Genomic DNA, 57671 nt, shown 5'->3' on the forward strand with positions numbered 1-57671 from the left:
CGCTACAGGATCGAGAATGTGGTGATCTGATCCTGATTACGGCAAAAAGTTCGATTTATTCAACAAAGCCGGTTTGCTACAAAAACCTATAAATCCTTAAACGTCCCCAGCCTGAACCCGCGCTCTGCAATCGCCTGTTTCAGCGATGCGGACGTCAGAACATCCAGCTCAGCCAGCCGCGGATAGCAATATTTGCTCGCCAGGATCGTGTTATCGATAAACGAAGGATGGCACATGATTTCCACGGACTCATCGCCGCGCGCGGTGGCCTGATCCAGCGTATTCAGAAACAGCGCTTCTGAAATCGCTTCGCCGTAGAAAGTGCTGTCGAAACCCTGCGTGCTTTTCGCGCCGCGCAGAACAATTTCGCCCTTCCTGATTTCATCGCGATCGATGCGTATCGCCACGCCTTGTTCTTTCGCAAAAGCTTCCACAATCGGAAATATTGGCGCAAGCAGATGTACGTGATGATGGCTGTCGATATGCGTGGGAAGACGGCCAAAAAGTTCTACAAACCGTGCAAACTGGGCTTTCAGCTCCTGCTTAATTTCATCAAGAGGCAGCGTGCCCTGCTCCGCCATTTCCCAGATCCATTTTCCCAGTTCACCGTTCTCGCGCACCAGACCGGGCATCGGAGAAAGCGGTTTTCCCAGCGTCAGGACAAAATGCATCCCGACGGCCAGCCCCGGATTTGCCGCACTCAGCGTCGCAGCGTGCCCGATGGTTGGCATATTCATCATCGCCGTGGTGGACGTCACGACGCCATTGCTGAACGCGTCGATAATCCCGTAATTCTGCGCTTTGCACAGCCCGAAATCGTCGGCGTTCACAATCAGTAATTTATCCATAAGCGTCCCTTTTTAACGCGCCCTCCTTTTTACGGGAGGGCGGCGGATTATTTCAGCGCGGCAATGGTATCGGCAAAGTTGGGCAGCAGCGCTTCATGGGCGAGCAACATTTCCCGCGCCAGTATTTCAGCATCTTTATCGGAATGAATCAGCGGGCTGAGGTTCAGCGCCAGCAGGACATCATTGAATTTTCCGCTCAGTGCCGCCTCGCTGGCCGCGATTTCGAAGCCTTTAATCGTGTAGATCAGGCCGAGCACTTTATCGTCAAAATGCGTGACCCGCGGATGCGGTTTCGCGCCGTCGCGGCCAATCGTGCAGGTCATTTCCACTGCCCAGTCCGCCGGAATATTATCAATATGGCCGTTGTGCGGGAAGTTGACGTACTGCTCGGTCTGCTTGTCGTTGTAAATCGCGCTGATCACTTCGCAGGCCGCGTCGGAATAATACGCGCCGCCGCGCAGTTCCAGCTCTTTTGGTTTGACGTTCAGCTCCGGATTTTTGTACAGATCGAAGAGTTGTTTCTCGACTTTCTGTACCACGGTTGCCCGCGCGCCGCCCTTGTAGAATTCGCCCATTTCAATCGCCAGCATCTCTTTCTGCTTAAAGTAATACAGCAGATACGAGCATGGCAGAAGGTTCAGCGAGCGGATCAACCCTTCGCTAAATGGTAAATCAAAGATGTTTTTCACCGAACCGGCGGTCAGTGTGCCGGACGCCACGCCGTCGAGCAGCTCTGCAAAACGGGATTCGCCGTTAACCAGCACGTCTTTGATGAACACCATGTGGTTCAGGCCAAAGAGGTCGATCGACAAATCGTCTTCAGCTGACAGTTTCAGCACATCCTGAATGAACATTTTCATGCCAACAGGAATGTTGCAGACGCCGATGAATTTTTTGAATTGGGTGTGACGGAATACCGCTTCTGTCACCATGCCCGCCGGGTTAGTGAAGTTAATCACCCAGGCATCAGGGCAGATTTCTTCGACATCTTTGATGATGTCAAAAATCACCGGAATTGTGCGTAAGCCTTTAAATAACCCGCCCGCACCGTTGGTTTCCTGCCCCAGATAACCGTGGCTCAGCGGGATACGTTCATCAAGTTCACGCGCTTTTAATTGACCGACGCGCAGCTGCGTAGTGACGAAATCAGCCCCGGCCAGCGCTTCACGGCGATCCAGCGTTTTATGTATTTCAATTGACACACCCGCGCGTTCAACCATACGCACGCACAGATCGTAAATAATATCCTGTTTGGCTTTTCCGCCTTCAACATCGACCAGCCACAATTCGGTAATCGGTAACTCGTCGTAACGCTTAATAAAGCCTTCAAGTAATTCAGGGGTATAACTGCTTCCGCCACCAATGGTGACCACTTTCAGTTTTTTACGCATAGGAACTCCCGTGCAATAATAATGCACTGTAAATTACAAAACCGATTAATTTAAAAATCCAAATAAAAATGGATATTTAGTTAATGCTGAATAATTTCTTTCTGTAATGATTCGGCGTAAATGAAGTCAGCTTTTTGAAATTCTTAATAAACATACTCGGGCTGCTGTAACCGGACTCAAATGCAATATCGGTGACGGAGTAGTTCGTAATTTCCAGCTGCTTCTTCGCAAAATCAATACGAATCTCATTGATAATCTGCATCGGCGTTTTGCCGTAATGGCGCTGCGTGGCACGGGTCAGATATTCCTGAGACTTACCGGATAACTGCACCATATTGGATAATGCCTTGTCTCCGAAACGCGATTTATCATGCATTTTCTCAACCGCCATCGTCAGCCAGCCCGGAATATCCGCGGTCACTTCCGATTCACGATGGTGGCGCAGACGGTTAACGATATAAAACGTTACCATCTCAAGAAATTCATTAAACTCGCCGTTACGAAAGTTAAGGGACGCCGTGACGGACTCAATATAATTTAGAAATTCGTGGTTTATTTTATAAACCTGCGACGCAATAAACTGTGCCGGTAACAGGGTCAGATAATGCTGCTCAAAAAAAGCTTTACTGATGCCGACATTCAGTATTCTTGTCGCGCCAAATTCATAAAAGCTTTGATGATTCGAACCCAGAGGAATAAAAACAAAATCTCCGCGCTCCAGCAATACCCTTTTCCCGTTGACGTTCTGGTAATACCGCCCCGTCAGCACCACGGTAAATTCGTAGTAATCATGTTCATGCAGCCCGGAAATACTCTCTACTTTGTTGTAGATGAACATGTGGAAATTTTGACCGTCGAAGAGTTGATTTTCGCGCGCTGTCTTGATTTCCATGCTCAATACCTGTGGCTGCATCCTGGATCCCTACGTTATTTTATTTTCTCATGAAGCTCAATGAGTTCTGCAATCAGTTCGCGGGCCAGCATCGACGTCATCAGATGATCCTGCGCATGGACCAGCACCAGGCTGACTTTGGTTTTCCCTTCACCCTGATCACCTTCAATCAGTTTGGTCTGCACCAGATGCGCCTCGTTCAGCGCCATTTTTGACTGCGCCATCACCGCGCGCGCTTGCTCAAAATCGCCCTCTTTGGCTTTTTTCAGCGCCGCGTACGCCAGGCTGCGCGCCTGTCCGGAGTTAATAATTAACCCCATCACCACTTCTTCCAGATCCTGCAATTCAGTTTCAGTCTCAACAATGCTGTCTAAATCAAACATGTTTATCTCTCCTTGAAAGTCCGCTGAATGGCGGGGCTGCTTTCGCCCCGCTTTCAGGTCAGATTAGAATTTCAGTGCGGCTGCAATATCTTCTTCGCTTTCTTCTTCTTCAATAATCGCCTGTGCCTTGTTGGAAAGAATCACGAAAGGCATGTAAACCAACGTGGCGACACCGAGGTTGAACAAGGCGACCAGCAGCGCCGCAATGCTGCCGTTACTGTTAAAGAAAGCACCCAAACCGGTCGGCATGGTCCACGGTGCAAGGTTGGTGACCGGCGGAATGATGCCCATGCTGTAGGCCGCCAGCGTGATAGCGGCCAGAATCGGCTGCACCAGCACGAACGGGATGAACATGACCGGGTTCATGATAATTGGCAGACCAAACAGAATCGGCTCATTAATCTGGAAGATACCTGACGGCAGTGCCAGCTTCGCCACCTGACGGTGATCCGCACGGCGTGATGCAATAAAGATGGCGATAATCAGACCCAGCGTTGCCCCGGAACCGCCTAACAGAATATAGGAGTCGAGCATCGGTTTGGCCCAGAAGTGGAAGGTCTTACCCGCTTCAATCGCCGCACTCACAGAACCGTACTCGGTATACAACGCGATGTTTTCCAGCGCCCACGGAGTCATGATGCCGTTATCCAGCGCGGTCAGCGCCAGAGAACCATGCACACCAAAGAACCACAGCAGTGAGTTGAAAATTACATATGCCCAGCCCACCACGCTTCCCATTGACGCCAGAGGTTTGGAAATGGAATCCATAATAATCTGGTGGAAGTTGTGGCCATATAATCCGAGCAACCAGGAAATTACCCCGAAAATAAACAGAATAATAAAGCCCGGAATTAACGCGGAGAAAGAACGCGAAACGGAAGTCGGGACGCTGGCGGGCAAGGTAATGACCCAGTTGCGGCGAATAACAAACGTGAACATTTCGGCGACAACAAGCCCGATTACCATCCCCGAAATAATATTCGCGCCACCCAGCCAGTTTGCGCCAACGGCATACGCTTCACCGACGCTATAAGGTGTAACGGTCATAAATGCGGCAACGGCTAATAATCCCGCCGAGAGTGAATCGACCTTCCGCTCTTCGGCTAACGCCATGCCGATAAAGAACGGCGCCATCAGCGACATTATTCCGAGCGTACCGTTATAAACGTTAATGCCGATAGTTTTTAATCCCGCCAGTGTTTCAATGGTTGACGGGTCTAAACGAACGCCTAAGGAATAAAAGAAGGAACCGGCACCAAAGTTCAGGAATACGTTATTAATTAAAACGAACATGGCGCCAGCCAGTGTCAGCGGCATTAATTTGATGAAGCCATTTTTGATGGCATTAATGTGGGGCTGCTTACCTATTTTTACCGCAAACGGGAGAAGTATCTTTTCAAGTGAATCAATGGCTTTGCTCATTGGCATTTTCCTTTAAAGCCGCCTTCCGGCGGCAAGGTATGAAATTCGCTCTTTGACTGGAGTTCTCTTTGACTTAAAAATGCTAATCACTGCTAATTTAAAATTGACGCAAAAGTTAAAACTTACTGCACTGCTGCTTTTTTGATCGCAGCAACCGCTGCTTTCAATACACCCAATCCATCAATTTTGCCGTAGAGGGCAGAATCAATCACTTCAACCGGCTTGCCCGGTAATACCTTCTTAATTTCTTCCAGCATATAACCAATTTGCGGGCCGAGGAGGATCACATCCGCTGCGCTGCCTTTTTCGGCCGCCAGGGTTTCAGGGAATGCTTCAATAATGACAGGCACTTCGTATTTCTCGGCCTGAACCTTCATTTTAGAAACCAGCAGAGAAGTGGACATTCCGGCGGAACAAAACAAATAAATGACTTTCTTTTCCATAATGAAAACCCTCGTATCCCGTATAGAGTGCAGGTCTGACAACGGATCTTTCTTTATCTGTCATTATTCAGTGTCAGCAGATAAAGAGAGATTGTTAATTGTTTCTGCTTGAGAGAAGTATACGGCAACACTTCCGGCAGGGATAATTCCGAACTTATAGAAATTGTCTCTCCTTGACCATCGCCCATGACTCCCTTCACGTTTTGGGCAAATAATTCGCGGAAATAATTAAGCTCCCCGTTTACAGGGGCACGACGACTGGTCGCTGAGGAGCAGAGGAAAGGATCAGAATTTCCCCCTCAAATTGATCTCTGTCTGATAACAGCGTTTTAACACTTTGGGTCTATCGCCCCTCATTTTCTTGTGAGAAACTGGTAATGATTGCGCAAACATTCGTAGTTTGAACTTGCAACCCAGTGAGCAATACCTTGAATAATATAATAAAGAATCACACAGGTCGTTCCCGTTCGGCCACGCTTGAAGATGTTGCCAGAGAAGCCGGTCTTTCACCGATGACGGTCAGCCGGGCGCTGAATAATCCCAAAGTTGTGCGCCCCGCAACCATCGCCCGAGTGATGGAAGCCGTGAACGTGACCGGGTATATCCCCAATATGCTGGCCGGCGGGCTGGCCACCAGCCGCACGAAGCTGATCGCTGTGGTTGTGCCGCAGATTAACAACAATATGTTTGTCGATACCGTTCAGGCGATCAGCGATGAACTGGCCGCGCGCGGCTACCATATGCTGCTGTGTATTGTCGGTTACGAACCGGACGCAGAAACCGAGATTGTCGCCACCCTGCTTTCGCGCCGTCCGGACGGCATCGTTCTGACCGGTATTCATCATTCGTCAGATCTGAAACGAATCATCCTCAACGCCAATATTCCTGTCGTGGAAATCTGGGATTTGACCCCGACGCCGATTGATATGCTGATCGGTTTTTCCCATGAAAAGGTCGGCAATGCGATTGGCGAATACTTCCTTGAGAAAGGCTTCACGCGTTTTGGTTTTATCTGTGCCTCGGACAGACGCGCCGTGGTGCGCAAGAATGGCGCGATCTCCGTCTTACGTTCACAGCCCGGCACAGAAATCCGCGAAATGATGGTGTCGCTGCCTGCCAATATGGAAGTCGGACGGGCAGCGCTGAAAGAGATGCTTTCCCGCGGCGAGCGTTTCGACGCGATCATTTGCAGTTCCGACACGCTGGCTCAGGGCGTGATCATGGAAGCGGAAGCCCGGGGGCTGCGCGTACCCGACGATTTCTCGGTGATGGGTTTTGCCGATTTGAATTTCGCGGCTCATAACAGGCCTTCGATCACGACCGTCAGCGTAGATAAATGGGCGCTGGGGATCCGGGCAGCCACTATGCTGGCGGACAGAATTGAAGGGATTAAGGTTGAAGAACCGATTGTGGATACGGGGTACAGATTGGTGATCAGGGAGTCCGCTTAATTTTTGGGCTCGCCGCCCAAACAGCTTTGAAGCAGCGGCCTGGCGTAAATTTCGGTTTTTCAATTGCGGTTATCACTCAGCGGCTCGCGCCGAAACCGACCAAAGAGGCCCAGGAAGGAGCCTCTTAAGGCCAGTTTGGGCGGCAAGCCCAAGGTTTTGACCTTAATAAAAACATTAAATGTTAATTTAAATCCTCTTCCAAATTTTATTCCATTTTCTAAATGTTAAAAATGTTAGGTAACATTCATATCAACAAATAACATTAACTTTCCTCCCGGAATTATATTGACCTAAATTTAACCGGAATTATCCAGCGTTATTCTTTGATAAGAAATGCTAAATTTCTGAAACTACACACCCAAACCAAATAATCATAACTCACTGTTTTATAGAAAATTTAAACTCACCACTGATATAGGGGAACATAAGGAATATCTCCTCCTCACATTCCTTGTGGAAATTAGTCATTTATTTTAAATGTAGCGGTGATATTATAAATTTGTACCCAAAAATAATAACAATTAACCCAAACTTAACATCAGGCATGTGAGAGTCGTAATTCTATGCTCCTTCAAAAAAAAACTACCCGTCGCAAGTTTTTACTTGGGTCGCTGATGGCGTTGCCTGTCGGCACCATCATGATGAAAGGACTGTCAGCGGCACAAGCTGCGGAAATGGCTGCCCCGGACTTACTCGATTATAAACCGATCTTTTTCAGCGCCGGTGAGTGGCAGTTTATTATGGCCGCCGCTGACCGCCTGATCCCCGCTGGCGGTAAAGGCAAAGCGCCGGGCGCACTCGAAACCAACGTGCCCATTTTTATCGATCAGCAAATGCACGGCGATTTCGGTGAAGAAATCTACATGCAGGGGCCGTTCAACGTGCATGCTCCGGCCACGATGGGGTATCAGATCCCCTTCCGCCCGCAGCAAATCTACAAAACCGGCATTCGCATCGCGAACAGCTGGTGTCAGCAAAATCATCAGAAAGCCTTCCATGAACTTAGCGATCAGGACAAAGACAGTGTGCTGACTCAATTGCAGAAAAACGGCATTAAGTTTGCGGACGCGGGCGAAGAGAATCTCGTCGCTTCGCAATTCTTCAGTGAACTGCTTTCCGACACCAAACACGGTTATCTGGCAGATCCGATCTACGGCGGAAACAAAGGGATGAAGGCGTGGATCGCCATCGGATTCCCCGGCGCACGCGCCAGTTTCACCGAGTGGGTTAAGCAGCACAACGTCCCGTATCCGCTGGGGCCTGTGAGCCTGCAGGGCGCACGAGCCTGAGTGCCTCGCCCTATTCCCCTTTTCTGATGACTGACAGGATTTAAGATGGCAAAAGTAACGAAACCAGAAGTCGACGTCGTTGTCGTCGGCCTCGGCTGGGCCGGCTCACTGATGAGTATCGAGCTGGCGATGGCAGGCCTGACCGTTCGCGCGCTCGAACGCGGCGGCGATCGTGGCTATGAAGAATTTGCATACCCGAAACCGGCAGACGAATACGCCTATGCGGTGCGAAACAAAGTCATGGCGACACCGGCAGAAGCCGCCGTCACCGTGCGGTACAACATGAGTGAAACCGCGCTGCCGACCCGTAAATGGGGCGCGTTTGCGCCGGGCACGGGCGTGGGCGGTTCCGGTCTGCACTGGACAGCGGTTCTGATCCGCCCGACACCGACCGATTTGAAACTCAAAACCTACGCCGACGAAGCCTACAAGCCGGGTATCCTGCAGGAAGACATGCGCATCATGGATTTCCCGTTCACCTGGGATGAAATCGAACCGTATTACACCAAGTTTGAGCACATCTGCGGTCAGTCCGGTAAAACCGGCAACCTGCGCGGCCAGATTATGGAAGGCGGTGACCCGTTTGAAGGGCCACGCTCCGAGCCGTATCCGCTGCCAGCGCTGGAAGACACGCTCAACAGCAGCATGTTTGCTGAAGTCACCAAAAAAATGGGCTATCACCCGTTCCCGAACCCGTCTGCCTGCGTGTCCCGCGCATGGACCAACCCGTACGGCAATCAGATAGCGCCGTGTAACTACTGCGGTTATTGCAGTAAATATCCGTGCCTGAACTACTCGAAAGCCTCGCCGCAAACTGCCGTGATGGACGCGCTGAAACGCATGGATAACTTCTCTTATGAAGTCCATGCCAATGTGCTGAAAGTCGAGTTGCACGATGATAAGAAAACCGCCAAAGGCGTTGTCTACATGGACGCAGACGGCAACGAATGCTTCCAGCCGGCGAAAATCGTGGTACTCAGCAGCTTCCAGTTCTGCAACGTGCGCCTGATGCTGCTTTCCGGCATTGGTAAACCGTACAACCCGATCACCGAAGAAGGCGTGATTGGCCGTAACTATGCGTTCCTGAGCAACGGCGGTTCGACGTTATTCTTCAAAGACAAAAACTTCAATCCGTTTGCCACAGCAGGCGCCACCGGCCAGATGTTCAACGACATCTCTCCGGGCAATTTCGACGGCCCTGCTCTGGGCTTCATCGGCGGCGCAAAAATCCACAGTTCTCAGGCCACCGGTACGCCAATCAGCACGTCTCTGCCAAAAGGCACGCCTGCGTGGGGCACCGGCTGGAAAGAAGGGATGGAAGAATGGTACGGCCATTCGATGAAAATCAGCATCACCACCACCTGCCAGTCTTACCGCGACATTTATCTGGATCTCGATCCGAACTACAAAGATGAATACGGCTATCCGTTGCTGCGCATGACCTTCGACTGGAAGCAGAACGAACTTAAATTGCAGCAATATCTGAAAGGCATCGTCGGCAATATCACCAAAGAGCTGAACCCGGACAGCTACAGCGAAAGCTTCCTGCCGATGGACGCGCACTTTGACCTGACCAAATACGTTTCCACGCACAATGTGGGCGGCGCGGTGATGGGCGATAACCCGAAAACCTCGGCGCTGAACAAGTTCCTGCAAAGCTGGGATGTGCATAACGTGTTTGTGCCGGGCGGTAATGCTTTCCCGCAGAACTTCCAGGCTAACCCGACGGACACCATCGGGGCGATCACCCTGATGGCGGCGCAGGCGATTAAAGATCAGTACCTGAAAAACCCTGGTCCACTGGTTCAGGCATAAGCGGAGATGAACAGGATGAAACTCAAAAGTTTATTTATCGCTAATGCCCTGCTGCTGGGTGCAGGATTTATGGCGAATGCGCAGGCGGAGACCAACCCACAGTCCGGTAACGCGGCGCTGATCAAACAGGGCGAATACGTGGCGCGTCTGGGCGACTGCGGCGCGTGCCATACGGTCGCGGGCAAACCGGCGTTTTCAGGCGGACTGGCGATCAATTCGAATCTGGGCACCATTTATTCGACCAACATTACACCGGATAAAGACCACGGCATCGGCGGTTATACCGAAGCCCAGTTCTCGGACGCGGTGCGTAAAGGCGTTCTGCCGGACGGTACGCGTTTGTATCCGGCGATGCCTTATCCGGATTACGCCAAAATCAATGATGAAGATATGCACGCGCTTTACGTTTACTTTATGCAGGGCGTAAAACCGAGCGCGGAACAGCCACCGGAAACGGATCTGAGCTTTCCGTTCAGCCAGCGCTGGGGCATGCGTTTCTGGAACTGGGCGTTCGCGTCTGATAAACCTTTCCAGCCCATCGGCGGCGCTTCTGAGCAGGTGAACCGTGGTGCGTATCTGGTGGAAAGTCTGGGGCACTGCGGCAGTTGTCATACTCCGCGCGGTTTCGGTATGAACGAGAAAGCGCTGGACAGCAGCGACTCTGATTTCCTGGCGGGCGGCAGCCTGAATAACTGGGACGTCCCTTCCCTGCGCGGCGTCGCGCACTGGAACGAGCAGGAAATCGTCGATTATCTGGGCAAAGGACGTAATGACAAAGCGGCGGTGGGCGGCGAGATGACGTCTGTGGTGGAAAACAGTACCGCACACATGACCGATGACGATCTGAAAGCCATTGCGGCGTACATCAAGTTCCTGGGCGGCAACCCGCCGGTTCCGGCAGAGGATACGCAGAAAGCCAGCGCGACCGAAGCCAAACTGACCGCGGCGAAAAACCTCAGCGAAGGCGAGCGTCTGTATCTGGATAACTGCGGTGCCTGCCACTTCGTGACCGGTAAAGGCGCACCGGGCGTGTTCCCGCAGCTAGATCAGGCCACGATTGTGAATGCCAAAGACCCGACCGGATTGATCCACACCATCCTCGCCGGAGCTCAGCAGCCGTCCACCGCACGCGCACCGTCCACGCTGGCGATGCCGGGCTTTGCCAACCGTCTGACTGATGAAGAAGCGGCGCAACTGTCGACCTTTATCCGTCAGGGCTGGGGCAACAACGCACCGGCGGTGACGGCAAAAGATGTCAGTGAAGTCAGAAAAACTCTGACGAAGTAATCCCTTTTGTAAGCACAAACGGCTTTCCTCACGGAAAGCCGTTTTTTTTACCTAATCAGGCCGCCGCCGTTTCATGCAAATGACGCCACAGAATCATTCCTTCTGCATCCACCACAAATAACACCGTGGAATAACGCAGCGTTTCCGGCTGGCCGGGCAACTGCTGGCGTTCCTGATACGCAACGACGGCGCCTTTTTCACTTTCCGCAACCAGCACCGGCTTTTCGACCTCAATCTTCAGTCCGCTTTTCGCGCCCCGCTGCGCCCTGAAAAACGCACACAATGCCGGATGGTCCAGCCGGTGGCCGGTGATCGTCACCATCGAATAGGCCGGACTAAAGCGCGCCAGCAGTTCATCACAAACCTGCTCGGGTGCGCCGGAGTCCGAAAACCAGCGCTGGATTAACTCATGCGCTTCAAACACTTCTTTCACAAAACGATTCATCTGCTCTCCTTTTGAAGTTCTCGCTGATTCGGTTCCTGCACAATTTCACGGCCAGGTAACCGCAGACACAGCAACACCGGAACAATAACGCTGACGGCAGCAAGAATGAACGCCAGCCTGAACGCCGATTGCGGAAGGTAAATCTGCAAAATATTGAGCATTACGCTGACCAGCGTCACGCCCAGACAAAAACTCAGCTGGCGGTTGATGTTCCAGAGCGCACTGGCATCAGCCAGTTTCTCCGTCTGAATATGTAAGAACGCGCCACTTTGCGCCGTGCTGCTGCACAAACTGCTGCCCGCTCCCATCAGCGTGAACGCGGCGATCGCCAGCCACGGTGCTGCGGGAAACACACTGAGCAGCGCCAGCAAGCCAATACCTGCTCCCTGAATCAGGCAACCGGGGATAAACAGCGCCCGCGGCCCCAGCCGGTTAAACATTTTGCCGGTAAAACTGATGGCAGCAAACGACGCCAGCGACCAGGGCAACATCAGACTGCCTGACTGCGCCGCTGAGAAATGGTGTTCATTTTGCAGATACAGCATCGCAATCAAACTGACGCCGGTAAAGACACCGGGAATACACTGATAAACCAGCATGCCAGTGCGCAACAGCGGATCTTTTATCAGCGTCAGATCCAGTAAAGGCTCCGTCTGTTTTCGGGATACGCGAATAAACATCGCCATCAGCCCTGTGCCCGCCAGCAATAACGCGCTGCCGCTCAGCCATTCACTGCTTTCGCCCAGCGATGTCAGTCCCCATAACACCAGCATCAGCCCGCCGTTAAGCAGCAAAAATCCCTTGAGATCGAACCTTTCAGCCGGTTCATACGGGGCTTCTGGCAACCATAAAAGGGCCAGAACCCAGGCCAGCAGCGCCAGAGGCAGGCTGGCAATAAACACCCAGCGCCAGCTGAAACTGTCAACGATAATGCCGCCGATGGCCGGAGAAAGCGCCGGTGCCAGCAGCCCGACCAGCATGATCACCGCCGAAAGTCTGGCGCGTTCATGGCTGGGGTAAAGTGCGTACGTCAGCGTCTGCCCGAGCGGGATCAATAATCCACCGCCCAGCCCCTGCACAATACGCCAGCCAGTCAGCGTGGTCAGATGGGTGGCGCCAGCGGCACCAAAAGAGGCGACCATAAAAATCGTCAGGGAAAGGATAAACACCCGCCGCGCCCCGAAACGTGCGGTTAAAGCCCGGCTGAGCGGAATAACCAGCGTCAGCCCGAGGATATAGCCGGTGCTGACCCACGCCAGCGCACTGACCGGTGCATCAAACTGCCGTGCGATGCCGGGATAGGCTACGTTGGCGATAAACATGTTGATCAGATCAACGAAAAAACCGAGTAAATATACCGCGGCAACCCGCGCCCTGTGGCTCATCAGCTCTCTTCCACAATCCGTTAAGCCGTGCAATCTAACGGAGAACTTCTCTGGGATAAATGGGCGGGACACAGTTACACTGTCAAAATAATTTTGACAATAAGGAAGCGGGAAATGCTGAATTTGCAGCGGCTGGAGATTTTTGTGGCGGTGGTGAACGCAGGCAGTTTTACCGGCGCAGCAGCCTCGCTCGGGCTGACCAAAGCGGTGGTCAGTTTCAACGTCAAACAACTGGAAAGTGAAACCGGCGTCGCGTTGCTGACCCGCAGCACGCGACGGCTCGCACTGACTGAATCGGGCGAACGCTTTTATCAGCGTTGTCAGACCTTGTTGCAGGAAGCCGAAGCGGTGCTGGACGATGTGCGCCGCGATCACGGCGGCCTGAGCGGACAACTACGCATCACCAGCACCCCGGAATACGGCGCGCGCGTAGTGGTTCCGGCACTGGCGGCGTTTTCCTCGCTGCATCCGCAATTACGCATTCAGCACGTCGCGTCCTCGAATCACGATGATCTGATTGCCGGACGTTTTGATCTGGCGATCCGCCTCGGTCAGTTAGCCGATTCCAGCCACCACGCCGCCACACTGGGGAGTTTTGAAATCCTGCCGGTCGCCTCAGCGGAGTATTTACATCAATCGGGAGAAATTCAAACGCCGGAAGAGCTGGCTCAGGCCTCGTGGATTGCACACAGCCGTTTGCCGCTGCCGATGAGCTGGCCGGTGACAAATGCTCATGGAGAGAAGATACCTTTCCGGGTTTCCTCGCCTCCGGCCGTGACCGCCGACAGCGCTTCGGCGCTGTTAGCTTTTGCGCTGGCCGGTGCTGGCGTCGCCCTGCTGCCGGACTGGCTGGTGCAACCGGAAATCGACGCACTGCGTTTATGCCATTTTCTGCCCGATCACCGTTTCCCGCCACAGGGTATTTTTGCGCTCTATCCAAACACACGTCATGTCCCTGAAAAAGTGCGGTGTTTTATCGACTTTCTGAAAAAACAGATGGCAGAGTCACACGCTCAGTCTAAGATTTAGTTCAGCTAACAGAAGGAAAACGCTGACTATGATCCTCGAAACATCGCGGTTAATTCTCCGGCCTGTAGAGGCTGATGATATCGGTTCATTTTTCGCTATTTACGGCGATCCGCAGACAAATCTTTTTAATCCACGTGGCCCGATTAAAGATATGGCGGCGGCGAAGGAAAAACTCGGCGGCTGGTTACAGGAATGGCCCGAGCACGGTTTCGGACATTGGGCGATTACGCTGAGCCATAAGCCAGATGACATTATCGGTTTTGGAGGTCTGGGGGTCCGTGAAGGTTACGAGAATCACCGGGTATTTCTCGGTTATCGCTTTGCGACCAGCGCGTGGGGAAAAGGGCTGGCAACGGAATTTGCCAGCGCAGCACTTAACGCCGGTTTTGAGAAACTGGGCATTAAGCGGATTTCTGCCACCGTGCGCGAAAACCATCTGGCGTCGCAGCGCGTACTGGAGAAAATCGGCATGCAGAAAGTCGGTTTTGAAGGTGATCCGGTACACGGTGTCGGGAGCTATCTTTACCGGCAAACGGATCAGCGTTCAGTCCGCTGACGTTTATGGTAAGCAGGTGATCAGCGCGTCAACGTCGCCTGCGGTGATCAGCGCCAGATGGGCGGAAACCTTCTCAACCGGCCAGTTCCACCAGGCGATCTGCTCCAGGCGTGCGATTGTCTCACTGTCGAAACGGTATCTGATGACCTTAGCAGGATTACCTCCCACGATGGCGTAAGCAGGGACATCGCCGGTGACCACAGATTTCGATGAAACAATGGCGCCGTTCCCGACCTTAACGCCGGGCATAAACAGGGCTTCATAGCCAATCCAGACGTCATGCCCGATCACCGTATCGCCTTTAAAAGGCAGGTCTTCTGCCGCTGGCGTCACCTTTTCCCATCCGTTGCCAAAAATTTGAAACGGATAGGTCGAAATGCCCGAGAGCTTGTGATTCGCCCCGTTCATGATGAATTTCACCCCGCGGGCCAGGGCACAGAACTTTCCAATCACCAGCTTATCGCCAATAAACGGAAAGTGATAAAGCACGTTGCGCTCGAAATCTTCTGAATCAACGGGATCGTCGTAGTAGGTGTAGTCGCCAATAATAATATCGGGATTGCTGACGGTGTTTTTGATGAAGCAGATCTGAGGAAAACCTGCCATCGGATGCTTGTTATCGGGGGACGGACCCAACATGTTATCTCCTTATATAAATGACCCGGCGGGACAGGACGCTGCCCCCCACTAAGAGTCATGGTGCCAGCACTCTATTTTAGAGGATAATCGCGGGTAATCGATTCACTATTCAGGAAATCTGCGAATGACACAGCAACCCGCACCAGAAGACTATTACACCGAAAAATACGGCCTGACCCGTACCCATTCAGAAATTATCAACGCGGTTAATTACGTTCAGCCGGGTAAAGCGCTGGATTTAGGCTGCGGAAGCGGGCGTAACTCACTGTATCTGAATCTGATAGGCTTTGATGTCACCGGTTGGGACAATAACCCGATGAGCGTGGCGAAAGTGAATGACATTATTGCGGCTGAATCTCTGCAACACATCAGTATCAGCGAGCAGGACCTGAACACGCACCGTTTCAGCGGCGAATATGATTTCATTTTCTCCACCGTGGTGATGATGTTCCTGGAACGAAACAGCATTCCGTACATCATCAGAGACATGCACGCAGCGACCAGGCCCGGCGGCTACAACCTGATTGTCGCGGCCATGGACAGCCCGGATTATCCGTGTCCGCTGCCTTTCCCGTTTACCTTCAAACCGGAAGAGTTGCGTAATTATTACGAAGGCTGGGAAATCGTGAAATACAACGAAGACGTCGGCGAGCTACATAAACGCGACGAAAACGGTAACCGTTACAAACTGCGGTTTGCCACATTGCTGGCGAAAAAACGTTAATTAAGCATTAAAACGTTTATTGCCAATAAAGAGCCGATAGAGAAATCTCCGGCTCTTTTTTATTTCCGTCTACGCTCAGCAATTCAGGACTTTCGTTAACCTGTTTCACTCTGCCCACGACGTGAACAATCTTGCCAGAATGTCAAAGTGTGTGTGATAATACGTCGCGTTATTTACGACAAAAACAACGTAAAATCAAATTGTTAAGGTTTTGGCGGCTGTTGAGCGATGCGTAACGGAGCATCCGGACATGGCTTCTATCTTTCGTTTACTGCCGCAGCGGCAACATTCAGAGACATCTATGAACTGGGACGTAATGAAGTGGTTAATTGGTATTTATCTGGGCTGTTTTTTGGGACTCCTCAAAATGGCCTATTCAGATCCCAAGTTCTACCTTGATTATATTGATAAAAAATTCTCGTACGTCTGTTATACCTGTTTCATTGTCTGCGGTGCGCTATGGGCAGGGCTCTTTTTGTCCCGGGGTTATGTCATGGACAACATTGATTTAATTTCTGAACAGCAGACATTAATAGATAAAGAATATAATTACGTCACTTCTTATCTGCTTTCCATGATCATCGGCTCCGGAATTTCGTTCGCGGCCAGCATTCTGTTTATCGACATTGCCCGCAAAAAAATCGCAGCGTCCGGCGAGGCATAACGCCCGCCCGCCTGCTTCGGGAATAGATTCAATAATATGAGCTATCATTAGGGTTTAACTGATGAGGGCTCATACATGACTTCAGTTGCCAGTCTCACCGGCGGGATAATATTCATACTCATCGGGATTGTGATGATCTGGATACTGTTCCGAAACCACCGAAGCAAGACCAACAACAAGTTGCTGACTCCCGGCAACTGCTTACTCGCTGCTCTGACGGTCGTCTCGTTCATTATCGCCATCATATTCCTGAGCAGTTCATCGTAGATTCCGCTTCAGAAACGCAAAAAGGCCGCCTGATGGCGGCCTTCTCATTAATTTTTACCCCACCCGGCGCTTATCTCCGGCACTCTCATTGGCTTAGCTCTTGAAGGGGCGAACTCATCTTCTCAGATTCCTCCTACTAGTATTTAACAATAATTGCCATTTTGACTATTAGCCTGATAACAAATGATTTTGAAGATGTGCTGCGCCTGAGTAACTGCTACGAACAATGTGAACACGTTATTCGTGTTTTATCATTATGTGCCTGATCGCCGTGTAATCTTCCAGTCCGTACATCGACATGTCTTTGCCGTAGCCGGATTGTTTCTGGCCGCCGTGTGGCATTTCACTGACCAGCATGAAGTGCGTATTCACCCAGGTACAACCATATTGCAGGCGGGCGCTCAGGCGATGGGCGCGACCGATGTTTTGCGTCCAGACGGAAGAGGCCAGCCCATAGTTCGATTCGTTTGCCCAGTCCAGAACCTGATCTTCGGTGTCGAATTCGGTGATGCTGACCACCGGTCCGAATACTTCTTGCTGAACGATTTCATCTTCCTGCCGTGCCCCCGCCAGAACGGTGGGCTGGAAGTAATACCCTTCGCCGGAAACGCGTTCGCCGCCGGTCACGACCTCAATATGCGGCACTTGTTTTGCGCGCAGCACGAAACCTTCGACACGTTCGAGATGCGCCGCAGAAACCAGCGGGCCCATTTCGCTGTTTTCATCAGTGCCTAATTTCAGCGTGGAAACCGCTTCGCCCAGCGCCGCGACCAGCCGGGCATAAACGCCTTTCTGCGCGTAAATGCGGCAGGCGGCGGTACAGTCTTGCCCGGCGTTGTAGAAGCCAAACGTGCGTACGCCTTCAACTACCTTATCGATATCCGCGTCATCAAACACAATCACCGGCGCTTTGCCGCCGAGTTCCATGTGGGTACGTTTGATGCCGCTGGTAGCCTGCGCGACAATTTTCTCGCCCGTCGCGACCGAACCGGTGAGGGAGATCATACGCACTTTATCGTGATGCGTCAGCGCGTTACCCACCGTCTGACCGTCACCAAACAGCACGTTCAGCACGCCCGCCGGAAAAAGATCTTGTGCCAGTTCGCCCAGCTTCAGCGCCGTCAGTGGCGTGATTTCAGACGGTTTGATCACCACACAATTGCCCGCCGCCAGTGCGGGCGCGATTTTCCACGCCGCCATCATCAGCGGATAGTTCCACGGCGCGATAGACGCTACCACGCCCAGCGGGTCGCGGCGGATCATGGAGGTATGTCCGGTCAGATACTCGCCACTCGCCAGCCCGTTCAGACAACGGCTGGCACCGGCAAAGTAACGGAACACGTCGGCTACCGCCGGAATTTCATCGCCCAGCGCCAGATGATAAGGTTTACCGCAGTTCAGCGATTCGAGTTCCGCGAGGGCTTCAGCACTGGCTTCGATACGATCGGCCAGCGCCAGTAACAACTCAGAACGGCTTTTCGGCGTGGTCTGCCCCCAGCCGGTAAATGCGCGGTGCGCCATATCGACGGCCTGTTTGGTCTGCTGTTCGCTGGCCTGCGCCAGGCGCACAATTTCCTGTCCGTTATGCGGGTTGAAAACCGGCAATGACGTCCCTTCTCCGGCAACCAGCTCACCATTAATCAGCATGTTCGTTTGCATCATTTTTCCTTATTATTTGCCGTCACCGGCCACATCAGACCCGTTTCTTGTCAGATACCACGCCCCTAAAATCGGGAACATGGTCAGTACCATCAGGCTCAGTGCGACGACGTTCGTCACCGGCACTTCGCGTGGTCTGCCCAGCTGGTTGAGAAGCCAGATAGGCAATGTCCGTTCGTGACCGGCGGTGAATGTCGTCACAATGATTTCATCGAAAGACAGTGCGAACGCGAGCATTCCGCCCGCCAGCAGCACCGTGCTGAGGTTGGGCAAAATGATGTAGCGGAAGGTCTGCCAGCCGTCGGCCCCGAGATCCATAGACGCTTCAATCAGGCTGTGGGTGATCCGCCGGAACCGCGCGATGACGTTGTTATAAACAATCACCATGCAGAACGTGGCGTGACCGATAACAATGGTCAGCATGCCCGGTTCGATCTGCGCGGCGTGAAAGGCGTTGAGCAGCGCCAGCCCGGTGATGATCCCCGGCAGCGCGATCGGCAACATGAACAATAATGTGATGCTGTTTTTGCCGTAGAAATCGCGCCGGTACAGCGCCGCCGCTGCCAGCGTGCCGAGCACCATCGCAATCACCGTGGCGTAACAGGCGATTTGCACCGAGAGCCAGACGGCGTCGAGAATGTCGTGACGCCCTGCCGCCACAGCGAACCAGTGCAACGTGAAGCCTTTCGGCGGAAAACTGAACGCCGCGTCTTCGGTGTTAAAGGCGTAAATCGCGATGATCAGCAGCGGGAAATGCAGGAAAACCAGCCCGCCCCACGCGGAAAGTTTCAGTAACCAGGGTGCGCGTTTAGAGTGCATCGAAAGCTCCCAGTCGTTTAACCATCGACAGATAAAGCGCGATCAGCACGATAGGCACCAGCGTAAACGCGGCGGCCATCGGCATGTTGCCGATCGAACCTTGTTGTGAATACACCATATTGCCGATGTAATACCCCGGCGGCCCCACCAGTTGCGGGATGATGTAATCGCCCAGCGTCAGCGAGAAAGTGAAAATCGACCCGGCGGCAATGCCCGGCACGGCCAGCGGAAAAATCACGTAGCGCAAGGTTTGCCACGGCTTAGCGCCTAAATCTTCCGATGCCTGGATCAGCGACGGCGGCAGGCGTTCCAGCGCGGCCTGAATCGGCAAAATCATAAACGGCAGCCAGATGTAGACGAAGACCCAGAAGCGCCCCATCCCGGACGTCGATAACGTGTTACCGCCAATTCCCGGCAGGCTCAGCACCGCCGTCAGCAGCGGTTCCAGCCCGAGATGCTCCAGGAACCATTGCAGCACGCCGCCTTTGGAAAGCAGCAGCGTCCATGCATACGCTTTGACGATATAGCTCGCCCACATCGGCATCATAATGGCGATATAAAAGAACGCCTTTTTCTTGCCAGTGATGTAGCGCGCCATGTAATACGCAATCGGAAACGCCAGCACCGCGCTGAAAAATGACACCAGCAGCGCCATCGTCACGGTGCGGAGAATAATGTCGGCATTCACCGGATCAAACAGCGCCTTCAAGTTAGCCAGCGTCAGCGTGTTGGACACCGTCATGGTGAAGTCGTCGAAGGTATAAAAACCCTGCCACAACAACGCAAACAGCGAACCTAAATACACCGCACCGAACCACAGCAGCGGCGGCACCAGCAGCAGCGCCAGATAAAATCCGGGGCGACGATGCAGGAATGTCACCAGCGCCCGGCCACGCCGCGATCGCTTCTCGTAAGGAGTCATGCTGATATCCATCGTTTAACCCTCAACCAGCGCCACCATGGCATCTTTGTCCCAACAGGCCACCACCGGTTGCCCCTGATGGAAGGTGTTTTTCGCGCTGACCGGAAGGTTATTTGCCTCACTGACAAACAGCTTTTCACCGCCTTCGAGCGCCAGTTCGTAGCGCGTTGCGGCGCCCTGGAAATGAATATCTTTGAGGATGGCGCTGACCTGAACCGAATCCGTTCCGGCCGCCGGTTGCGGCGTCAGGCGGATATGTTCAGGGCGGATGGAACGGCTGCCGGGAAGGCCGGTGAGCTTCAGGGAAAGTTCGGAAGTCAGCACGTTTGCGGTGCCGACAAACTGCGCGACAAATGCGGTGCGCGGGTTGAGATACAGCTCGCGCGGCGTATCGACCTGTTCGATGCGGCCATTGTTAAACACCGCGACACGGTCCGACATCGACAGCGCTTCGCTCTGATCGTGGGTAACAAAAATAAAGGTGATGCCCAGCTCACGCTGTAGCTTTTTCAACTCACCCTGCATCTGCTCACGCAGTTTGAGATCCAGCGCGCCAAGCGGTTCATCGAGCAACAGTACGCTCGGCTGATTCACCAGTGCCCGAGCCAGCGCCACGCGCTGACGCTGACCGCCGGACAAAAATGCCGGTTTCCGGGCAGCGGTAAAACCGAGCGCCACGCGTTCCAGCGCTTCCATCGCCTTGTGCGTTCGCTCCTTTTTCCCCACGCCTTTGACCATGAGGCCATAAGCAACATTCTCGAGCACCGTCATGTGCGGAAACAGCGCGTAATCCTGGAAAACGGTGTTCACGTCACGCTCATACGGCGCAAGCTGCGACGCTTCCTGCCCGTGAATGCGGATGGATCCTGATGTCAGCGTTTCAAAACCTGCGATCAGCCGCAGGCAAGTGGTTTTCCCCGAGCCCGAAGGCCCGAGCATAGAAAAGAACTCGCCGTCCTGAATATCAATCGACACATTATCGACGGCTTTGGTTTCCCCGAATATTCGGGAAACATTGATAAATTGTACGGCGGCCATAGTCAGCTCCTGTAAATTGACAGTTATTAACGACCACCCATGATCGAAATATAATCCTGAGTCCAGCGTGAATAGGAGACGTACTTACCGTTCTCCGACTGCGGCGTTTTCCAGAATGAAATTGAGGCGAATTTGTCGAAGCCGTTGGTCTGACAGCCTTCTGCGCCTAACAACGGGCTGGCTTTACATCCGGCGGGCACCGCAGGTACGGAACCAAACCAGGCGGCGACGTCGCCCTGCACTTTCGGCTCCAGCGACCAGTTCATCCATTGATACGCGCAGTTCGGATGTTCGGAATCAGCGGCTAACATGGTGGTATCCGCCCAGCCGGTGACACCTTCTTTCGGGAACACCGTGGCAATCGGCTGCTTCTCACCTTTCAGGGAGTTGGCCTGATACGGCCATGAAGAACTGGCAACAACACCTTCGTTTTTGAAATCGCTCATCTGCACAGACGCATCGTGCCAGTAACGGTGGATCAGCGGATGCTGGGCGCGCAGCAGTTTCAGCACGGCCTGATACTGGGTTTCGTTGAGCTGATACGGATCGTCGATTTTCAGATCCGGCTGAGTACTTTTCAGATACAGCGCGGCATCCGCGATGGCGATCGGGCCGTCATAGGCCTGCACGCGTCCCTGATTGGGTTTGCCGTCAGGCAGATTTTGCGGAACGAAAATGACCGCCCAGCTGTCCGGCGGCGTCGGGAAGGTTTTCGTGTTATACATCAGCAGGTTTGGCCCCCACTGATACGGCGTACCGTACACTTTCCCGCCAACGTTAAACCATGCACCCTTCGTCAGACGCGGGTCGATACTCTTCCAGTTCGGGATAAGCGCCGGATTAATCGGCTGTACGCGTTTACCGTAAATCAGGCGTAACGACGCATCGCCGGACGCCGTCACCAGGTCATAGCCGCCTTTCGCCATCAGGCTGACCATTTCATCGGACGTTGCCGCGGTTTTCACGTTCACCTTGCAGCTGGTTTGCTTTTCAAACCGGGTCACCCAGTCGTAATTTTTGTCGCTTTCACCGCGCTCGATATACCCCGGCCAGGCCACAATATTTAACTGACCTTCGCCTTTACCAATACTTGCCGGTGTTTCCGCGGCCAGAGCGGTATTTAAAAAACTCAGCAGGCCCAAACAAATAGCAGATAGCTTTTTCATCGGTTACTCCTGTCCTGTCGTCATTGATATGTTTTTAGAATTGTGGTTTGAACTTCGCCATGATGTGTCTGACTACGCTGTAATCCTGTAATGAATAACTGGAAAGATCGTTGCCGTACCCGGAGCGTTTTAATCCGCCATGGGGCATTTCGCTGACTAAAGAAAAGTGGGTATTAATCCAGGTAGTGCCGTACTGCAGGTGGGAAGAGATTTGCATTGCAAGGTCGATATTTTGTGTCCAGACCGACGATGCCAGTCCGTATTCTGATTCGTTTGCCCAGCTGACGACCTGCGCAATAGTGTCGAACCGCGTGACGCTCACGACCGGCCCGAACACTTCGCGCTGTACGATTTCATCACTTTGCAGACAGCCTGCCAGCAACGTCGGCTGGTAATAAAAACCGGGGCCGGGATGCGACGCCGCGCCGGTAATACGCTCGATGTGCGGCTGGCTCAGTGCCCGCTCTACAAAACTCGACACGCGATCCCGCTGGCGGCTGCTGATGAGCGGCCCCATAAAGTTTTCGCTGTCGTTTTTGCGCGCGAAAGATAACTGCGAGACTGCCTCGCCCAGTTTTTCTACCAGACGTTCATAAATTCCGGCCTGCGCATAGACGCGGCAGGCGGACGTACAATCCTGCCCCGCGTTGTAATATCCCCACCTGCTGACCGCCTCCACCACATCGTCAATATCGGCGTCATTACACACAATCACCGGCGCTTTACCGCCCAGTTCCAGATGCGTGCGTTTCACGGTTTTGACCGCGGCCTGAAGGATGCGCTGGCCGGTGACGATATCGCCGGTCAGGGAAATCAGGCGAACATGCGGATGGCTGACCAGCGCATTACCGACGCCCTCGCCGCTGCCAGTGATCACGTTCAGCACGCCAGGCGGCAGGATTTCCTGTAAAGCCGGCAGCAGCGCAAGAATGGTCAGCGGCGTATGTTCAGAAGGTTTAAAAACAACGGTATTTCCCGCGGCCAGCGCAGGGGCAATTTTCCACGCCGACATCATCAGCGGGTAATTCCACGGCGCAATTGAGGCTACAACGCCCAGCGGATCGCGACGAACCATTGACGTGTGGCCGGGCAGATATTCACCGGAAAGCTGCCCCTGCTGACACCGGATGGCACCGGCAAAAAAACGGAAAACATCCACGGCGGCGGGCAGATCGTCATTGAGCGCCTGATGCAGCGGTTTACCGCAGTTCAGGGCTTCGAGACGCGCCAGCTGAGGCGCCTGCTTTTCAATAGCATCGGCAATACGCAACAGGATCGTGGCACGTTCGGCGGGCGTGGTACGTGACCAGCGGATAAATGCCTGACTGGCGGCGTTAACAGCCATATCCACCTGCGCCAGTGACGTTTCCGCCACTTCTGCAATCACTTCGCCAGTGGCGGGATTATAAATACTCTGTGTTGCGCCCTCGCCATGCAGAAGGTCACCGTTGATCGCGTGTTTATCAGAGAAACTGGCAACAAATTCTGCATCTGACATCGTACTGGCCCTCAGAGAAGTCAGTCATCGTGAATTAACAAAAATGTTATTTTTTAGTAACAATTCGTCTATTCACATTAGGTAATTTCTCTGAGGGCAACAAATAGCAATTACTGAAGGCTGCGTTCGGAAAAAACGAAGGCTCCGTTAAGCAGGGCGGCGCTTGGCGCTGTTTTCGCGCGCAATGGTGAGAAACGGCGTCACCAGTTCCGGCCGCGCACTGCCGCGCCGCCAGGCCAGCCCGATATCCAGCGGTTCGATGGAATCCTCCAGTTTACTGGCTTCGATCATATTGCCTTCCAGCGACCATGCGCGGTATGCCATGTCCGGCTGAACGGACACGCCAAGCCCCGCTGCGACCAGGCTGCGCACGGCTTCGGTCGAGGCGGTTTTCATTGCGATATTCGGTTTTAGTCCCGCCCGTGCCCACAGCCGCTGCGCGTGCTTTTCCATTTCATCCACATTGAGCTGGATCAGTGGTTCGTCAGCGATATCGGCCAGCGAAATGCTTTCGCGCTCCAGCAGCGGATGCAGCGGCGGCAGCCATAAGCGATAAGAGGAGTGGGTCAGAACTTCGGTCTGAAGCGCATCGCGGTCTTCAAGATTTGAGAGGATCAGCACACCAATGTCGATCTCGCCGCTGACCAGCAGATGCTCGATGTACTGGCGCTCATCCTCGACGACTTTCACCTCGACATTCGGGTAATAGGCGTTGAACTGCTTGAGTAAATCCACCAGAAAATAGCCGGCCACCAGGCTGGTGACGCCCAGTGTGATTTGCCCGGTCACGCTTTCGGTTCCCAGCTGCAGGCTGCGTTTGGCGTTATCGACGGTTGCGAGGATCAGATACGACTGGCGCAAAAACTGGTGCCCCTGATGCGTCAGCGTCATCCCTTTGGCATGGCGGTCAAACAGACGCGCCTCTGTTTCCGTCTCAAGTTGTTGAATCGCCTGTGTCAGCGAGGACTGCGAAACAAAAGAGGCCTGTGCAGCGGCCGATATCGATCCGGTTTCAGCAACGGCAATAAAATGGCGGATCTGGCGTAACGTCAACATAGCGCGATCAGGACCTCTACATATGATCGAATGCAGTCGCTCAGCATTCGGTTTAAGGGAATGATCAAGTAATGGCAGGCGGCGGATTTTTGTCAAACCGGGGAGCGGGGTTTTGCGAGACGTGCGGGAGAATGGGAAACTTACTTTGCAAGCAGTCTTTAAAAGAACCATATCCAGACCGTAAAAATTGGCGGAGAAATTAAACATGCAAATACAGACTATCAGCTCCGTAAAGAAGCATGCTGCTTACTTGATTTATCACAACCGATACTGGTCACTCAGAATGGTGAACCGGCTTACGTGATTGAATCCTTTGAAGACAGACAAAAAAGGGATGAAACCCTTGCTTTACTCAAGCTGCTTACGCTGGCAGAAAATGATAAAGCAGAAGGCCGGACATTCACGAGAGAACAGTTGTTAGCAGATCTTGCCAGATGAATCTCTCATCTGATCTGCTGATTATTGGGATCAATTTATGTCTGCAACGAAAAGTAAAATTACGATTGAGTACCTGTAACCAGTAGAGTTGTCTATTGATGAAATTGCGTCGTTCCAGACTTCACAGGGAACCGATGCGCTAGAAAACATCAACGCAGTGTTGGATGAGTTTGAAGCAAAAGTGAAAATTTTTCCTTTATCCTGCCCGGTTGCACCCGATCTTGCCGCGCTGGGTATCATCAAATATCGCGAAGGTAATACATTGAATGCCTACCGCATCATTTATACCTATGATGAACCAGCAAACGTTATCTCCGTGTACGTGCTTCTTTCTCAGCGGCAAAATGTTCAGGAACTGTTGTTCAAAAAGTTGATCATGGGTTAACAACAGAAAAGCCACGCAAACTTCGCGTGGCTTTCAGATTCAAAACTTCAGTCTTTCATCAATTTTCCAGCTGATAAGTCAGCGTGATTTCCGCGTTCAGCACCTGAGAAACCGGGCAGCCGGCTTTGGCTTTTTTGATGATTTCGTCAAATTTGTCTTTATCGATACCCGGCAGCTTGATTTTGCTGTCGAGCGCAATCTTAGTGATGGCAAATCCGCCGTCCACTTTATCCAGTGACACGTCCGCAACGGTATCGATGCTTTCTGGCGTGTGCCCTGCTTCGCCGAGCATCAGCGATAACGCCATCGAGAAGCACGCGGAATGCGCAGCACCAATCAGTTCTTCGGGATTGGTACCGACTTTGCCTTCAAAGCGGGTGTTAAATCCGTACGGCTGATCCTTCAGGGCCCCACTTTCAGACGAGATGTAACCTTTACCGTGTTTAATATCGCCTTCCCAGTGTGCCGAACCTTTCTTATGAATGGTCATGTTTTTCCTCCGTTTTGTATTACATTGGCTATAAGTATAGCTTTAACGCTGTAATTCGCGAGGATCGCCTGGTTATGCGTCTTTAACGCGGTTTTTCGCAAAGTACGGCATTCATTCACCCTCACAAAAAAATAGAGAGGAAAACATGTTTAAACCTCAGGATCTGGTTCAGTCAAAAACCGGCGGACCGCAAATGATTGTGCTGCGCGTGGAAGGCGAAACGTTATGGTGCGCGCGCACGGATGATTTTTCAAAAAAAGAGATCGAAGTGAGCGCTGATTCCGTAAATCTGTATCACTTAGATGGTGATTTCGGCGTCTGCTGAAAACCTTTTTTTGATTTTGCAGATACAAAAAATCCTGAGATTGCAAAATCTCAGGATTCAATGATTACTTATCCGTGACTGTATACTTACCAGCCTTTTACCGCGTCACCGTGATAGATGGCGTCCGCCGCTTTAACTGTTGCATCAGTCTGATAAGCCTCAACCAGTTCTTTTACAGCCTGACTGTCTTTGTTATCTTCCCGCGCCACAATAATGTTCACGTAAGGCGAATCTTTGTCTTCCACGAACAGACCGTTTTTGCCCGGCGTCAGTCCAACCTGACCGGAATACGTGGTATTGATCACCGCCAGTTCGATTTTGTCATCGTCAATTGCGCGGGTCAGCTGCGGAGCTTCAATCTCAACAATCTTGAGATGTTTCGGGTTCTCAATGATATCCAGCGACGTTGGCAACAAACCCACGCCGTCTTTCAGTTTGATCAGCCCTTGTTTTTGCAGCAGCAACAGCGAGCGGCCAAGGTTAGTCGGGTCGTTCGGCACGGCAACCTGCGCGCCGTCGCTCAGCTGATCGATGGATTTGATTTTACGTGAATACGCAGCAATCGGATAAACAAAGGTTTTACCCACTTCCACCAGTTTATAGCCACGTTCTTTCACTTGTTTGTCGAGATACGGGCGGTGCTGGAAGGAATTGACGTCAATATCGCCGCTGCTCAGTGCAGAGTTAGGCAGCACGAAATCGTTGAAGGTCACCACTTCTACGTCCAGATTGTATTTATCTTTGGCCGTTTTCTTAATGGTTTCCCACATTTGCTGATCGATACCTGCACTGATGCCTACTTTAATGTGGTTCTCTTTAGATTTTTGGTCACAAGCGGTCAGCGCCAGAGCGCCAACCAGCGATAACGCCAGGAGTGTAATTTTTATTGCGGTACGCATGGGGTTTACTCTTTCCGTGAATAAAGAAGTGTTCAAATTGAAGCCGTAGCTTTACAGACACAGTGTTTCAAAACGTTTTCACATGAGCAAATACGAAAAAGAAATAACCTAATGCAAAAAGGGGATTTTCGGGCGGGCATTTATACGTTAATTCAATAAAACGATAACCAGAATGTTGTGAATTTGTTGTTTTACCTTTATACAACCTGTTTCAATAAAAACAAAACATGGTCTAGGATTATTCTTAAGACCATGTTTTTTCTGGGGTATCTCATTACAAGTAAAATAATATTATCTTACATTCAATTCCGTTGCCCACGCAGAAACCGTATCAGGAGAAATATAATTTACTTCGTAAATACAACCACTTGATGAAGATGTTAAATAGCCAATGCAGGGGAAAGAATCAGGATGCAATTCAACAAGAGCCTGCTGGATTTCTTCATCGCTCATTAAAGGGGAGATCGGGGCATCTGAAAACCGGAAGTAGTCTTCAAACATCCACGATATATAGTCCCTTTCACTCCTCAACACTCTCATATAACGCACTCCCTCCGGTTAAATCCCATTAAAAAAATAGCAGGGCGGTGGAATTCGTGCGAACAATAATTGAACTGAAATTGCCTTAAATCAAATAAAGCCCGCCGGAGGCAGGCTTCTGAGAGGTCAGGATCGCTTACGTGGAAAGATTTCCTGATCGCAAACGATCATTCTTTGGCGGAACGCAGTGCAACGGGCTGCGGGTGTGACAGGAAAATGGTGATGCCCGCCAGCAGCGTGAGCGCGCCGCCGAGAAGAAACGCACTGCTGACACCGGCGTTGTCCGCGAGGATCCCACCAAACAACGCGCCCAGCGCCAGCGAGGTCTGAAATACGCAAACCAGTAACGCCGAACCGGTTTCAAACAGAGCGGGCGATGCCTGATAAGTCCAGATATTCAGACACACCGGCAGCGCACCAAACGCCAACCCCCAGAGGATCACCAGCGCGCTGGCCAGCGGCAACAGCAGGTTTAACAGTGACAACGCCAGCACCGAAAGGCTCAGCAGCAACATGTTCAGCATGAAGGCTTTCTTCACGCCAAATTCACGCACGGTGATTTCCGTCGTCAGCGTGCCAATCAGCCCTGCAACCCCGTAGCCCATCAGCAATAAGGAAATATCGCTGGCAGGCAGTTTCAGGTTAAAGCGCAGCCAGGGTTCGAGATAGGTGTAAGCCGCGAAATGGCCGCCCGCCATAAAGACGCCGATGATCAACGCATAACGGATCCCCGCCACTTTCGTCACGCCGAGCATTGCGCGCAGGCCGATGGACTGCTGCGCGGGTAAAGAAGGCAGCGCCAGCCATTGCAGCACGAAGAAAACCAGCGCCAGCGCCGAGTTGAGGGTAAACGCCATCGGCCAGCCAAACAGATCGCCGATAAACGCCCCTGCCGGAACGCCCGCCACGGTTCCGACGGCCACACCGGCGGTGATCAGCGAAATGGCGCGTGCGCCCTGCTCTTCCGCCACCAGCCTGCGCCCGGACGGAATAGCAAACGACCAGAAACCGCCGACACCGATGCCGAGAATGATGCGTCCAATCAGTAAAACGTTGAACGATTCCGCCATTACCGCGATGCCGTTTGCCAGAATCACTGACGCAGAGAGCAGTAAAAGCAGATTCCGGCGATCCATTTTTTTGGCGAAAAGCATAATCAGCGGCGCAGAAATTGCCGCAACCAGCCCCGGCAACATCACCGCCAGCCCGGCGTGGCCTTCCGTCACGCCCAGAGATTGCGCAATCGGCGACAGCAGGCCGATAGGCAGAAATTCAGTGTTAACCAGAACAAAGGTACCGCAGGCCAGTGAAAAGACCGCCAGCCAGCGGCGAAAAGCAGACGTCTCTGGCCGGGTGTCCAGCGATGAGCACTCAGTCATTATTGTTATCCTTAGCGAAGTGAATTATTACGGACATGTATTTTGATTGTAATAAAACGTGATCGCCGTCACCAGGTCAAGACTATTTATAACGACCGTTAGGGTATTTCTAATGACCATTTGGACTAAGCCAGAGCCCGCCTGCGATGCGGCTTACAGAGGGATCTTATGCCGCCGGTTTGCAGGGCACATACAGATAACGCGGACAGAAAATCTCTCCACATATAATGTATGTTGTAACTAAGTTGCGTAGCGAGCGGATCCCGGCAGGCATCCGCAGAAATGTGCTGAGTAAAAGTGACTGGTTTCTTCGGGGATAAGTTATCGATTTCATGTACTACTCTTCTGAAAATAACATGAATAATCAATCACTAATTGTTAACAGGCGCGGGGAAGCATACGGTGTTGTCACACAAATAACAGGGAGTTAAATATGGCAATTCCAGCTTACTTATGGCTCAAAGACGATGGCGGAGCACTGATTAAGGGGTCAGTCGATGCCAGAGGTCGCGAGCACTCAATCGAAATCACATCGTTCAATCATTCCCTCAGTATTCCCACTGATAGTGGCACGGGAAAACTCACAAGTACGCGGGTACATGGAGCAATGCAGGTTGAGAAGGATTTTGATTCCTCCTCACCTTATCTATACAAAGCTGTGGCCACCGGCCAGACCTTGAACTCAGCAGAATTGAAATGGTACTGGATCAATGACGCGGGTCATGAAGTTGAATATTTCAACATGTTCATGGAAGGCGTGAAGATCGTCTCTGTCGTCCCGATGATGCATGACACAAAAACGGTGATAAATGTTGGCCATAAGGAAGCCATTCAACTGCGCTATCAGAAAATCACATGGAAATATTTGGATGGAAACATCCAGTACAGTGATGCATGGAATGAGCGCATAACCGGGTAACAAAATATGGATACTACCGAACAAACCAGTGGCTACTACTTCAACGGGTTATCTAATTTATCACCAGGGGAACTGTTCTTTTGGGTTTTTCTGGATGAAACCGGCAAACAGGTAGGGATTACCGATTTTGCAAACCTTGCTCTGATTGTTCTCGGCCAGCCCATGAAAGCGACACGTGCCAAACCTCTTGGCGCAACACCTGGAACCTCGATATTAAGTTATCATCTGAGGCAATGGCTTAATATAGAGGTTAAGCAATGGCCTACTCTAACTAACGGGAGTATCCGGCGGTTAAAATTCTCCTACGTAACAAATCTCGGGGCATTTGTTGGCCGATGGATCCCTTTTGTTGGTTGGGTAATACTCGCGGATGATGTTGCTACAATTGCCTGCAAAACCACTAACCGTTTTAACACCATTGCCAATGAGAAAGATCGCCTATGGTAAGTAATGAGGAAATCATAAATTGGTACAATGAGCGTTATAACAAACCGGGTTATTTCTCTAAAAAACGCAGGCCGGTCACTATTGATACCAGCCTTTCTACCGGCCGTTATGTCTGGGCGTGTGAAACCGGGGACGACATCATGAAAGAATATTTCGAGAAATTCCAGGTTGAACCTCAGGGGTTTGATTTCTTGAAGTACTGGCCAATTGAGGCGTCTGGCCTGTCAATTTTTGCGTTATGCACCTGCGGAGATGATTACGAGGAGCCACTACCATTAACGCTCAAAATGTTGGCTGAATCAGCGCGTGCGGGAAAGTGGCTGTATGGCTAAAAAATTAATTTTAATTCTCTCTTCTTATCTGATCGGATATTTCATTCAAACCTGCACAAAATGCCCCGCGCTGACTTCGCGGTAATGCCGGGCGGGCGGCAGATAACTGGCGCTGCGCAGCAGGCTGGAGAGTTCTTCCGGCGCGATGGCTCGTTTACGGCGGACATCCGGGTCGGGCACCGGCACGGCGGCCAGCAGTTTGCGGGTATAGGCGTGCTGCGGGTTTTCGAAGATGTCTGCGCGCGAACCGATTTCCACGATTTCCCCCAGATACATTACCGCCACGCGGTGGCTGATGCGTTCCACGACGGCCATATCATGCGAGATAAACAGATACGCCAGCCCGAGTTCCTGCTGGAGATCGAGCATCAGATTGATCACCTGCGCTTTTACGGAGACGTCCAGCGCCGAGACGGCTTCATCGGCGATAATCATTTTAGGTTCCAGCGCCAGTGCGCGCGCGATGCAGATCCGCTGACGCTGGCCGCCTGAAAACTGATGCGGAAATCGGGACGCCATATTGCTTTGCAGCCCGACCTGTTCGAGCAGCTGAGCGACGCGGCGTTTTGCCCCTTCTGCATTGTGCAGGCCGAGGCTCATCATTGGTTCAGCAATCGCCTGGCCGATTCGCATACGCGGATTCAGGCTTTCATACGGATCCTGAAAAATCATCTGCGCCTGCGTGCGGATTTCCGTCAGATGCGCCGGATCTGCCCGGCGGATATCCTGACCGGTGATCAGCACGTCGCCGGAGGTGGCTTCGGTGAGGCGCAAAATCGTGCGGCCGGTGGTCGATTTTCCACAGCCCGATTCCCCGACCAGCGAGAGCGTTTCGCCCGGTTGCAGGCTGAACGAGAGATCTTCAACCGCATGGACGCGCGCCGTCACGCGCCGCAGCAGGCCGGATTTCACATCAAAACGCGTGATCAGGTTTTTTACGTCGAGCACTGGCGGCCCGTCGCGTATCGTGTTGACCGGTTCGGCGACCGGCAGCGGTGCTCCGGTGCGCGTGTCCGTCAGCGGAAAACGGGTGAGCAGCGTCGTACCTTCCATCGCGCCGAGCCGTGGCACCGCAGAAAGCAGCGCGCGGGTATAAGCGTGTTGCGGCAGATGAAAAATTTCGCGCGTTGAGGCTTGTTCCACCGCTTCGCCGCGATGCATCACCAGCGTGCGGTCAGCGACTTCCGCCACCACGCCCATGTCGTGCGTGATGAACAACACCGACATCCCCTCTTCTTCCTGAAGCGATTTTATCAGCGCCAGAATTTGCGCCTGAATAGTGACATCCAGCGCCGTGGTCGGTTCGTCTGCAATTAATAAACGCGGATTACAGGCCAGCGCGATGGCAATCACCACCCGCTGGCGCATGCCGCCGGAAAAGCTCAGCGGATATTCATTGAGCCGGGAGGTGGCCGCCGGAATACGCACTTTTTCCAGCAACCGGACAGCTTCGGCGCGCGCGGTGGCGTCATCCATGCCGCGATGGCGTTTGAGCACTTCGGTAATCTGGACACCGATTTTCAGCACCGGATTCAGGCTGGTCATCGGTTCCTGAAAAATCATTCCGATGCGATTTCCGCGAATACTCTGCATCTGGCGCGCGTTCAGGCTGAGCAAATCCTGCCCGCCGAACTGGATTTTTCCCGAATAGCGGGCCTGTTTTTCATCCAGCAAACGCATGACCGACATCGCCGTCACGCTTTTCCCGGAGCCGGATTCGCCCACCAGCGCCAGCGTTTCTTTCGGGCCAATCGAGAAGGAAAGATCCCGCACTACGTTCAGCCATTCGCCGTCTGAGCTGAAAGCGGTATTAAGGCTTTCGACCTGTAAAACCGGATTGTGCATCTTCAATCCTTATTCCGGGGGTTAAGGATATCGCGCAGCGCATCACCGACTAAGTTGATAGCGACAATCAGCACCAGCAACGTCACGCCGGGGAAGACGCTGATCCAGTAGTCGCCGGACATCAGGTAATCAAAGCCGTTGGCGATGAGTAAGCCCAGCGATGGTTCGGTCACCGGCAGGCCGATGCCGAGAAATGAGAGCGTGGCCTCAAGCATGATCGCGTAGGCAATGCGCATGGTCGCGACCACAATCAGCGGCGGCAGACAGTTGGGCAAAATGTGGCGAAACAGAATGCGAGGGTTCGACAGCGCCATGCTGCGTGCGGCGTCCACGTAACTTTTGCGGCGTTCAAGCAGCGCCGAACCGCGCACCGTGCGCGCGTAGTACGCCCACTGCGTGACGATCAGCGCCAGAATAATTTTATCGACGCCCTGCCCGAGCACCGCCAGCAAAATCAGCGCGATTAATATCGGCGGGAAACTCAGCTGGATATCGACAACGCGCATGACCAGCGCATCGGTTTTGCCGCCGGCATACGCACTGGTCAGCCCCAGCGCTGTGCCAATAGTCAGGGCGATCAGCGCACTTGAAACGCCGACCAGCAGGCTGGTTCGCATGCCATAAAGAATGGCGCTCAGTAAATCGCGCCCCTGATCGTCCATGCCCAACCAGTAGATCATGCCGCTCATGCTGGCCGTGCCCGGTTTGAGGCGACCATCCATAATGTCGAGTTGCGATAAATCGTACGGATTTTGCGGCGAAATCCACGGCGCGAGCACCGCCAGCAAAATGGCGATCCCTAAAATAATCAGGCCGCAAAGGGAGAATTTATTGCGCAGCAGCGCGCGCGCAGTGTGATAAAACGCCGAATGCGCTTTGCCCTGCACGACGTTTCGCGTATGTACTGAATCAGATGTCATCAGCTTTCGCCTCCCAGCCGCACACGCGGATCGACCAGCACGTACAACACATCCACCAGCAGGTTGATCAGGCTGAACATCACTACTGTGATCATCAGATATGCCAGAATCACCGGCCGGTCGAGCACCGCAATCGAGTCAATAATCAGTTTGCCCATTCCCGGCCAGGCGTAAATGGTTTCAGTAACGACGGCAAACGCAATCAGTGATCCCAGCTCCAGACCGATGACGGTAATGAGCGGGATCAGCGTGTTTTTCAGAACGTGAACCAGCACGATGCGGCTTTCAGAAAGCCCTTTGGCGCGGGCAAAACGGATGAAATCCTGTTGCAGGCATTCGAGCACACCGGCGCGGGTCAGGCGGATAATCAGCGAGATCTTGAACAATGCGAGATTGAACGCAGGCAGGACCAGATGAGCGAGGCCGTCAGCGGTAAACAGGCTGACGGGTACGCCAAAAACGTCCACCGTTGCACCACGCCCCGACGCGGGCAGAACGCCCAGTTTGACGCTGAAAAACATAATCATCATCAGCCCGATCCAGAATGTGGGCAGGCTGAAACCTAAAATCGAGACGGTCATGATGGATTTGGAAAGCCAGCCGTCCGGGCGCAAACCGGCATAAACGCCGAGCGGGATCCCAATCACCAGCGCCAGCACAAACGCCACCAGCGCCAGTTCGAGCGTGGCGGGCATCCGCTGAAAAATCAGGTGCAGCGCGGGCTGGTTGTAGATAAAGGAGTTGCCCATGTCGCCGTGCAGCGCGTTCACCAGAAACAGGCCGTACTGTTCCCACACCGGTTTATCGAGGCCGAAAGACTGGATCACGCTGAGCCGTTCGGCGGGCGTTGCGGTGGTGCTGAGCAGCAGATCCACCGGATTTCCCACCAGATAAACGCCGCCAAACACCAGCAGCGACATCACAAACAGCGTCAGTAACGTTTGTCCGAACCGGCCGAGCAGATATCGGCTCATTTTGGGGCAGTACCATAGCGGGAAATCACGCGGCGCAGCAGGCTGAAGAATCCGTATTCATCGACGGTCTGCATGACGTGCGCATTGGGCGATGTCGCCAGTTTTTGCCAGAAATCAGCATAGGTATAACCGGCAGTTTTGCCGGAGATCTCAACGCCCACGCGGGCAGGTAAACCATCGAACAGCCCCGGCTGTAGCAGCCAGGCGATCGCGGTGGCGTCATGAACCGGCCCGCCGTCCCGGCCAAAACGGCGTAAATCGCTGCGATCAAACGCGCCCAGCAGCGCCGCAATAGCCTGCCCCGGAAGGCCGCCATCCTGTTTCAGGGCGTCAATATCATCGGTGCCAATCAGCGCCTGAAACGTCATATCCAGCGGCATGATCACCAGCGGAACGCCGCTGTTAAACACTTTTTCCGCCGCGTGCGGATCGGCGTACACGTTAAATTCAGCCCAGGGCACGCGGTGCCCGAGCGCGGTAAACGCGCAGCTCATGGTGACGATTTGTTTAATGCCGCGCGCCACGTCCGGGTGCATCCCGAGCGCCAGCGCAATATTGGTCATCGGGCCAATGACGCACAGCGTCACCGGGTCGTTGTCTCCGGCAGCTTTTCTCAGCGTGCGCACCAGAAAATCGACGGCGTGTTCCGCCTGTGGTTGCAGTTCGCAATCCGGCACCAGCTCATTTCTGAACGCGCCGATATGTGCATATTTGCCGTAAACCTGTTCACGCACCAGCGGACCGGGCGCACCGGCAAACACCGGCGTCGCAGTTTTTCCCGAGAGCGCGACAATTTTGCAGGCATTCTGTACGGCGTCTTTCAGCGCCACATTTCCGGCGACCACCGTCACGCCGAGCACGTCCAGTTCCGGCGAAGCCAGCGCCAGCCACAGCGCAATGGCGTCATCCACGCCCGGATCGGTATCAATAATGATGCGCTGCGTCATAGGATTATTTCCCGGCATAGCGTGAGAGCAGTTCGTAAAACAGCGCGAAGACTTTGTTCGCATCCACGCGTGTCACAATATCGACGTTCGGGGTTTCGCCCGATTTTCCGTACCAGTCGGCGACGGTCTGCCCCAGACATAACTCACTGTTATGTTCGATAAAGACCCGTGCTTTTTCCGTGCCGAACAGCTCCGGCGCAAGGACATACGCGATCACCAGCGGATCGTGCAACGGCCCGCCGCGGGAACCGTAACGACGCACGTCGTTGCGATCCCAAAACGCCATCAGCTCACCGAGTTGCGCAGAAATACGGCCGGAAACTTTCACAAACTTCGCCACATGTTCCGGCGTCAGAATAACCTGATGCGTCGCGTCGAGCGGTAAAACCGTGATGTTAAGCGGGCTGGAAAAAACGATATGCGCGGCGTGCGGATCGGCCAGCATGTTGAATTCGGAAGTCATGGTGCGGTTACCGGCTTCGCGGTACGCGCCGCCCATCAGCACCACGCGGGAAATACCGGCGGCGATGTGCGGTTTGATGCGCAGCGCAGTGGCAAGGTTGGTCAGCGGCCCGAGTACGCAAAGCGTCAGCGGCTGATTATCCGCAATCGCCTGCTCGCAGCTGTCGATAAGGAAGTTAACTGCGTGCTGAGTTTCAGGCTGCTTTTTGGGTGCCGGAAACGCGGTATTCCCCAGACCGTTTTCACCGTGGAAGTGGCCGTGGATGGGCGCGCGCAAGATCGGCTGATGGCATCCGGCAAATACCGGAATGTCCACGCGGTAACCCAGTTCGGTAATTTGCAGCGCGTTGCGGGTGGTATTCATCAGCGGCTGATTACCGCACACCGTGCAGATGCCGAGAATGTCCAGCTGCGGTGCAACAAAAGCACTGAGCAGCGCAATGGCATCATCGATGCCCGGATCGCAGTCAATAATCACTGGCAGAGTTTTCATAAGGCACCGACCGAACGCAGGACTTCTGCAATTTCCTGACGCGCAGAGTCATTGAGCGGAATTTGCGGCGGGAGCGGATCACCGACTTCAAATCCCTGCAATTGCAGTGCGGCTTTGATGCATCCGGCAATCGAATATTTGGCGAAGATTTCGTTGATGCGCCACAGCGGCCGTTGCAGTTCCATGGCTTTTTTCCAGTCGCCCTGGCGTGCGGCTTCATAAAGCGCGAGGCTCTGTTTCGGGACAATACAGGCCGGTCCGGCCATCCAGCCCACGCCACCAATCATCATCACACACACCGGAATATGCGCCGACGCGGCAAAGACCTGCATCCGCCCTTGCGTGCGTTCAATGATCGACAGCAGCCGCCCGGTGTTGGTCGACGCATCTTTAATATAGTTAATATTTTCAACATGACTCAGACGCTCAATCACCGGCAGGCTGAGATCGGAACGCTGGAATTGCGGATTGGTGTAGAGCACGACGGGCAGTTTTCCGGCGGCCAGCGCGATGGCGCGGAAGTAATCTTCCACGCCCTGTTCGGGCACCGGGAAATACGCCTCCAGGATCGCCAGAATACCGTCGGCACCCAGAGCGGCGTAGCGAGCGGTTTGCGCGACGGCGTCCTGGATGGTGGTGGCTGCGACTCCGGCGATTACCGGAACGCGGCCCCGAGCGGCTTCGACGACGGTTTTGACTATCTCAGTGCGCTGCTCTGCGCTGAGATAAGCAAACTCACCTGTACTGCCCAACGGCGTCAGACCGTGCACGCCGCTATCAATCAGATGCCCGACCAGTGCCGTGAGCACCGGTTTGTCTATCTGGCCGTCGGGGGTAACCGGCGAAACCAGATAGGGATACACACCGCTAAAAGAAGTCATAGCTTCTCTCTCTTTTCTTAGAACAACCCTGGTGTTGGTGCTCTATTCCCGCCTTGGTTCGGTATGCACGTTGTCCGTGTTCTTATGCCGCTGAACACTTACTTTTGATGGACAAAGTACGGCAATGTGTAGCCATCAGATCGGCCGGTGTAGCTGTAAGGGGTTTTCATCGCCCAGGTATACGAGAGGAACAGCAGCGGAATGGTGCCTTCGTCCTTCATCGCAATCTCTGTGGCCTGTTGCAACAGCTTTTCGCGCTGGCCGTCGTCGAGGGTTTCCCGCGCTTTGGCCAGCGTTTGATCAAATTCAGGATTCGAGTAACGCCCGCGGTTACCCTGCCCGCCGTTCGGCCCGAAAGTTTCGAGCAACGGCCCGAGTACACCGGACGCCTCACCGGTTTCGATCGCCGCACCGCCCATAATCAGACTGAAATCGCGTTTGGATGCACGCGAAAAATACACGCTGCCCGGCATGGTCACGACGTCGGTTTTAATGCCAACGCGGCTGAACATCTGACCCAGCGCCTGCGCAATTTTAGAATCGTTCGGGTAACGATCGTTTGACGCGTGGAACGTCAGGGTAAACCCGTCCGGATATCCGGCCTGCGCGAGCAGCTGTTTGGCTTTTGCCGGATCATAAACCGGTGCGGCAATCGACGGCGTGTAACCGAAATACCCTTTCGGCACCAGCTGTGACGCCGGAACGCCCTGCCCGTCCATAATGCGGTCAACGATTGCCTGACGATTAATCGCCAGCGACATCGCCTCACGCACTTCCCGTTTTTTCAGCGGATTGCTACCGTCCGGCCCTTTGGCAAACGGCGACACATCGCGATCCTGATCCGGGTGTAAATACAAAATGCGGTTACCGGCGACAGATTCCAGATGCAGGCTGGTTTGTTTCGCCAGATCCCGCCCGTCCGCCGTCGGCACGCTTTCAATTAAATCCACGTCACCGGAACGCATCGCGGCCACGCGTGCGCTCGGGTTTTTGAAGACGCGCAACGTGACTTTGTCCCACTGCGATTTTCCGCCCCAGTACTGGTCATTGCGCGCCAGCACCACGTTGTCGTCCGGCGTCCAGCTGACAAATTTGAAAGGCCCGGTACCAATAACGTCTTTCCCTTCGTTCAGGGTTTGCGACGGCACCGTTTCCAGACGTGCCGGTAAAATTGCCACGCGACTCAGGTTGTTAAGCAATAAAGGTGTAGGCGTTTTGGTGACAATTCTCACCGTTAACGGGTTCACTTCGGTGACGTCAGCAATGTCGTTGACGTAAGGCGTGTAGGCGCTTGGGCTGTTTTTAGACGCCAGTGCCACGCGTTTGATGCTGGCGATCACGTCTTTGGCGGAGAAGTCACTGCCGTCGTGGAATTTAACGCCGGGACGCAATGCGAATTCCCAGGTGGTGTCGTTGATAACTTTCCACGAGACGGCAAGTGCAGGCGAAATGTGTTGTTTTTCGTCCTGATTCACCAGGCCGTCGAAGATGTTGCGGGCCATCGCGCTGTTGGCACCACCCACGTAAAACTGAGGATCCATCGAAGTCGTTGACGCAGCAAGACCAATATTCAGGTCAGCAGCTTGTGCCGCAAAGGTTTGAAACCCTGAAATGGTGGCCAGCGCCGAGGAAAACACTGCGGCCAGAACGGACTTTCTCATGCATTTAACCCTTAATTTTTTTAGATTTTCAGGCAATGTGTGACAGATCGTAAATTGGAGTCTAGGGGGTGGACTTCTGGATTGAAAATTGTATTTTGTGTTACATCCATAAACAAATGTTATGGATTCTGAGGAAATATTATGAAAATTAATCCCCGACAGGTCGAAGCCTTTCACAAAGTGATCCTCACTGGCGGGATTACGGCGGCGGCGAATATGATGAATATCACGCAGCCCGCGGTCAGCAGGCTGATCCGTGACTTTGAATATGCCATCGATCTGAAGCTGTTTGACCGCGACGGGCGAGGGCTGATTCCGCGCGACGATGCCATCAAGTTGTACCGTGAAGTCGAACGTCTTTATCTCGGACTTGAACATATTTCACGTATCGCCGACGAAATCCGTCATTCAAAAGGCAGTGTTTTGCGCATCGGCAGCGTCGCGGCGCTTTCGCCGTTGTGCGTCGAACACGTTCTGCCGCCGCTGATTGAAGAGATTGCGGATATCTCGCTGTTTCTCGATATCGAAAGCACGACGCACATTATGGATGTGGTGACCGGCAACCAGTACGACGTAGGGTTTCTCTTCGGAAAGCCCGATGTGAAAGGGCTTGAAGCCGAGATGCTGGCAACCGCCAAAGCCGTGGCCGTGATGTCGCCGAGGCATCCGCTGGCGAAACAGGATGTGGTCACCGCCATGGATCTGACCCGCTATCGCCCCATTATTCCCGGCCGGAAAACGCCGCTGCGAGAACAGCTGGATCAGGTCATGAGCCGCCTCGACTTGTATATGAACAACCCTATCGAAACGTCGCTTAATAATTGCTGCATCATGGCGGGGAATAATCTGGGCATCGGCATCGTTGATTACATTACGGCGCGCAGCCACAAGAGCGATATTGTGCTCAAGCCCTTTACGCCAGACATAAGTATTGCCTATCTTGCCGTATTCCCGCCGCAGATCCCGAAAAGCCGTCTGGTAGAACATATTACTAAAGAAATGAAGACATTAATCGAAGGCTATCTGTAGCTACTTGCAGCCCACGGCAGTAAAACTCCCCAAAAGGTTCACACAAAATCATACTTCTTAGTGATTTCTGTCACATTCCTCACACCAAACGACACTCTTGTGGGCAAATAGTGCGCCCACATAGACTTAAAAGCTATAAAACAGAGTTTAAATATCATTTATTTGAATAAGTTAAATTATTTAATCATTAAATATCAATGCCATACCTGGTAGCCGCACAAAGAGTAATCTCACTTATAATAATTTACCTAATTTCAAACTCTTCGTTACACATTCACAACCCCGATGAGAAGTATTACTATTTGCGCGAAATTGTCCTATCTGGTTCATTTGATAACGGGTGTTCATTACGTGTTTCCAGCTTTTCCCACATCTTGACTACAATATTTTTGTCGACAACATAAGTGCAGTGAGATAAATCATGCCAACAACTAAGAGTAAATGGACCTGGCTCCTCTGGCTGCTGAGTGCGCTGATGGCCGTTATCGGCCTGACACTCGGCATCGGCGGTGCGTATCTGGCCACATTGGGAGGAAGCATTTACTTCCTGCTGATGGGTCTGGCCCTCGTCGTTTCCGCCGTTTTAATTTTCAAAGGTAAGCCTTCGGGCGCGTGGCTCTACGCCGTCGCCTTCGTTCTTTCTGTTATCTGGGCTATCTGGGACGCCGGTTTCACCTTCTGGCCGCTGTTCTCCCGCCTGTTCACGTTCGGCGTTCTGGCCTTCCTCGTCGCACTGGCGTATCCGCTGCTGAAAACGCGCGCGGGCCTTGTTGCCCGCAAAGGGCCGAGTTTCTCGCTCGCCGCCGTGCTGGCAGTTGCCCTGATCGCGGCATTCGGTAACACGTTCGTCCCGACGCCAATCATCAGCGCCGACAACGATCAGGTTCCGGTCAAACCGGTTGATAAAGGTGCGGAACAGAAAAACTGGGCGAACTGGGGTAACACCACCGCAGGCGACCGTTTTGCTGCACTGGATCAGATCAACAAAACCAACGTCGATAAACTGCAGGTGGCGTGGACGGCTCATACCGGCGATATCCCGCAGAGTAACGGTTCCGGCGCTGAAGACCAGAACACCCCGCTGCAAATCGGTGACAAACTGTTTGTATGTACCGCGTACAGCAAAGTGATCGCCCTGAATGTGGATGACGGTAAAAAGCTGTGGTCTTACGACTCCAACTCTACCGCGCCGAACTGGCAGCGTTGCCGTGGTCTGGGCTATTACGAGAACAGCAGCGTAAACAGCGCAGCGCCACAGGCTCCGGCTGCCATTCCTGCGGCTGAACCGGCCACTCCAAACGCCGCTTCAGAAGCTGCCGCGCCTGCAACAGATGCGCCGCAAGCGCCTGCTGCCACCGGCGGTACCGTCAGCGCGACCTGCGAACGCCGTCTGTTCCTGCCAACCATCGATGCGCGTCTGATTGCCATCAACGCCGACACCGGCAAGCCTTGCGCTGATTTCGGTGACAACGGCGTGGTTGACCTGAAAGTCGGCATGGGCGAAGTGAAACCCGGCTATTACCAGCAAACCTCTACCCCGCTGGTCGCGGGTAATGTCGTGGTTGTTGGTGGACGCGTGGCGGATAACTTCTCCACCGGCGAACCTCCGGGCGTGGTGCGTGCGTTTGACGTTCACACCGGCGCACTGGTATGGGCATGGGATCCGGGTAATCCGAACATCACCAAACTGCCACCGGAAGGTCAGACTTACACCCGCGGTACGCCGAACGTCTGGTCTGCGATGTCCTACGATCCGAAACTGGGTCTGATTTATATGCCAACCGGCAACGCCACGCCTGATTTCTTCGGCGGCACACGTACCGAGCTGGATGATAAATACAGTTCATCCGTGGTCGCTGTTGAAGCCACAACCGGTAAAGTCCGCTGGACGTTCCAGACCACGCATCACGATCTGTGGGACTTCGACCTGCCGTCTCAGCCGCTGCTGTATGACCTGCCGGACGGCAAAGGTGGCAGCACGCCGGTTCTGGTGCAGACCTCCAAACAGGGCATGATCTTCATGCTGAACCGCGAAACCGGCCAGCCGGTCGCGAAAGTGGAAAATCGTGAAGTGCCGCAGGGTAACGTCCCTGGCGAACGCTACTCCAAAACGCAGCCTTTCTCTGTCGGTATGCCAAACATCGGCAACCAGACGCTGAAAGAATCTGACATGTGGGGCGCGACGCCGATGGATCAGTTGCTGTGTCGCATCGAGTTTAAAGGAATGCGTCACGAAGGCGTTTATACGCCTCCGGGTCTGGATCGTTCCCTGCAATTCCCGGGTTCTCTGGGCGGCATGAACTGGGGCAGCGTGTCGGTTGACCCGAACAACGCCATCATGTTCGTGAATGATATGCGTCTGGGTCTGGCGAACTACATGGTTCCGCGTGCACAGGTTCCGACCGGCGCAAGCGGTATTGAGATGGGGATGGTGCCGATGGACGGTACGCCGTACGGCGCAGTCCGCGAGCGCTTCCTGTCTCCGCTGGGCATTCCTTGCCAGAAACCACCGTTTGGCACCATGTCTGCGGTTAACCTGAAAACCGGTAAAATCGTCTGGCAGGTTCCTGTCGGTACGGTAAAAGACACCGGTCCGCTGGGCATCAAAATGCGTATGCCAATGGAAGTCGGTATGCCAACGCTGGGCGCAAGCCTGTCAACGCAATCCGGTTTGCTGTTCTTCGCCGGTACGCAGGATTTCTATCTGCGCGCATTTGATACCGCAACCGGTAAAGAAATCTGGAAATCCCGCCTGCCGGTTGGCAGCCAGTCTGGCCCGATGACGTACGTTTCACCGAAAACCGGTAAACAGTACATCATCATCAGCGCCGGTGGCGCACGTCAGTCCGCAGAACGCGGCGACTACGTGATCGCCTACGCATTACCTGATCAGAAGTAAATCGATTTAATTTTGTCGAAAAACAAAGCCCGCCGGTGTGAACTGGCGGGCTTTTTTGTTTGGGGATATTTATGGGGTGTTCAGGGAAGCCTTGATGCCTGACTCTTTAATCCTGCGAATATTGCTTCGCTGATTTTTACAGGAAAACCGGCGGGCAATAAAGCCGCGACGTCCTTAATCACCTGCGGAGTTTTTTCTTTCATTTCCGCCATCATACGGACCACACTCTCTTGCGGAAAATCGACCCGCAGCGCCGTTGTGCCAAAATGCCGGGGAAGGATCCTGTCCCAGTGAAAATGCCGGTTTATCCCCAGAACAGCCATCGCCATTTTGGCTTTTTTCGCCGGTATACCTTGCGGATGCATAAGCGGGAAAGCAGACATCACGTCATACAGTGGCGTCATCCGGTATGCGCTTCCGGGTTCAATATACACGCTAAAGTTCTTCGCATGACCGTCAATGGCAGCGAGCATCCAGAACAGAATCTGACTCTTAAAAAACAGTTCCCGATCACGTAAAACCTGCTGTGATCCAAGCAGAAGTTTCATTGCCGCCGCGATGCCCGGACCACCATCAGACTCGTATTTCAGCGCCGGAGCCACGCCCAGCGCCTGACAGAAATCTTCCTGCGGCAACCGCATCAGCCAGGAACCATCCTGTGACCAGCGGCGATCAAAGCGCTCAACCACTAACACTTTTTGCGTACCGAAACGGGCAATTTCGGCACGGGCGGCGGGGAGCCCAAACTGTTCCGCAATCTTCAGGCACAACCATTCATTTTCAACACTTTCGCTTAAATCGATTCCATTGTTTGCTATATAGCCAATGGGAAGTTTAAGAATATGGCTCGTCGGCGTGCTCCCCTGCGGACGATGCCACTGGTCGCGATACCATAACAGGGCTGTTTTTTCCTGAGCTCCGGCAAGCGAAATACGAAAGTCATCGACTTCCGCTTCCATGCCCAAAGGGGCTTCTTTATAGCCCTGAAGAAGATGTTCCACTTCTTCATCGCTTAGCGGTTGGGCATGAATTTCAGTTACCGGCGTGACCTGGCTGTTCTCCGGATACAACTGAACTGCACCGACACAATCGCCCCCAATGCGAGAAAGCAAATCGAAAGGCTGCTTCGTCGGAATGGCAAAACGCGCCTGAATACGGCTTCGGATTTGCTCATTATCGGGGAGAAGGTTATCAAAAAAGTTGTATACCACGGCACCACGAAACTTTGCAGTTTGCAGCGGAAGCGATAACGAAATAGCACGAGCTCCCGCCCGGTTCAGCCAGCTTTCGTGATACACAAATGACATTTCACCGCCACTGGCTTTCTCTAACGTCCCCACCGTAATGCCATTTAACGCGAGCGTTAACTTATCCATGTATTACCACTCCTGATCCCACGACGTTTTGTCCTGTGGATCACTGTTTCTTGGTGCTATCTGCAGCTCTAAATCCAGCGCAGCGAGCAGTTTAAACAGTGTTTCCAACCGCGTTCCATCCGGGTAATTTTCAAATTCAGAAACCGTGGACTGTTTCAGGCCCATTGTCTCAGCGGTTTTACTCTGGCTCAGTTTGCGCTTTTTACGCTCATTCCGCAGTGCATTGGCCAACATTTTTGTTGAAGTTATATTCATATTATCCTCCCTGGCGGATATTTTCAGTATATCCCCTGTAAGGGATAAATCAATTTCTATCCTCTAAAGCGGATAATATTAAAATATCCTCTACACCCTGTAAGCTGTAAAAATCTAATACAGCCTTCAGGCTGTAATTTGCCCTTTCTGCCTGTCGCATGTTTCAATGCGTTCCCGATCTCCCTGTCTCAAATAAGCCAGACGCCCATGAAAAAAAGTGAATTTATCGCTCAGGATTTACTGAGCAAAATTTATCAGAACAGCGGATCGTTGCCGGAAAAGCTGCCACCGGAACGCCAGCTGGCGGAAGAATACGGGGTTTCGCGGTTTACCGTGCGCAAGGCGCTGGAAAAACTGGTGAGTATCGGTGCGGTCCGCATCGTGCAAGGCTCGGGGATTTATATCAATGCGGGCGTCAGCAGTAATCCGCTGGTATACAACTCGATTACCGAGAAGAAATTCACCGAAATCAGTTTCCAAATGCTGGAGTTACATAAGCGGCGGCCTGACCGCGAAGAGCAGCAGGTTTTCGATATAACCGCGGATGATTTTATCTGGGCGTTTACTCGTCTGCGACGCATCAGCCAGCGCAACGTACAGATTGAGTATTCGCGGATGCCCGCCGAAGGTTTTTCGGATCTGAATCAGAAAACGATCGAGCATTCCATTCAGCAATACGTTCTGAATAAAGGCTTCGCGATTTCGCATTCCCTCACCCGTTATCAGGCGGTCAGCGTCAGCAAAGAGCAGGCGCAGCTGCTGGGCTGCAAGAAAGGCATCGCCGCCATGCAGATCACCAACAGAGGGATTTTGCAGGGCGGCCGCGTTTACGCGTTCAGCGATATCCTCGACATCGATTATTCATGTACTTACGTCATCCCGTTTAATCAGGATAATCTGGCGTTTCGGCAGACTTAAGGCGTGTGGATCACGCCGTCGGGCAGGCGGCTTTGCGTCCATTCATGCGGGCGATACACCACCGGAAATTCATTCGCCGCCTCGCTGTTGAAATCCACGCCGATCCCGGCTTCTTCACACGGATAAAAATACCCGTTCACCGGAGCCTGTGCGCCGGGGAAAACCTGCTGCGTATTGGGCGGATAAGCAACAAATTCCTGAATAGCCGCATTATGCAGATGAATATTCAGGTGCGTATTCACCGCCGCGCCGACCGGCGTCATGTCCGGCGGGCAATGCCAGGCCAGACGCACGCCAAAACTCTGGCAAAAATGCGCCAGTTTTAAAGCCGGTGTGATACCGCCGATTTGTGAAACGTGACAGCGGATAAAGTCGATCCTGCGATTAATGATCAGATCCTTCCATTCCGCCGGATTATTGAATAATTCGCCGGTGGCCAGCGGCACGGCGGTCTGGCTGCGGATCTGCGCCAGCCACTCGTTCTGATCGGGCGGCAAAATATCTTCAATAAAGTAAGGCCGGTATTGTTCCACCGCTTTGGCAAACTGCACCGCCTGTTGCGGGAACAGGCGCTCATGAACGTCGTGCAGAATGTGGAACTGATTGCCGTACCTTTCACGCAGCGCTTTAAACATGGCGAGCGTGTTATCCATGTACTGATCCTGATCGTAATACGCGCCCGCCGCCGGTTCGCGCGTGGTGTGGAAATCGCGCGCGTTGCCACCGTAAAAGCCCAGCTGGCAACGGATGTGGCGATAACCTTCGCCCAGAAGACGATCCACTTCGCCGTAGAGATCTTCCAGCGTTTCCCCCGCCGCGTGGCTGTACGCGGTGACCGCATCTTTCGATTTACCGCCGAATAAATGATACAGCGGCATATTCGCCAGCTTGCCTTTGATATCCCACAGCGCCATATCGATGCCTGCGATGGCGTTGTTGATCACTGGCCCGTTACGCCAGTACGCGTTCACCATCATCATCTGCCACAAATCTTCGATGTGATTCGCATCGCGGCCTAACAGCAGCGGTTTGAGGTATTCATCGACCATCAGTTTCACCGCCAGCGGACGCTGCTGGAATGTGGCGCAGCCGAGGCCGAAAACACCGCAGTCAGTTTCAATTCTGACGACCACTAGATTATGGCGATCGGGGCGCGTTATCTGGCATTCAATATGCGTAATCAGCACAGGTTTCATGGAAAATCCTTAATAATGGCCTTCAGCTCTTTTAAGGAAAAGAGTGCGGGAATATTCGTATTGCGGTTATTTCACCGTATTTTACGCCCGGCTGTAAACCTTAATTTCATGCATTTATTTTGGTATGAAAGAACGGTCATTTACTGAAAAAAACCAGACCAATTATCATAAAACCCCATCTGAGCAGGCTTAGAAGGCGGATTATGTGACCGGGATCCTGTTTTATTGGTTTGTTTTTAAAAACCACGCTCATTACACTCCCTTCCCATCTGAGAATAAAAATACAATTTCCGTCGCGGGGTTCAGGGTGAATACAGAAATAATGCAGTCCGTTATTAAAGGCGTCGGCGGTGCAGAAAATATTAATAAAATCTGGCATTGCATGACCCGTCTGCGTTTTGATTTAGCCGACGAAAATAAAGTGGCGTGGGATGAGATAAAAAATCTGCCCGGCGTTTTGGGCGCGCAAAGCCAGAGCGGTCAGGTGCAGATTATTGTCGGGCCGAAAGTGAATACCTGGTACGAAGCGATTGTTTCGCAGCTGGATCCGGCGTCAAAGCCAACAGGAAATGTTTCCACAAATGCGCGCAAAAGTCTGATCTCGATGTTCATGGATACGGTGTCCGGCGTGTTTGGCCCGATCGTTCCGGCCATTGCGGGCGCGGGAATGATCAAAGGTTTGCTGGCCGGTTTAATCGCCCTCAAGGTGATTTCGGCGAAAAGTGAAACCGTGATGATCATCGATCTGATTGCCAGCGGCGTTTTCTATTTTCTCCCGTTCTTCCTCGCTGTCTCTGCCGCGAGAATCTTCAAAACCAATGAATATCTGGCTGCCGCAGTCGCCGCCTGTCTGATGTATCCGACGCTGATTGACGCCGCAAAAGCGCTCGCCAGCCATACTGCGGATGCGCCAACAGCGTTGTATTTCATGGATATCTTGCCGGTTTCGGTATTTAACTATTCGGCCAGCGTGATTCCGGTGATTTTCTCGGTGCTGGCGCTGAGCTACATTCACCGCTGGGTGGACAAAATCATGCCGGACGTGCTGAAAACCGTTTTCACGCCAACGCTGACGCTATTTATTGCGGCGCTGGTTTCACTGACGGTGATTGGCCCGGCCGGAATTTACCTCGGTAAACTGCTGGCGCTGGGTATTCAGGGGCTGTTTGAAGTGTCATCGGTGTTCGCCGGTTTTATTGTTGGCGCGATCCGCCCGGTGGCGATCCTCACCGGAATGCACCACGCCATGACGCCAATTGCCTTGCAGAACTTCACCGATCAGGGCTGGGACATGCTGATGCCGATGATGTTTATGGCCAACATGGCGATTGCCGGTTCGACCTTCGCGATTTATTTCCATGTGAAAACCCGCGAGCAAAAATCAGTCGTGCTGTCGGCGGCGATTTCCGGGCTGCTGGGGATCACTGAACCGGCGCTGTTTGGCGTGCTGACACGCTATAAAAAAGCGTTTATCGCCACCACGATCAGCAGTTCTGTGGCGTCGGCGTTTATTGCATTCTTCGGGGTGCGGTTGTACGGCTATATTCTGTCGAGCATTTTCAGCCTGCCCGCCTACATCGGTCCGTACTTCATTTATATCGTAATGGGCGTGGTGTTATCGCTGGGGCTGTCATTTACGCTGACATATCTGATGGTCGTTAAAAACAAAGACACCGGAAAATCGGTGCCTCTGGTCAGTCAGGTGCGTTAAATTCAGGCGGCGGCGCTGGCTGCTGCCTGGATTTTATTAGTCAAACGACCGATGTTCTCAATTTCCACTTCAATCGTGTCATTGGCGTTCAGGTACAACGGCGGTACGCGGCTTTTGCCCACGCCGCCCGGTGAACCGGTCATGATCACATCCCCCGGCGAAAGCTGCGTAAACGTGCTGATATAGGCAATCATCTGCGGAATGGTATGCACCATGTTAGCCGTGGTGTCGTTTTGCACCAGCCGGTCGTTCAGCCAGGTTTTTATGCTCAGATTCTGCGGATCGCCCACTTCATCCGGCGTCACCAGCCACGGCCCGAACGCGCCGGTGGCAGGCCAGTTTTTCCCGGCGGTGTACCACTTATGCTGCCAGTCGCGCACCGAGCCATCCATATAACAGCTGTAGCCCGCAATGAAATCCAGCGCATCTTCGGCCGGAATATTGCGGCCGGTGCGGCCGATAATGATCGCCAGTTCCCCTTCGTAATCAAACTGGCTGGAAGAGGCGGGTTTGATAATGATGCCGTTATGGCCAACCTGCGAATCGGCGAAGCGGACAAATAACGTCGGCGCGTCGCTGGTTTCATTGAACTCTTTGCGCTTTTCGGCGTAGTTCATGCCGACGCCGAAGATTTTGCCCGGACGGTCAATCACCGGCAGAAAGCTGATGTCGCTCAGCTGAAGATCGGCCGGAAGCTGCGCATAGCGCTGCAATTCGTCAAGCTGATGATGCGCCATGAATTCGTTAATATCCCGGCAACCTGAGTGACGGCCGACATCAATAATGCCGTCTGTCTGGAAGATGCCGAAGCTTTTGGTGTGTTCTTTACTGAGGGTGAAATTAACAATTTTCATAGATGCGCTTAGTTTCTTATTTTACATAAAACAGGTGAATTCACTGGCGTTCAGATTGCGGAGACGCTCACGCCCCTGCAAAGATCGCGAGATTATTGACCGCGCCTCTCATGCCTTCTACTATATTTTTTTACCAAATCGATGAATTTCAGGAATGTATGATTAATAACAGGGACTTAGATTATTTCGTCACCGCTGCGGAGATGATAAATTTGAGACTTGCGTCACAAAATTTAAATATTACGCAGCCCGCGCTATCGAAATCCATCACCCGTTTGGAGAAAGAACTCGGCATTAAATTGTTTAAAAGAGCCGGCCGGGGTCTGGAGCTGACCGAGGCGGGTCGCATTCTTTATCAGCGGGGCTTGGCGCTGCAAAATTCCTATCATGAGATGGCAGAAGTTATGACGGAACTGAGCAGCGGCGCGGGCGGGATTGTGCGTGTCGGCGTGTCGGGTTCCGCGACACAATTTTTACTGCCGGAAATCTGCAAAACGCTGCAATTACAGGTTCCCAACGTAAAACTGGAAATCCAGATCGGCATGAACGACGTGCTGTTTACGCTGATGGAGCGCCACGTCATCGACATTATTATCGGGCCGCTGGTGAACTATGAAAGCCCGGTGGTTCAGGTGCCGGTTACCGCCGATCGCGTGGTCGTCGCGGCGTCACGCGACCATCCGCTGGCGGGCAGGCCGGTTTCGCTGCGCGACATGAGCCGTTACGGCTGGATTTTACCAGCCAAAACCGTGTCGATGCGGCAGTGGCTGGACAAGATGTTCTATGAAAATCATTGCCCGCTGCCGGACGTTAAAGTGGAAATCAGCTCGCTGGCGTCAGTGCCCGGTCTGATCGCCAAAAGTGGCCTGCTCAGTTTTCTTTCTGAAAACATTCTCGTCGAGGAAGAGTTTATCTCCCGGCTGATCCGGATCGATAACGATCAACTGATGATGCCGCGTCGTGTGGGCATTACCTGGCGGGAAGGCGCATTTCTTTCACCCGCGACGCAAAAGGTAATTGAAGTGACGCAAAACGTCGGGAAGAAAATGCAGAGTGAAGCCCGCCGCATGCTGGAAGACTAGGCCAGCCGCGGCGGGAAAGAGCCGGAAATTACACCAGATGGCAGGCGACGCGGTGGCCGCTTTCCACTTCACGCAGTAACGGAATTTCAGCGCGGCAACGTTCGGTCGCGCGCGGGCAGCGGGTATGGAAACGGCAGCCGGACGGCGGTTTTGACGGATCCGGAATTTCACCGCTGACCATTGCCACCGGTTCGCTGTCAGGATCAAGCGTCGGCACGGCGGCCAGTAACGCCTGCGTGTACGGATGCAAAGGCTGGCGGAATAAAGCATCGCGGCTCGCGGTTTCTACCAGTTGCCCCAGATACATTACCGCCACGTCGTCGCACAGATGTTCCACCACGCCCAGATCATGCGAGATAAACAGAAACGTCACACCGTGATCGTCGCGTAAATCCGAGAATAAATTGATGATCTGCGCCTGAATCGAGACGTCGAGCGCGGAGATCGGCTCATCGGCAATAATGAATTCCGGTTGCAGGATCAGCGCCCGCGCAATGCCAATACGCTGGCGTTGCCCGCCGGAAAACTCATGGGGAAAGCGGTTGTAATGCAGCGGCGACAGCCCGCAGATTTTCATCACTTCCACCACTTTGCCGTGCAGTTCAGCGCGTGAGCAGAGTTTATGTTCCAGCATCGCTTCGCCGATCGCGTCACCAATACGAATACGCGGATTCAGCGAACTGTAGGGATCCTGAAACACCAGCTGGATTTTCGGTCGCAGCGCTTTAAGCTGTTTCGGCTTGAGCCGGTGCAGGTCTTCACCACGAAACTTCACGCTGCCCGCCGTTTTGTCGTACAACCCGAGAAGCGTTCTGCCGACGGTGGTTTTGCCGCTGCCGGATTCGCCCACCAGCCCGAAAATAGTGCCTTTGCGGATGTTAAAACTGACGCCATCTACCGCGCGCAGCTGGCCGGTTTCCTGCCCGAATACGCCGTCGCGGATCGGGAAGTGTTTCTTCAGGCCATCCACTTCTATCAGGTAGTCAGTACTCATCAGATTTTCAGCACTCATGGCTGCAACTCCTTCTGCGTCATTTCATTTGCCGGATTCAGCCCGCTGTAAAAACAGGCCGCCTGCCGCGACCGCCCTTCCAGCGGTGGGATCCCCTGACGACAGCGGTCGGTGGCACGTTCACAACGCTCGGTAAAAGCACAGTACGGCGGCAGCGCAGCCAGATCCGGCACCTGACCGGGAATGGAATACAACCGCCGGCGACGCTCGCCCGGCGTGGGCCGCGACGCGATCAACCCCTGCGTGTACGGATGCAGCGGATTGCGCAGCACTTCCGCCGTTGCGCCCTGCTCAACAATTTTCCCGGCGTACATCACCACCACGTGATCGGCCATCTGCGCGATCACACCCAAATCATGCGTAATGAGCATCAGCGCCATGTGATTTTGCCGCGCCTGATCGCGTAACAGCCGTAAGATCTGCGCCTGCACGGTGACGTCCAGCGCGGTGGTCGGCTCGTCCGCAATCAGCAACTGCGGCTTACAACTGAGCGCCATCGCAATCATGATGCGTTGTAACATGCCACCCGAAAGCTGGTGCGGATAACTGGTCATCAGGCTTTCCGCACGCGCCAGACCAACGTCGGTGATCATCTTCGTTGCCTTTTCCCAGGCCGATTTTGGCGATTCCCCGAGATGGCGGATCAGCGGCTCAACCAGCTGTTCACCAATGGTCAGCACCGGATTGAGCGCGGTCATCGGTTCCTGGAAAATCATCGCCAGCTGGTTGCCGCGTAGATCCGCCATTTGTGATGCGCGCAGTTTCAGTAAATCACGCCCCTGAAACAGGATTTCGCCGCCATCAATGCGCGCGGCCTGTGGCGGCAGTAATCCCATCAGCGACATCGCCGTGACGCTTTTTCCGCAACCGGATTCGCCCACAATGCCGACGGTTTGCCCTGCCTGAACGTCAAACGTGACGTCCTGCACTGCACGCACACGCCCCTGATCGCTGGAAAAAGACAGCGCAAGCTGATTAAAACGGATCAACGGTTCTGTCATTTTTTACTCCGTTTCATCTTGGGATCGAGCGCATCGCGCAGGCCATCGCCCAGTACGTTAATCGCAATAACGGTGATAAAAATCGCCACGCCCGGCGGCATCCATAACCACGGACGGCGCTGGAAGTCGATCAGGCTGTTGGCCGCGTCCATCATGTTTCCCCATGAAGGCGTCGGTGGCACCACGCCCAACCCGAGATAGCTGAGCGCCGATTCACTGAGAATGGCGTTTGCCACCGCCATCGTCGCCATCACTACCAGAATGGGCACAGTATTGGGCAACAGATGGCCGAACAGACGACGGCGCGCGGATAACCCGAGCACCTGCGTCGCCAGCATAAAATCACGCTCGCGCAGGGACAGAATTTGCCCGCGCACCAGACGCGCCAGCTTCGGCCATTCCAGCAAACTGAGCATCACGATCACCATGTAGACGCGCGAATCCGGCGAGAAATCCAGTTCCGAGAGCATCGCGCCCATCACAATCAGCAGCGGCAGGCTCGGAATGGTCATCACCAGATCGGCAAAACGCATGATAATTTTGTCAGCAACGCCGCCCAGATACCCCGAAACCGCGCCCATCAGATAGCCGAGTGTCACAGAGAGCAACATGGTAAGCAGGCCGATGATCAGCGAAATACGCCCGGCCAGAAGCAGGCGCGTATAAACGTCGCGCCCAAGAAAATCGGTGCCCAGCCAGTGATCGGCATTTGGCGCTTTATTAATCATCAGTGCATCGGTAGCGTCATCGCGCCATGGCGAATAGTAAGGGCCCACTATGCACCAGACCGCCATGACCAGCAGAAGGATGAGGCAAAACATCGCCAGCCGGTTCTGTCGCAACGATTTCCAGGCCTGCTGCCACGGTGACGGTGTCACCTGCGCCATCGCCGGTATTCCCGCTTCACGAAGCCGGCGGTGTGTTGAAAATAATGATCCAAACATCACGACCTCACACGAATACGCGGGTCAGCCCACGCATAAAGCACATCGGCAATCAGGTTGCCCAGAATGGTGAGAACCGCCAGGAACAGCGTGAATCCCATCAGCACCGGATAATCGCGCGCGGCCAGCGAATCAATATGAATGTGCCCCGCGCCCGGCCAGTTAAAGACCTTTTCGGTGATCAGCGCACCGGAAAACAGCCCCGGCAGCTCGAATCCTAACAGCGTGATAATTGGCAACAGCGCGTTCCGCAGCGCATGTTTGAGGATGACGGTGCGCTCGCGCAGCCCTTTGGCGCGCGCGGTACGGATGAAATCCATGCGTACGACGTCCAGCATGCTGGCGCGGAAATAGCGCGTCAGGCTGCCCGCCTGAAGCATCACCAGCGCAATCACCGGTAATACCAGGTGCGCCGCGACCTGCATCACCCAGGCCCAACCCGTGGCGTCACTGCCGGTATTGGTCATGCCGCCAACCGGCAACCAGTGGAGATCAACCGCAAACCATTTGATCAGCAGCAGGCAAAGGAAAAACGTCGGAAATGACATCGCCGCGAATATCACCACGCTGACGACGTGATCAAACAGCGAATAGGGTTTCATGGCAGAAACAATACCCACCGCCAGCGCGATACCCCAGTACAGCACCATGGCGATAGTCGCCAGCAGGAAGGAGTTCCAGATGTACTGATTCAGCAACTGACTCACCGGGATCTGATATTGCAGCGAAAAACCCAGATCGCCCTGGAGCAGGTTCCCCAGCCAGTGCAGATAGCGGCTAAGCAGAGGCTGATCGAGGCCGTATAACGCTTTGAGTTCGGCGGCACGCTGAGCGGTCAGGGTAATATTGCCGTCGATAAAATCGCCCGGCGTTTTGGCAAACAGCATAAAGATGAGCAGCGAAGCGAGGAACAACATCGGGATGGTTTGAAGCAAACGACGCAGAATGAAATTTCTCATGACTTCCTCATTGAAGCTGCCGGTAAGAACCGGCAGCAACGTGATTTCTGATTATTTGACGATTTTGACATCCGGCAGGCTGCCGGTCAGGCCGTTGTAAATATCCGGTTTGAAACCGGTCACGCGGGCACTGCTGGCCGACAAAATTTTACGGTTGCCGAGCAGGATCACCGGCGGATCGTTCGCCAGAACTTTGTACAGTTCGTGGTAAACCGGCTTACGTTTTTCGATGTCGAGGGTCGCATTACCTTCGTTGATCAGCTTATCCACTTCCGGATTGTTGTAACCCTGCTCCGTGGCCTCTGTGCTGTAGTAATCCCAGACGCCGTCGTGCGGATCATTGAGCGTGCTGGTGCTGAATGACGCCAGATCGTAATTCCCCGCTTTACGTTGCGACATCAGCGCGTTGAAATCCACAACCTGTGGTTTCAGCAGCACCCCAATCTTCTGGTAGTCCTCTTTGGCGATAGGGATCAGGGCGTCGTTCAGTACTTTTTTGCTCACCAGCAGCGTCAGTTCCAGACGTTTGCCGTCTTTCACACGAATGCCGTCAGCGCCGGTTTTCCAGCCCGCTTCATCCAGTAATTTACTGGCCTGCGCCGGATCGAATTTGTACGGATTCACGCCTTCAGTGTTATACGCCCAGGAGATTGGCGCGATCGGCTCGATAGCCACGGAGCCGTAGCCCTGATACACCACGTCGATCAGTTTCTGGCGATCCAGACCGTAAATCAGCGCCTGACGAACTTTTACATCCTGCAATACCGGGCGATGAAGATTGAACTCAATCTTGCTGTAATCGCTGGATCCGTACAGGTTGATGTTCGCAAAACCCAGCAGTTTAAGCTGTTCGATATCATCAGGGCGTGACGTAAAAGCGTCATAGTCGGTATCGCCGGTCTGGAATAACTGGAAGTTCGTCGACGGATTGGTAACACGATAAATGAAACGTGGCGTCGGAGGCGTACCGCGGTAATAGTTTGTGTTGGCGTGGAAACGGATCTCCTGCCCCGGAATGTATTTGTCGTAAACATACGGGCCGTTACCCAGCGGTTTGCCGTGCAGCGTGCGCAGTGTATCGAGATTTCCACGCTGATAATCTTTGCCGTAATAGGCTTTCGACAGCACCGGCCCGCCGATTTTTTGCAGCGTGGTCGCGCCCGGTTGCGTGGTTGTCACCTGAAGGGTCAGCGGGTCGATAACTTTCAGACCACTGACGCTGTCCGCTTTGCCCTGCTTATATTCATCACCGCCGGCAATGTGTGCCAGCGTGATGTCGGTGTCGCCGTCATATTTCGGGTCGTACAACACGGTCAGTGTGAACGCGACGTCTTCCGCCGTCAGCGCTGAACCGTCGCTGTACTTGAGGTTCGGACGCAGTTTGATGGTATACGTTTTGCCGTCCGGGCTGACCGTCCAGCTCTCCGCCAGACCCGGAACCAGTTTACCCTGACTGTCCCAGTCAATCAGGCGGGCGAAGATCACGTTGGTGACGTTTTCATCCCAGCCATTCACGAAGAAGTAAGGGTTAAAAATGCCCTGCGGTTCGGAGATCCCGGCGATCACGGTGTCCGTACGCAGTTTCGCGGCAGCAGGCACCTGGCTGGCGTCTGTGGCCGGAGTGATGCCTTCTTTAAGAACATCGTCCGCAAAGGATAAAGAAGAAAACATCACGGCGCTGGCCAGCAATGCGATTTTAAAAGAAGCGGTGCGGCGCGCGCGGGAGACGGATTGCGCGGGGGCAGAAGTGAGTAACGTAGCCAAGTGACATCCCTCATCAATAAGTGTGCAATAGGTTTACAAAACATGACGAAGAGTAAGGTTGGGGTTTGTCCTTGTCTAACAACGAAATAATATGGCTTATAGCTTTTGGGCAGTACGCTGAAAAAGCCGCCAAAACGGGTAATGTGGAATGATTTCCTGCCCATACCCAGTAAGCACTCACTAACCATTCAGGTCAGGATAATCAGTAAGTTAACTGTAATGGACGTCGGAATCCTCCGGATCCGTACAAAGAAAAACGGCGTATCTCATCGAAGATACGCCGTTCATTTCGGAATGCTTTCAGGCCGGGACTGTCAGGCAGCGGTTTTCTTACTGCGGGAACTGACCTCAGAGAGGATCTCTTTTTGTTTGCTCTTCTCGCCGATCAGCTTGTACCAGCCTGAAAGCTTGCGCAGATCCGGCAACGTCGCCTTTTCTTCAACGTCGTAAGCGCTTAATTTCTCACGATACTCTTCGAAGATGGTGATACAGCGGCGTGCCCACTCGCCTTCCAGCGCCGAACCTGCCACTGCGCGCGGACGGCGCGGTAAGCGCGGGCGCAGTGGTTTACTGGCTTCTGGCGCTGACTCATCGACATACGCGAACTTGATCGAAACAACGGTTCTGCCCTGCTTCACCGGCTCCCAGACCACGGAGATATCGGTATTGGCGTTGATCCGGTTGATCGTCGGTTCAAGCAGCTTCTGGCGGAAGTCACGGTAATCCTCGTATTTACCTGCCAGACCGGCCTTCTCGCGCATCCAGTTGAGATCCAGGGTCACTTCAATGGCTTTACCGCTGCGTCTGCCGTAGAGGTTTTTGGCTTTGATTAACCAGCCATACAGACGCACGGAGAACGGCGTATCCAGTTTGGCGATATTAGCAAAATTGAGTTTGGTAAAAGACTCTTTTAATTCATATAGATACGGTGCAACGTCCTGACCAAATCTCAGTACAACGGCGCTGTGATCATCACTGCTGACGTATTCCAGCCGCGAGAACCACGAAAGCTGAACGGTACGCACCTTTCCGGTTTTCGTATCTGGTTTGTAGATGGTGACCGGCTTTTTCATCAGGCTTTCTGCAGCTTCACGCAACTGGCGGTGGCTGCTGGTCGGGTTTACCCCGTAGATCCGCTGGTAATCCTGAGGGAAAAGTCGATATAGCGTGTCCGGCTGAGGTTTCCTGCTATCAATTTGTGCCAGCGCCAGGTTAAGCAAGCGCATTTCATCCAGAGTAACGCTGT

55 protein-coding genes and 1 pseudogene (1 of these 56 running past the window's edge) are annotated in these 57671 nt (G+C 53.4%); 19 read left to right on the forward strand and 37 right to left on the reverse strand.

The window, feature by feature from the left end; all coding sequences use genetic code 11:
* Nucleotides 1-86: 86 nt before the first annotated feature.
* The 6 genes from chbG to J8X26_RS08895 all read right to left on the reverse strand — a co-directional run bounded on the left by chbG (nt 87) and on the right by J8X26_RS08895 (nt 5379).
* Nucleotides 87-848, reverse strand: coding sequence for a chitin disaccharide deacetylase (chbG, locus tag J8X26_RS08870; protein ID WP_208950698.1), 762 nt, complete (start codon nt 846-848; stop codon nt 87-89).
* A gap of 47 nt (nt 849-895) precedes the next feature.
* Nucleotides 896-2239, reverse strand: coding sequence for a 6-phospho-beta-glucosidase (locus J8X26_RS08875; RefSeq protein ID WP_152326758.1), 1344 nt, complete (start codon nt 2237-2239; stop codon nt 896-898).
* Between the two features lie 76 nt (nt 2240-2315).
* On the reverse strand, nt 2316-3152 hold the full coding sequence (gene chbR, locus J8X26_RS08880) for a transcriptional regulator ChbR (RefSeq protein ID WP_152326757.1): 837 nt from the start codon (nt 3150-3152) through the stop codon (nt 2316-2318).
* A 14-nt stretch (nt 3153-3166) separates the two neighbouring features.
* Entirely contained in the window at nt 3167-3514 is a 348-nt protein-coding gene (chbA, locus tag J8X26_RS08885) for a PTS N,N'-diacetylchitobiose transporter subunit IIA (protein WP_152326756.1), read from the reverse strand.
* A gap of 63 nt (nt 3515-3577) precedes the next feature.
* Entirely contained in the window at nt 3578-4936 is a 1359-nt protein-coding gene (gene chbC / locus J8X26_RS08890; protein WP_152326755.1) for a PTS N,N'-diacetylchitobiose transporter subunit IIC, read from the reverse strand.
* Nucleotides 4937-5058: 122 nt separating this feature from the next.
* Nucleotides 5059-5379: a PTS sugar transporter subunit IIB gene (locus tag J8X26_RS08895; RefSeq protein WP_152326754.1), complete on the reverse strand. Its 321-nt coding sequence runs from the start codon at nt 5377-5379 to the stop codon at nt 5059-5061.
* Between the two features lie 428 nt (nt 5380-5807).
* Between J8X26_RS08895 and J8X26_RS08900 the strand changes: the two genes are divergently transcribed.
* From J8X26_RS08900 to J8X26_RS08915, 4 genes are all read left to right on the forward strand, one after another.
* Nucleotides 5808-6830, forward strand: coding sequence for a LacI family DNA-binding transcriptional regulator (locus J8X26_RS08900; RefSeq protein ID WP_208950699.1), 1023 nt, complete (start codon nt 5808-5810; stop codon nt 6828-6830).
* A gap of 563 nt (nt 6831-7393) precedes the next feature.
* Entirely contained in the window at nt 7394-8119 is a 726-nt protein-coding gene (locus J8X26_RS08905) for a gluconate 2-dehydrogenase subunit 3 family protein (RefSeq protein ID WP_152326752.1), read from the forward strand.
* 45 nt (nt 8120-8164) lie between these two features.
* The gene (locus J8X26_RS08910; RefSeq protein ID WP_208950700.1) at nt 8165-9934 is read left to right on the forward strand and encodes a GMC family oxidoreductase; all 1770 of its coding nucleotides are present in this window, start codon (nt 8165-8167) and stop codon (nt 9932-9934) included.
* 15 nt (nt 9935-9949) lie between these two features.
* Complete coding sequence (locus J8X26_RS08915; protein WP_374101274.1) at nt 9950-11221, forward strand: cytochrome c; 1272 nt, start codon at nt 9950-9952, stop codon at nt 11219-11221.
* 55 nt (nt 11222-11276) lie between these two features.
* Here J8X26_RS08915 and J8X26_RS08920 read toward each other — a convergent pair whose 3' ends face one another.
* Nucleotides 11277-11666 (reverse strand): DUF4440 domain-containing protein, encoded by a 390-nt coding sequence (locus tag J8X26_RS08920; protein ID WP_208950702.1) that lies wholly within the window; start codon nt 11664-11666, stop codon nt 11277-11279.
* On the reverse strand, nt 11663-13051 hold the full coding sequence (locus J8X26_RS08925; protein ID WP_208950703.1) for an MFS transporter: 1389 nt from the start codon (nt 13049-13051) through the stop codon (nt 11663-11665). Before J8X26_RS08925 ends, J8X26_RS08920 begins: the two co-directional genes overlap by 4 nt.
* A gap of 114 nt (nt 13052-13165) precedes the next feature.
* Between J8X26_RS08925 and J8X26_RS08930 the strand changes: the two genes are divergently transcribed.
* Together J8X26_RS08930 and J8X26_RS08935 are read left to right on the forward strand one after the other, a co-directional pair.
* A complete protein-coding gene (locus J8X26_RS08930) occupies nt 13166-14080 on the forward strand; it encodes a LysR family transcriptional regulator (protein WP_208950704.1) in 915 nt (304 codons plus the stop codon).
* Nucleotides 14081-14108: 28 nt separating this feature from the next.
* The gene (locus J8X26_RS08935; RefSeq protein ID WP_208950705.1) at nt 14109-14636 is read left to right on the forward strand and encodes a GNAT family N-acetyltransferase; all 528 of its coding nucleotides are present in this window, start codon (nt 14109-14111) and stop codon (nt 14634-14636) included.
* Between the two features lie 3 nt (nt 14637-14639).
* On the opposite strand, the gene J8X26_RS08940 is transcribed toward J8X26_RS08935, so the two are convergent.
* A complete protein-coding gene (locus J8X26_RS08940) occupies nt 14640-15275 on the reverse strand; it encodes a Vat family streptogramin A O-acetyltransferase (RefSeq protein ID WP_208950706.1) in 636 nt (211 codons plus the stop codon).
* Between the two features lie 124 nt (nt 15276-15399).
* Between J8X26_RS08940 and tehB the strand changes: the two genes are divergently transcribed.
* A complete protein-coding gene (tehB, locus tag J8X26_RS08945) occupies nt 15400-15999 on the forward strand; it encodes a tellurite resistance methyltransferase TehB (protein WP_208950707.1) in 600 nt (199 codons plus the stop codon).
* A 250-nt stretch (nt 16000-16249) separates the two neighbouring features.
* Nucleotides 16250-16663, forward strand: coding sequence for a hypothetical protein (locus J8X26_RS08950; RefSeq protein ID WP_165059852.1), 414 nt, complete (start codon nt 16250-16252; stop codon nt 16661-16663).
* A 504-nt stretch (nt 16664-17167) separates the two neighbouring features.
* Here the strand turns inward: J8X26_RS08950 and J8X26_RS08955 are convergent.
* From J8X26_RS08955 to J8X26_RS08985, 7 genes are all read right to left on the reverse strand, one after another.
* The gene (locus J8X26_RS08955) at nt 17168-18589 is read right to left on the reverse strand and encodes a gamma-aminobutyraldehyde dehydrogenase (protein ID WP_208950723.1); all 1422 of its coding nucleotides are present in this window, start codon (nt 18587-18589) and stop codon (nt 17168-17170) included.
* A gap of 12 nt (nt 18590-18601) precedes the next feature.
* Entirely contained in the window at nt 18602-19408 is an 807-nt protein-coding gene (locus tag J8X26_RS08960; protein WP_208950708.1) for an ABC transporter permease, read from the reverse strand.
* Nucleotides 19398-20330: an ABC transporter permease gene (locus tag J8X26_RS08965; RefSeq protein WP_193333166.1), complete on the reverse strand. Its 933-nt coding sequence runs from the start codon at nt 20328-20330 to the stop codon at nt 19398-19400. The genes J8X26_RS08960 and J8X26_RS08965 overlap by 11 nt, the downstream gene beginning before the upstream one ends.
* A gap of 15 nt (nt 20331-20345) precedes the next feature.
* The gene (locus J8X26_RS08970; protein ID WP_152326739.1) at nt 20346-21368 is read right to left on the reverse strand and encodes an ABC transporter ATP-binding protein; all 1023 of its coding nucleotides are present in this window, start codon (nt 21366-21368) and stop codon (nt 20346-20348) included.
* A gap of 26 nt (nt 21369-21394) precedes the next feature.
* Nucleotides 21395-22534, reverse strand: a complete 1140-nt coding sequence (gene ydcS / locus J8X26_RS08975; protein WP_152326738.1) for a putative ABC transporter substrate-binding protein YdcS — start codon at nt 22532-22534, stop codon at nt 21395-21397.
* A gap of 34 nt (nt 22535-22568) precedes the next feature.
* Entirely contained in the window at nt 22569-24032 is a 1464-nt protein-coding gene (locus J8X26_RS08980; RefSeq protein ID WP_208950709.1) for a gamma-aminobutyraldehyde dehydrogenase, read from the reverse strand.
* Nucleotides 24033-24179: 147 nt separating this feature from the next.
* Nucleotides 24180-25088 (reverse strand): LysR substrate-binding domain-containing protein, encoded by a 909-nt coding sequence (locus J8X26_RS08985; RefSeq protein WP_152326736.1) that lies wholly within the window; start codon nt 25086-25088, stop codon nt 24180-24182.
* 205 nt (nt 25089-25293) lie between these two features.
* On the opposite strand from J8X26_RS08985, the pseudogene J8X26_RS27630 reads away from it, so the two are divergent.
* Both J8X26_RS27630 and J8X26_RS08990 read left to right on the forward strand, forming a co-directional pair.
* A pseudogene (locus J8X26_RS27630) lies at nt 25294-25526 on the forward strand (type II toxin-antitoxin system Phd/YefM family antitoxin).
* An 88-nt stretch (nt 25527-25614) separates the two neighbouring features.
* Nucleotides 25615-25911 carry a type II toxin-antitoxin system RelE/ParE family toxin gene (locus J8X26_RS08990; protein WP_244370446.1) on the forward strand — a complete coding sequence of 99 codons (297 nt, stop codon included), beginning with the start codon at nt 25615-25617 and terminating at the stop codon, nt 25909-25911.
* Between the two features lie 58 nt (nt 25912-25969).
* Here J8X26_RS08990 and J8X26_RS08995 read toward each other — a convergent pair whose 3' ends face one another.
* On the reverse strand, nt 25970-26401 hold the full coding sequence (locus J8X26_RS08995) for an OsmC family protein (protein ID WP_152326735.1): 432 nt from the start codon (nt 26399-26401) through the stop codon (nt 25970-25972).
* A 145-nt stretch (nt 26402-26546) separates the two neighbouring features.
* Between J8X26_RS08995 and J8X26_RS09000 the strand changes: the two genes are divergently transcribed.
* The gene (locus J8X26_RS09000; RefSeq protein WP_152326734.1) at nt 26547-26726 is read left to right on the forward strand and encodes a DUF2158 domain-containing protein; all 180 of its coding nucleotides are present in this window, start codon (nt 26547-26549) and stop codon (nt 26724-26726) included.
* Nucleotides 26727-26812: 86 nt separating this feature from the next.
* Here the strand turns inward: J8X26_RS09000 and metQ are convergent, their stop codons facing one another.
* The 3 genes from metQ to J8X26_RS09015 form a co-directional block, all read right to left on the reverse strand.
* Nucleotides 26813-27625: a methionine ABC transporter substrate-binding lipoprotein MetQ gene (metQ, locus tag J8X26_RS09005; protein WP_152326733.1), complete on the reverse strand. Its 813-nt coding sequence runs from the start codon at nt 27623-27625 to the stop codon at nt 26813-26815.
* Between the two features lie 291 nt (nt 27626-27916).
* Nucleotides 27917-28126: a hypothetical protein gene (locus J8X26_RS09010; RefSeq protein ID WP_152326732.1), complete on the reverse strand. Its 210-nt coding sequence runs from the start codon at nt 28124-28126 to the stop codon at nt 27917-27919.
* Between the two features lie 206 nt (nt 28127-28332).
* Nucleotides 28333-29544, reverse strand: a complete 1212-nt coding sequence (locus J8X26_RS09015; protein WP_208950710.1) for an MFS transporter — start codon at nt 29542-29544, stop codon at nt 28333-28335.
* A 433-nt stretch (nt 29545-29977) separates the two neighbouring features.
* Here J8X26_RS09015 and tssD point away from each other — a divergent pair, with 433 nt between their 5' ends.
* The 3 genes from tssD to J8X26_RS09030 are packed head-to-tail and all read left to right on the forward strand — an operon-like array spanning nt 29978 to nt 31242.
* Complete coding sequence (tssD, locus tag J8X26_RS09020) at nt 29978-30463, forward strand: type VI secretion system tube protein TssD (RefSeq protein WP_208950711.1); 486 nt, start codon at nt 29978-29980, stop codon at nt 30461-30463.
* Between the two features lie 6 nt (nt 30464-30469).
* Nucleotides 30470-30910 (forward strand): STM2901 family protein, encoded by a 441-nt coding sequence (locus J8X26_RS09025; protein WP_165059866.1) that lies wholly within the window; start codon nt 30470-30472, stop codon nt 30908-30910.
* Nucleotides 30904-31242, forward strand: a complete 339-nt coding sequence (locus J8X26_RS09030) for a DUF1493 family protein (RefSeq protein WP_165059868.1) — start codon at nt 30904-30906, stop codon at nt 31240-31242. Before J8X26_RS09025 ends, J8X26_RS09030 begins: the two co-directional genes overlap by 7 nt.
* A 45-nt stretch (nt 31243-31287) precedes the next feature.
* Here the strand turns inward: J8X26_RS09030 and J8X26_RS09035 are convergent, their stop codons facing one another.
* The 7 genes from J8X26_RS09035 to J8X26_RS09065 form a co-directional block, all read right to left on the reverse strand.
* Nucleotides 31288-33087, reverse strand: coding sequence for an ABC transporter ATP-binding protein (locus J8X26_RS09035; RefSeq protein WP_208950712.1), 1800 nt, complete (start codon nt 33085-33087; stop codon nt 31288-31290).
* 2 nt (nt 33088-33089) lie between these two features.
* On the reverse strand, nt 33090-34007 hold the full coding sequence (locus J8X26_RS09040; protein ID WP_208950713.1) for an ABC transporter permease: 918 nt from the start codon (nt 34005-34007) through the stop codon (nt 33090-33092).
* Nucleotides 34007-34981 (reverse strand): ABC transporter permease, encoded by a 975-nt coding sequence (locus J8X26_RS09045; protein WP_152326725.1) that lies wholly within the window; start codon nt 34979-34981, stop codon nt 34007-34009. Before J8X26_RS09045 ends, J8X26_RS09040 begins: the two co-directional genes overlap by 1 nt.
* The gene (locus tag J8X26_RS09050; RefSeq protein ID WP_208950714.1) at nt 34978-35928 is read right to left on the reverse strand and encodes a nucleoside hydrolase; all 951 of its coding nucleotides are present in this window, start codon (nt 35926-35928) and stop codon (nt 34978-34980) included. Before J8X26_RS09050 ends, J8X26_RS09045 begins: the two co-directional genes overlap by 4 nt.
* A gap of 4 nt (nt 35929-35932) precedes the next feature.
* Nucleotides 35933-36883, reverse strand: a complete 951-nt coding sequence (locus J8X26_RS09055; RefSeq protein ID WP_208950715.1) for a nucleoside hydrolase — start codon at nt 36881-36883, stop codon at nt 35933-35935.
* A complete protein-coding gene (locus J8X26_RS09060) occupies nt 36880-37764 on the reverse strand; it encodes a dihydrodipicolinate synthase family protein (protein WP_152326722.1) in 885 nt (294 codons plus the stop codon). The genes J8X26_RS09055 and J8X26_RS09060 overlap by 4 nt, the downstream gene beginning before the upstream one ends.
* A gap of 98 nt (nt 37765-37862) precedes the next feature.
* Nucleotides 37863-39425, reverse strand: coding sequence for an ABC transporter substrate-binding protein (locus tag J8X26_RS09065; RefSeq protein ID WP_208950716.1), 1563 nt, complete (start codon nt 39423-39425; stop codon nt 37863-37865).
* Between the two features lie 141 nt (nt 39426-39566).
* Here J8X26_RS09065 and J8X26_RS09070 point away from each other — a divergent pair, with 141 nt between their 5' ends.
* Nucleotides 39567-40454: a LysR family transcriptional regulator gene (locus tag J8X26_RS09070; RefSeq protein WP_208950717.1), complete on the forward strand. Its 888-nt coding sequence runs from the start codon at nt 39567-39569 to the stop codon at nt 40452-40454.
* A 421-nt stretch (nt 40455-40875) separates the two neighbouring features.
* On the forward strand, nt 40876-43353 hold the full coding sequence (locus J8X26_RS09075) for a membrane-bound PQQ-dependent dehydrogenase, glucose/quinate/shikimate family (RefSeq protein ID WP_208950718.1): 2478 nt from the start codon (nt 40876-40878) through the stop codon (nt 43351-43353).
* Nucleotides 43354-43433: 80 nt separating this feature from the next.
* Here J8X26_RS09075 and J8X26_RS09080 read toward each other — a convergent pair whose 3' ends face one another.
* Both J8X26_RS09080 and J8X26_RS09085 read right to left on the reverse strand, forming a co-directional pair.
* Nucleotides 43434-44729, reverse strand: coding sequence for a type II toxin-antitoxin system HipA family toxin (locus J8X26_RS09080; protein ID WP_208950719.1), 1296 nt, complete (start codon nt 44727-44729; stop codon nt 43434-43436).
* Between the two features lie 3 nt (nt 44730-44732).
* Entirely contained in the window at nt 44733-44984 is a 252-nt protein-coding gene (locus tag J8X26_RS09085) for a helix-turn-helix domain-containing protein (RefSeq protein WP_152326717.1), read from the reverse strand.
* 207 nt (nt 44985-45191) lie between these two features.
* Between J8X26_RS09085 and J8X26_RS09090 the strand changes: the two genes are divergently transcribed.
* Nucleotides 45192-45902, forward strand: a complete 711-nt coding sequence (locus J8X26_RS09090; RefSeq protein WP_208950720.1) for a GntR family transcriptional regulator — start codon at nt 45192-45194, stop codon at nt 45900-45902.
* Here the strand turns inward: J8X26_RS09090 and J8X26_RS09095 are convergent.
* Nucleotides 45899-47098: an enolase C-terminal domain-like protein gene (locus J8X26_RS09095; RefSeq protein WP_208950721.1), complete on the reverse strand. Its 1200-nt coding sequence runs from the start codon at nt 47096-47098 to the stop codon at nt 45899-45901. The genes J8X26_RS09090 and J8X26_RS09095 overlap by 4 nt on opposite strands.
* Before the next feature lie 322 nt (nt 47099-47420).
* Here J8X26_RS09095 and J8X26_RS09100 point away from each other — a divergent pair, with 322 nt between their 5' ends.
* Nucleotides 47421-48809 carry a PTS transporter subunit EIIC gene (locus tag J8X26_RS09100; protein WP_208950724.1) on the forward strand — a complete coding sequence of 463 codons (1389 nt, stop codon included), beginning with the start codon at nt 47421-47423 and terminating at the stop codon, nt 48807-48809.
* Nucleotides 48810-48811: 2 nt separating this feature from the next.
* On the opposite strand, the gene J8X26_RS09105 is transcribed toward J8X26_RS09100, so the two are convergent.
* A complete protein-coding gene (locus J8X26_RS09105) occupies nt 48812-49663 on the reverse strand; it encodes a fumarylacetoacetate hydrolase family protein (RefSeq protein ID WP_208950722.1) in 852 nt (283 codons plus the stop codon).
* 158 nt (nt 49664-49821) lie between these two features.
* On the opposite strand from J8X26_RS09105, the gene J8X26_RS09110 reads away from it, so the two are divergent.
* Entirely contained in the window at nt 49822-50745 is a 924-nt protein-coding gene (locus tag J8X26_RS09110) for a LysR family transcriptional regulator (protein WP_165059887.1), read from the forward strand.
* Nucleotides 50746-50773: 28 nt separating this feature from the next.
* Here J8X26_RS09110 and J8X26_RS09115 read toward each other — a convergent pair whose 3' ends face one another.
* The 6 genes from J8X26_RS09115 to J8X26_RS09140 all read right to left on the reverse strand — a co-directional run.
* Nucleotides 50774-51739 carry an ABC transporter ATP-binding protein gene (locus tag J8X26_RS09115; protein WP_152326818.1) on the reverse strand — a complete coding sequence of 322 codons (966 nt, stop codon included), beginning with the start codon at nt 51737-51739 and terminating at the stop codon, nt 50774-50776.
* Nucleotides 51740-51753: 14 nt separating this feature from the next.
* The gene (locus J8X26_RS09120) at nt 51754-52758 is read right to left on the reverse strand and encodes an ABC transporter ATP-binding protein (RefSeq protein ID WP_152326712.1); all 1005 of its coding nucleotides are present in this window, start codon (nt 52756-52758) and stop codon (nt 51754-51756) included.
* Complete coding sequence (gene opp4C, locus J8X26_RS09125) at nt 52755-53702, reverse strand: oligopeptide ABC transporter permease (protein ID WP_165059889.1); 948 nt, start codon at nt 53700-53702, stop codon at nt 52755-52757. Before opp4C ends, J8X26_RS09120 begins: the two co-directional genes overlap by 4 nt.
* A complete protein-coding gene (locus tag J8X26_RS09130; RefSeq protein ID WP_152326710.1) occupies nt 53702-54661 on the reverse strand; it encodes an ABC transporter permease in 960 nt (319 codons plus the stop codon). Before J8X26_RS09130 ends, opp4C begins: the two co-directional genes overlap by 1 nt.
* Before the next feature lie 51 nt (nt 54662-54712).
* Nucleotides 54713-56332 (reverse strand): ABC transporter substrate-binding protein, encoded by a 1620-nt coding sequence (locus tag J8X26_RS09135; protein WP_244370450.1) that lies wholly within the window; start codon nt 56330-56332, stop codon nt 54713-54715.
* 407 nt (nt 56333-56739) lie between these two features.
* Nucleotides 56740-57671, reverse strand: the 3' portion of a protein-coding gene (locus J8X26_RS09140; RefSeq protein ID WP_104925214.1) for a replication initiation protein. Its footprint extends 55 nt past the window's final position; 932 of the gene's 987 nt are visible here — the last part of the coding sequence; the start codon falls outside the window, past its right edge; the stop codon is at nt 56740-56742.

This window comes from Rahnella sp. ChDrAdgB13 (assembly GCF_017655185.1).
GTDB lineage: Bacteria > Pseudomonadota > Gammaproteobacteria > Enterobacterales > Enterobacteriaceae > Rahnella > Rahnella contaminans.

Coding starts and splice junctions, on each gene's coding strand:
- chbG (WP_208950698.1), bottom strand. CDS start 848: ATGGATAAATTACTGATTGTGAACGCCGACGATTTCGGGCTGTGCAAA.
- J8X26_RS08875 (WP_152326758.1), bottom strand. CDS start 2,239: ATGCGTAAAAAACTGAAAGTGGTCACCATTGGTGGCGGAAGCAGTTAT.
- chbR (WP_152326757.1), bottom strand. CDS start 3,152: ATGCAGCCACAGGTATTGAGCATGGAAATCAAGACAGCGCGCGAAAAT.
- chbA (WP_152326756.1), bottom strand. CDS start 3,514: ATGTTTGATTTAGACAGCATTGTTGAGACTGAAACTGAATTGCAGGAT.
- chbC (WP_152326755.1), bottom strand. CDS start 4,936: ATGAGCAAAGCCATTGATTCACTTGAAAAGATACTTCTCCCGTTTGCG.
- J8X26_RS08895 (WP_152326754.1), bottom strand. CDS start 5,379: ATGGAAAAGAAAGTCATTTATTTGTTTTGTTCCGCCGGAATGTCCACT.
- J8X26_RS08905 (WP_152326752.1), top strand. CDS start 7,394: ATGCTCCTTCAAAAAAAAACTACCCGTCGCAAGTTTTTACTTGGGTCG.
- J8X26_RS08910 (WP_208950700.1), top strand. CDS start 8,165: ATGGCAAAAGTAACGAAACCAGAAGTCGACGTCGTTGTCGTCGGCCTC.
- J8X26_RS08915 (WP_374101274.1), top strand. CDS start 9,950: ATGAAACTCAAAAGTTTATTTATCGCTAATGCCCTGCTGCTGGGTGCA.
- J8X26_RS08920 (WP_208950702.1), bottom strand. CDS start 11,666: ATGAATCGTTTTGTGAAAGAAGTGTTTGAAGCGCATGAGTTAATCCAG.
- J8X26_RS08925 (WP_208950703.1), bottom strand. CDS start 13,051: ATGAGCCACAGGGCGCGGGTTGCCGCGGTATATTTACTCGGTTTTTTC.
- J8X26_RS08930 (WP_208950704.1), top strand. CDS start 13,166: ATGCTGAATTTGCAGCGGCTGGAGATTTTTGTGGCGGTGGTGAACGCA.
- J8X26_RS08935 (WP_208950705.1), top strand. CDS start 14,109: ATGATCCTCGAAACATCGCGGTTAATTCTCCGGCCTGTAGAGGCTGAT.
- J8X26_RS08940 (WP_208950706.1), bottom strand. CDS start 15,275: ATGTTGGGTCCGTCCCCCGATAACAAGCATCCGATGGCAGGTTTTCCT.
- tehB (WP_208950707.1), top strand. CDS start 15,400: ATGACACAGCAACCCGCACCAGAAGACTATTACACCGAAAAATACGGC.
- J8X26_RS08950 (WP_165059852.1), top strand. CDS start 16,250: ATGGCTTCTATCTTTCGTTTACTGCCGCAGCGGCAACATTCAGAGACA.
- J8X26_RS08955 (WP_208950723.1), bottom strand. CDS start 18,589: ATGCAAACGAACATGCTGATTAATGGTGAGCTGGTTGCCGGAGAAGGG.
- J8X26_RS08960 (WP_208950708.1), bottom strand. CDS start 19,408: ATGCACTCTAAACGCGCACCCTGGTTACTGAAACTTTCCGCGTGGGGC.
- J8X26_RS08965 (WP_193333166.1), bottom strand. CDS start 20,330: ATGACTCCTTACGAGAAGCGATCGCGGCGTGGCCGGGCGCTGGTGACA.
- J8X26_RS08970 (WP_152326739.1), bottom strand. CDS start 21,368: ATGGCCGCCGTACAATTTATCAATGTTTCCCGAATATTCGGGGAAACC.
- ydcS (WP_152326738.1), bottom strand. CDS start 22,534: ATGAAAAAGCTATCTGCTATTTGTTTGGGCCTGCTGAGTTTTTTAAAT.
- J8X26_RS08980 (WP_208950709.1), bottom strand. CDS start 24,032: ATGTCAGATGCAGAATTTGTTGCCAGTTTCTCTGATAAACACGCGATC.
- J8X26_RS08985 (WP_152326736.1), bottom strand. CDS start 25,088: ATGTTGACGTTACGCCAGATCCGCCATTTTATTGCCGTTGCTGAAACC.
- J8X26_RS08995 (WP_152326735.1), bottom strand. CDS start 26,401: ATGACCATTCATAAGAAAGGTTCGGCACACTGGGAAGGCGATATTAAA.
- J8X26_RS09000 (WP_152326734.1), top strand. CDS start 26,547: ATGTTTAAACCTCAGGATCTGGTTCAGTCAAAAACCGGCGGACCGCAA.
- metQ (WP_152326733.1), bottom strand. CDS start 27,625: ATGCGTACCGCAATAAAAATTACACTCCTGGCGTTATCGCTGGTTGGC.
- J8X26_RS09010 (WP_152326732.1), bottom strand. CDS start 28,126: ATGTTTGAAGACTACTTCCGGTTTTCAGATGCCCCGATCTCCCCTTTA.
- J8X26_RS09015 (WP_208950710.1), bottom strand. CDS start 29,544: ATGACTGAGTGCTCATCGCTGGACACCCGGCCAGAGACGTCTGCTTTT.
- tssD (WP_208950711.1), top strand. CDS start 29,978: ATGGCAATTCCAGCTTACTTATGGCTCAAAGACGATGGCGGAGCACTG.
- J8X26_RS09025 (WP_165059866.1), top strand. CDS start 30,470: ATGGATACTACCGAACAAACCAGTGGCTACTACTTCAACGGGTTATCT.
- J8X26_RS09030 (WP_165059868.1), top strand. CDS start 30,904: ATGGTAAGTAATGAGGAAATCATAAATTGGTACAATGAGCGTTATAAC.
- J8X26_RS09035 (WP_208950712.1), bottom strand. CDS start 33,087: ATGCACAATCCGGTTTTACAGGTCGAAAGCCTTAATACCGCTTTCAGC.
- J8X26_RS09040 (WP_208950713.1), bottom strand. CDS start 34,007: ATGACATCTGATTCAGTACATACGCGAAACGTCGTGCAGGGCAAAGCG.
- J8X26_RS09045 (WP_152326725.1), bottom strand. CDS start 34,981: ATGAGCCGATATCTGCTCGGCCGGTTCGGACAAACGTTACTGACGCTG.
- J8X26_RS09050 (WP_208950714.1), bottom strand. CDS start 35,928: ATGACGCAGCGCATCATTATTGATACCGATCCGGGCGTGGATGACGCC.
- J8X26_RS09055 (WP_208950715.1), bottom strand. CDS start 36,883: ATGAAAACTCTGCCAGTGATTATTGACTGCGATCCGGGCATCGATGAT.
- J8X26_RS09060 (WP_152326722.1), bottom strand. CDS start 37,764: ATGACTTCTTTTAGCGGTGTGTATCCCTATCTGGTTTCGCCGGTTACC.
- J8X26_RS09065 (WP_208950716.1), bottom strand. CDS start 39,425: ATGAGAAAGTCCGTTCTGGCCGCAGTGTTTTCCTCGGCGCTGGCCACC.
- J8X26_RS09070 (WP_208950717.1), top strand. CDS start 39,567: ATGAAAATTAATCCCCGACAGGTCGAAGCCTTTCACAAAGTGATCCTC.
- J8X26_RS09075 (WP_208950718.1), top strand. CDS start 40,876: ATGCCAACAACTAAGAGTAAATGGACCTGGCTCCTCTGGCTGCTGAGT.
- J8X26_RS09080 (WP_208950719.1), bottom strand. CDS start 44,729: ATGGATAAGTTAACGCTCGCGTTAAATGGCATTACGGTGGGGACGTTA.
- J8X26_RS09085 (WP_152326717.1), bottom strand. CDS start 44,984: ATGAATATAACTTCAACAAAAATGTTGGCCAATGCACTGCGGAATGAG.
- J8X26_RS09090 (WP_208950720.1), top strand. CDS start 45,192: ATGAAAAAAAGTGAATTTATCGCTCAGGATTTACTGAGCAAAATTTAT.
- J8X26_RS09095 (WP_208950721.1), bottom strand. CDS start 47,098: ATGAAACCTGTGCTGATTACGCATATTGAATGCCAGATAACGCGCCCC.
- J8X26_RS09100 (WP_208950724.1), top strand. CDS start 47,421: ATGCAGTCCGTTATTAAAGGCGTCGGCGGTGCAGAAAATATTAATAAA.
- J8X26_RS09105 (WP_208950722.1), bottom strand. CDS start 49,663: ATGAAAATTGTTAATTTCACCCTCAGTAAAGAACACACCAAAAGCTTC.
- J8X26_RS09110 (WP_165059887.1), top strand. CDS start 49,822: ATGATTAATAACAGGGACTTAGATTATTTCGTCACCGCTGCGGAGATG.
- J8X26_RS09115 (WP_152326818.1), bottom strand. CDS start 51,739: ATGAGTACTGACTACCTGATAGAAGTGGATGGCCTGAAGAAACACTTC.
- J8X26_RS09120 (WP_152326712.1), bottom strand. CDS start 52,758: ATGACAGAACCGTTGATCCGTTTTAATCAGCTTGCGCTGTCTTTTTCC.
- opp4C (WP_165059889.1), bottom strand. CDS start 53,702: ATGTTTGGATCATTATTTTCAACACACCGCCGGCTTCGTGAAGCGGGA.
- J8X26_RS09130 (WP_152326710.1), bottom strand. CDS start 54,661: ATGAGAAATTTCATTCTGCGTCGTTTGCTTCAAACCATCCCGATGTTG.
- J8X26_RS09135 (WP_244370450.1), bottom strand. CDS start 56,332: ATGTTTTCTTCTTTATCCTTTGCGGACGATGTTCTTAAAGAAGGCATC.